The organism is Streptococcus sp. HMSC034B03 (assembly GCF_001838575.1).
Classification (GTDB): Bacteria; Bacillota; Bacilli; order Lactobacillales; family Streptococcaceae; genus Streptococcus; species Streptococcus anginosus.
Genome location: NZ_KV837632.1, coordinates 56895 through 114565 on the forward strand (window position 1 = coordinate 56895; position 57671 = coordinate 114565).

Consider the following 57671-nt stretch of genomic DNA (forward strand, 5'->3'; position numbering starts at 1 on the left):
GTCAATGTAGAGTTTCCCATGCACAATTGATTGGCACTAAAGTGCCTAATCAATCACTGCTGAGTGGACTCAAATATGTTGATAAATCAAGTTTTACAGCCTTTTTGACGTCAAGCTTCATTCCAACCTCGAAATGTTTCTCAAACCTTTCGAGCTGTGCGGAGGTGGGATAGAAATCAGGTTTCTACGAAACTACTGATTTCTGTCTCACTTTTTTATTTTTGTTTGACATTAGAATTGTCAGAATTTATAATATAAGCATAAATTAAATGACAGCATTGTCAGCATATCATGAATTGTTTGACTAGGGTTCTTTATTTGTTTTTTAGGAGAAAGAAGGGATTTGTATGAAGAAAAAGTCAGTTGTATCTTGGATACTGGAATTTGTCTCTCTTCACAAATTTTATTTTATTGTTAGTCTTGTTTTTGCCTTTTTATCTGTTTTATGCGGATTTTTGCCTTATTTTTTTGTAGGAAATATCATCAATCAGCTCTTACAAGGCAATCGAGATTGGAATTTTTATGTCCTTCAGTCCATTTGGATAGGACTGGCATGGATAGCACATTGGGGATTTCACGGGATTTCTACGCTCTTGTCTCATACAGCAACCTTTAAGATTTTAGCAGAAATGCGCTATCGTCTGACAGAGAAATTGGCCAAATTGCCTCTGGGAACGGTTTTAAATCAATCTTCTGGAACTTACAAAAATATCATTGTTGAGCGAGTGGATGCCACAGAAGTAACTTTGGCACACTTAATTCCTGAGTTTACATCCGGGCTATTTGGTCCCTTTATTATCTTAATTGCCATGTTAGTGATTGATTGGCGCCTAACCATGCTTTCGCTTCTGACAATCCCGATTGTTATCTTAGCTTATGGGAATATGCTACGCAAGAGCGAAGGTGATTTTGAAAATACAGTTGAGAAAACGAAGAAACTCAACGATACAGCAGTAGAATACATCAATGGGATTGAAGTCATCAAGGTTTTTGGAAAAGAGAAATTTTCTTACGATAAATTTGTCAAGGCTGCCAAAGAAGGAGCTGATTGCTTTATTGAATGGATGCGCAAGTGCGTAGTTGAAATGGGCATTGTTACAGCTTTCTTACCGTCCGGTTTGCTTTTCTTACTCCCTTTTGGAACTCTCTTTTACCTTCAAGGTAGCCTAACAGCTAGTAACTTTATTTTACTAATCATTCTGTCTCTTAGCCTTTTGACGCCGTTTATTTTAGTGGCTTCCTATATGGATGATTTACGGAAAATTGCGACAATCTTTGGTGAAGTGATTACTATTTTGGAAAAACCTGATTTGCCTCGTCCGACAGAATTAACGGACATTCCAAAAGGAACAGAACTTCAAATGACAGATGTTAGTTTTGGTTATTCAGATGAGGAAGAAGTGTTGCATAGTATTTGCTTAACGATTGAGCCTGATACAGTGACTGCTCTTGTCGGTCCTTCTGGCTCAGGAAAATCTACGATTGCTAAACTTCTAGCTTCTTTCTGGGATGTCAATTCTGGTAGTATTACCTTCGGTGGCGTGGACATTCGAAACCTACCTCTTGATTATTACAGTCGTCAGATTGCCTATGTCACACAGGATAATTACCTTTTTGATGAAACGATTATGGAAAATATTCGTATGGGTAATTCCGCTGCTTCGGATGAAGAAGTGATTGACATTGCTCGCAAGTGCGGCTGCTATGATTTTATTAGTAATTTAGAAAATGGTTTTGAGACCCGTGTTGGAACTGGTGGTAATCATTTATCTGGTGGAGAACGACAACGGATTGCAATTGCACGAGCTATGCTGAAAAACGCACCAGTCATTATTTTGGATGAGGCAACCGCTTATACCGATCCTGAAAATGAAGCTCTCATTCAGTCTAGTTTAGCTCGTTTGATAGAAGGTCGTACGCTTCTGGTCATTGCTCACCGTCTTTCAACGATTGCAAGTGCAGATCAGATTGTCGTAGTTAATGACGGACGTATTGAGGCAAAAGGAAAACATGCAGATTTGCAGAAGACTTGTCCGCTTTATGCTTCTATGTGGCAGGCTCATCTTGCAGTAAAGGATAGCGATCAAATGACAGAAGGAGGATTGGCAGATGCTTAGTACATTGAAAAAATTCTTTGATTTTTGTACGGAAGAAGATCGTAAGAAATTCTACACTTCTGTTTGTTTAGGGGTTCTAAAAGCTTTCATTATTGCTTTTCGGATTCCAGCTATTGGGTTGGTTGTTATGGCTATCATTAACAATGATGTTTCTATGCAGACTGTAGGGCTCTCTCTTGGAATGATGCTCTTGTCTGTTATTCTTAATATTTTGATTAGCCTGAAAGTTACGATGTTGCAGACAGAAGCGGGCTATCATACATGTACTCATAAGCGGATTGAAATTGCTGAACACATGCGCTACCTGCCAATGGGGTATTTTAATCAAAATAGTCTGGGACAAATTACCAGCGTTACAACCAATACACTTGAAAGTCTAGCAGATGTTGCTACTCGGGTTGTTATGATGACGTTGGAAGGATTCCTAACGGCAGGAACTATTACGGTTTTTGTATTTATCTACGATTGGCGAATTGGTTTAATCTTGTTGGCAGGATTGATACTGTTTCTCTTGCCAAATGGATTGATGCGTTGGCAAGCTGGGAATGTATCAGAAGCTAAACAACAAGCTGATACAGATTTGGTAGCAATTGTACTGGAATACAGTCAAGGGATTGCGGAAGTAAAGAACTATAATATTGTTCAATCATCTGCTAAAAAGCTATCGCATGCTATTGAGAATAAAAGGCATTTAGATACAAAGCTGACTTGGGTTACCTCGCCTTATATCGCTCTGCAAGGGATGATTACCAAGCTGACTGGAACGATTATGGGACTGTTCTCTATTTACTTTTACCTAAAAGGCAGTATGAACCTTTTGATTTGTATCATGATGCTCATCAGTGCTTTTATGATTTACGAAAGTCTGGATGGAGTTGGCAGTTTTTCTTCTCTTCTTCGCATTGTTGATTTATCAGTTGATATGGTCAACAAAGTTTTGTCGATTAAACCAATGGATATTAGCGGAAAAGATTTGCAGCCAAAAACCAGCAATATCAAGCTGAATCATGTCAATTTTTCCTATGAGAGTAAGAAAATTATTGATGATGTATCGTTGGATATTCCAGAAAAGACGACGACAGCTCTTGTGGGACCCTCTGGCTCTGGAAAGACAACTCTTTGCAATCTCATTGCTCGTTTCTGGGATATAGAGAGTGGCAGTATTAGCTTAGACGGTCATGATGTGAAAGAATACAGTTATGACAGCCTTATTCGTAATTTTAGTTTTGTTTTTCAAACGGTCTATTTGTTTGAAGATACCATTGAAAATAATATTAAATTTGGAAATCCAGACGCTAGTCATGAAGAAGTTGTCGCTGCTGCAAAAAAAGCTGCTTGTCATGACTTTATCCTGTCTTTGCCAGAGGGGTATCAGACCAAGATTGGTGAAGGCGGAGCCAGTCTCTCTGGTGGAGAACGGCAGCGGATTTCCATTGCTCGTGCCATTATCAAGGACGCTCCAATTATCATTTTGGACGAAGCAACAGCTAATGTCGACCCTGAAAATGAAGAAGCACTCATGCAGGCTATTCATTCTTTGACAAAGGATAAGACTATTATTATGATTGCTCATCGACTAAAAACGGTAGAACGTGCCGATCAAATTGTTGTTCTTGATAAAGGACGCATTGTTGAGCAAGGAAAACACCGAGAGCTGCTTGCCAAACAAGGCTTGTACAGTAGATTTATTCAGGAAAGACGCAGTGCTGCTAGCTGGCGAATACAGGCTTAATTTACAAGCAAAAGGATTGTTGTTCATGTGCAACGGTCTTTTTTATATTTAAGCTGTTGATTTAAAATAACCATAAGAAATGGTATAATAAGATGTTATAAAGAACGATCAATGAAGAGGTGTCCATGAACGAAATCAAATGTCCCAACTGCGGGGAAGTCTTTACAGTCAACGAAAGTCAATACAGCGAGCTCTTGGCTCAGGTACGGACGACAGAATTTGATAAGGAAATCCATGCTCGAATTGAGCAGGCGTTAGCTTTAGAAAAACAAAAAGCACAGAATGAGCAACAGCAGGTCTTAAGTCAGAAAGAATCTGAAATCCAAGAACTCAAGGCGACTATTTCCAATTTTGAATCACAAAAAGAACTGATAAAAAAGGATACAGAGCGGGTGCTGTCTGAAAAACTCATTAATAAAGACAAGGAGTTGCTGGACTTGCAGTCGCAACTGGATCGTATGAAGTTGGAACATCAAAATGAACTGCAAACGTCGCTGACAAATATTGAAAAAGAACGCGACCAAATCCAAAACCAGCTTTTGTTGCAAGAGAAAGAAAATGAATTATCCCTTGCATCTGTTAAACAAAATTATGAAGCTCAGCTAAAGGCGGCTAATGAGCAAGTAGAATTTTACAAGAATTTTAAAGCACAACAGTCTACTAAGGCGATTGGAGAAAGTTTAGAACATTACGCTGAAAGCGAGTTTAACAAGGTTCGCAGTTTTGCCTTTCCAAATGCTTACTTTGAGAAAGATAATCAGGTTTCTGCACGAGGGTCTAAAGGAGATTTCATTTTCCGTGAGGAAGATGAAAACGGAGTAGAAATCATTTCTATTATGTTTGAGATGAAAAATGAAGCGGATGGTACTGAGAAGAAGCATAGAAACGCTGATTTTTACAAAGAACTGGATAAGGATCGCAGAGAAAAGAAATGCGAGTATGCTGTTTTGGTGACAATGCTGGAAGCAGACAATGACTATTTCAACACTGGCATTGTTGATGTTAGCCATGAGTATGAAAAAATGTATGTGGTTCGTCCTCAATTTTTTATCCAGCTGATTGGACTTTTACGCAATGCAGCGCTCAATTCTCTTAAATACAAGCAGGAGTTGGCTCTTGTTCGAGAGCAGAATATTGACATTACCCACTTTGAAGATGATTTAGAAACCTTTAAAGTCGCGTTTGCGAAGAATTACAATTCAGCTTCTAAGAATTTTAACAAGGCAATTGAAGAAATTGACAAAGCCATTAAGCGAATGGAAGCAGTCAAACAGGCACTTCAGACATCAGATAATCAACTGCGCCTCGCCAACAACAAGCTTGATGACGTCTCCGTCAAGAAACTGACCCGCAAAAATCCAACTATGAAAGCTAAGTTTGAGGCGTTGAAGAACGACTAGGAGGAAACGATGCAGATACGACAAGCAATCTTGAAAGATATAGAAGCCTTGCTACCCCTCTATGAAGATTTAGGCCATCCGACGACTGCTTCTAGTCTGACTAGATATTTGAATACAGCTTCATTACGGCTCTTGTGGGGCTGAAAGAAATAAAAAATTTAATCAACTACTAATAGAATTTTTAGCAGAATAAGGAATCAATGAACGGAATTATCAACTTAAAAAAAGAAGCGGGAATGACCTCGCATGATGCGGTTTTTAAACTGCGTAAAATTTTAGGAACTAAAAAAATCGGTCATGGGGGTACCTTGGATCCAGATGTGGTCGGGGTGCTTCCGATTGCTGTGGGCAAGGCGACGCGCTTGGTTGAGTTTATGCAGGAGGAAGGCAAGGTCTACGAGGGGGAGATTACCCTGGGCTGCTCAACAACGACAGAGGATGCTAGTGGGGAGCAGATTGCTTTCAGCCCTGTGACGGAAATATTGGATGAAAACTTAGTGGATCAAGTCATTGCTAGTATGGTTGGAGAGCAGACTCAAGTGCCGCCTATGTACTCGGCTGTCAAGGTCAATGGGCGAAAACTCTATGAGTATGCTCGATCTGGAGAGACAGTAGAGCGACCGAAGCGTCAGGTGACAATTTATAACTTTGAGCGGACAGGGGCTATTGTCTATGAAGGCGACTTGGCACGTTTTCCTTTTCGGGTTAAATGCAGCAAGGGGACTTATGTGCGAACGTTGGCAGTTGATTTAGGAGCGAAATTAGGATATGCTTCCCACATGTCTCAACTGATTCGAACTGCTGCGGCTGGCATGGCTTTGGAAGAAGCTTTGACTTTAGCAGAAATTGATGAGAAGGTGAATAAAGGAGACTTTTCATTTTTGCAGCCCATTGAATTTGGCATAGGAGATTTACCTAAGGTAAACCTTACGGAAGAGCAGGTTGAAGAAGTGCGATTTGGACGCTTTATTCATATAGATACTAAGGCAGAACAGGTGGCTGGCTTTTATCAAGGGAAATTACAAGCCATTTTAGAAAAGCGTGACAAAGAATATAAACCTAGAAAAGTATTTCTTTAAAATTTTGTGATAAAATAGTTAAGTGATGAAAACGATTAGAATAAAAAATGAAAAAGACATTCAGCAAATTGAACACACAGTTCTAGTGTTAGGGTATTTTGACGGCTTACATAAAGGACATCAAGCTTTGTTTGCTGAAGCGAGAAAAATGGCAGCAGAAAAGCATTTGAAGATTGCAGTGCTGACATTTCCAGAATCTCCCAAATTAGCCTTTGTACGGTACCAGCCTTCGCTAATGCTTCATTTGACCAGCCCAGAAGAGCGCTTACAACAATTAGAAAATCTTGGCGTAGATTATCTTTATTTGGTTGATTTCACTAGTCAGTTTGCTCGCAATACGGCTGAACAATTTTTTACAAAATACATCTCGCGTTTGAAAGCAAAAGCGGTCATTGCAGGTTTTGATTATCATTTTGGTTCTGATCGACGCAGTGCAGAAGATTTGGAGAAACTGTTTGAAGGACAAGTTATCGTAGTTCCTTCTGTAAATTTTAATGGAGCAAAAATTAGTTCAACTCGCATTCGAGAAACGGTACTAGCAGGAAATGTCGCCGAAAGCAATCAATTACTGGGCTATTCGCTGTCCACCCGCGGAATTGTCGTTCATGGCAATGCAAGAGGGCGGACGATTGGCTATCCAACGGCAAATCTTGCTCCGCTAGATCGGGTTATTTTACCAGCAGATGGGGTCTATGTGGTTGATGTAGAGCACGATGGGCAGATATATCGCGGAATGGCTAGCGTTGGAAAAAATGTCACTTTTGAAGGTGATGAACTTCGTTTTGAAGCTAATATTTTTGATTTTTCACAAGATATTTACGGTGATACTATTCGTATTTTTTGGTTGGATAAAATCCGAGATATGGTAAAATTCGACAATGTGGATGAACTAGTCAAACAACTGCAAGCTGATGAGGAGATCGCAAGATATTGGACACCTAAAAACGAAAACCACTAAATCATGTATTAAGCTTCTTATTTTTCCTAAAAAAATAGGAGAAAATTTGTAAAAATACCTAGTAATCTTACATAAAATTTAGTATAATGATAACAGTTACAAATAATAAGAAGAGAAATGCATGGTTACACTATTTTTATCACCGAGTTGTACAAGTTGTCGCAAGGCGCGTGCATGGCTATCCAATCATGAAGTTCCTTTTGAGGAGCACAATATCATGACTAGTCCACTGTCTGCACCAGAATTGCAACATATCCTTTCTCTGACGGAGAATGGGACAGATGACATTATTTCAACTCGTTCAAAAATTTTTCAAAAATTAAATTTAGATGTTGAAAGTTTATCAATTTCCGAATTGCTTCGTCTAATTGAGGAAAATCCAAGTCTTTTACGTCGCCCGATTATTCTGGAAGACAAGCGAATGCAAATTGGATTTAACGAAGACGAAATCCGTGCATTTTTGCCTCGTGGTTATCGTAAACAAGAATTGCGCGATGCAACTTTGAGAGCTGAGATTGAATAATATGAATAAAAATTATCGTTACCCACTAGACATGTCGTGGAGCACTGAAGAGCTTGCTTCAGTGCTTTCTTTTTTGAATGATGTTGAGCAGGTTTATGAAGCGAAAATAGCAGCAGAAAAGATATTAGCATCTTATCAACGATTCAAAAAAATTGTTCCAAGCAAAGCTGAAGAAAAGCGTATCGGACGTGAATTTGAAACAGCGAGTGGCTATTCTTTATATCGAGCCGTTCAAGCTGCAAAACAAAAGGAGAAAGGAACGTTTTCTCTTGGAAAAGAAATTTAATTTTGCCAAGCACATTGTACTGAATGCGGCTTCTTATATTAAAGAGCATTTGAATGATCAGTTGCAAATTGAGACCAAGTCCAGTCCGACTGATTTGGTAACTCAAATGGACAAAGAAGTTCAAGATAATTTAGTAACCTGGATTTTAGAAGCTTATCCTGCAGATCACATTTTAGCTGAGGAAAATGGCTTACGACATTCTATTTCAGATGGCAATGTTTGGGTCATTGATCCTATTGACGGCACGAATAACTTTGTAGCACAAAAAGCAGATTTTGCTGTTGTTCTGGCTTATTTTGAAAATGGCATTGGTCAATTTGGTGTCATTTATGATGTGATAGGAGATAAATTGTATCACGGCGGTGGTCAATTTGATGTCTATTGCAATGAGCAGAAATTGCTTCCCTACCAAGATCGCCCTTTAAACCAGTTTTTAATGGCATCAAATGCTGGTATTTTTGAGCGCAATGATTGGGGAATTGCGGATTTTGCAAAAGAAACCTTGGGCATTCGAGTGTACGGAAGTGCTGCGATCAGCTTTAGTAAGGTTTTGTCGGGTCAACTGTTGACTTATATTTCCTATATTTGGCCTTGGGATTATGCTGCAGCTTCCATTATGGGAGATAAGCTAGGTTATACGACATTGACATTTGAGGGTGAGGAGCCTGATTTTGAAAGCCATCAAGGTATTATGATGATTCCAACTATGAAATTGAACGAAATTAAAAAATACATATATCGAAAGCGAGAGGATTAGATGAATTTTCCAAAAGGATTCGAAGAAAAGTACAACAATCTTTTGGGAGAGGAGGCTCCCTCTTTTTTTCTAACTTTCGATGAGGAGCCAGTTTCCGCTTTTCGGGTCAATCCATTAAAAGAGCAGCAAAAAACTTTTCCAAATCCTATTCCAAATACGAACTGGGGTTATTATGGCAAAGTTTCTGGAAAATCAATAGAGCATGTCACAGGATTAGTCTATTCACAAGAACCTGCTGCACAAATGGTTGCCCAAGCTGCAGCGCCACAACAGAATATGAAAGTACTTGATTTGGCAGCAGCGCCGGGTGGAAAATCCACTCATCTATTGTCATACTTGAACAACACAGGTCTTCTTGTTTCCAATGAAATCAATCCAAAACGATGTAAAGTGTTAGTAGAAAATATTGAGCGATTTGGAGCGAGAAATGTTGTGGTGACAAATGAATCAGCTGGCAGATTAAGTCAAGTCTTTCAAGGTTATTTTGACTTGATTGTCTTAGATGCACCATGTTCTGGTGAAGGAATGTTTAGAAAGCAGCCAGAAGCAATGGAGTATTGGAGTGAAACTCATCCTGCTCAATGTGCACAGCTTCAACGTGAGATACTAGCGGATGCTTTGAAAATGTTGACAACTGGTGGTGAACTGATTTACTCTACTTGCACTTGGGCACCAGAGGAAAACGAGGAAATCGTTGACTGGCTGTTAGAAAACTATCCACTTGAATTGGTTGAAATTCCAAAAATCAATGGTATGGTGGCTGGTATTCACTTTTCGGGAACTGCACGTATGTATCCTCATCATTTTAAGGGAGAGGGACAATTTGTTGCAAAATTTCGTTTTTATGGTGAGCAGTCAGCTAAAAAGATAAAGACAAGAAAAAGCTGTTTGACATCGGAGCAGAAGATGTTGTGGAAAGAGTTTCAAAGAGAACATCTTGCCATAGAGCTAACTGGCGAGTTACAGACTTTTGGTGAACATTTATATCTATTGCCACTAGGTCTTCCAGATCTATCGAAACTTAAAATTGCCAGAAATGGTTTGCACCTAGGTGTTTTTAAGAAAAAACGATTTGAACCGAGTTTTGCTTTGGGACTGACTTTAAAACCAAGTGAAGTAAAGCACATAATTGAAATTGATGAAGAGCAGTTTAAAAAGTACGTCGCCGGGGAGACAGTCAATCTTCATCAGAACACTGCAAATGGTTGGTATCAAGTTATTGTCCAAGGTAATGGTTTAGGGTTTGCAAAAGTGACTGGAAATATTCTGAAAAATTATTTTCCAAAAGGCCTGAGATTTCAATAAAAAATCTTTCCAAATGTCTAAAGATATGCTATAGTGAGATTAGATGTGAAAAGATTAGGGAAATCTTAGAATGAAAACACTTTCACATTTGAAAAGGAGTTTCATGTGATTAAACACAAAAAAATATTTTGGGCAGTCACTCTCGTGATTTGCAGCATTGGTCTTTCAGCCTGTTCTTCCTGGATTAACCACGGTGAGGCGATAACAGCAGTTGGCTCAACAGCTCTACAACCGTTGGTTGAAGCAGTTGTGGATAAATACACCGAGGAAAATCCGAAAAAAATTGTAAATGTGCAAGGTGGTGGATCGGGAACTGGATTATCACAAGTCCAATCAGGTGCAGTAGATATTGGAAATAGCGATTTATTTGCAGAAGAAAAAAGTGGTATCAATGCTAAGGCTTTAGTTGATCATCAGGTCGCTGTTGCAGGTACTGCGATTATTGCAAATAAAGGAATTAAGGTAAATAATTTATCAACAGATCAACTACGCAAAATTTTTACTGGTGAATATACGAACTGGAAACAAGTTGGCGGGCAGGATCTGGAAATTACCATCATCAACCGTGCCGTTGGTTCTGGTAGTCGAGCAGTTTTTGATAGTGTTATTATGAAGGGCAAGGAAGCCAAGCAGGCGCAGGAGCAGGATTCTAACGGAATGGTCAAAACAATTGTTTCACAGACTCCAGGTGCCATTTCTTACTTAGCTTTTTCTTATGTGGACACGAGTGTGAAAAGTTTAAACTTGAATGGCTACAAGCCAACGAAGAAGAATGTGACAACGAACAACTGGCCTATTTGGTCTTATGAGCACATGTATACTAAGGGAGAACCTAACAAATTAGCTAAAAAATTTCTAGAGTATATGATGACAGCAGAAGTCCAAAATAATATTGTTGGTAAAATGGGTTACATTCCTATCAACGACATGAAAGTTACTCGTAGTCTTGACGGAACTATCAGCTCAAAGTAAAAGAAAGAATTTAGGAATAACATGAACGAAGTAGCAAAAAAAATGCTGACAAAGTCAAAAAACTCTCGTTTAGAAACATTTGGAAAAACCATTACTTTTCTTTGCATGAGTTTAATTGTTTTTGTCGTTGCAATGATTTTATTATTTGTAGCGGAGAAAGGACTTTCGACTTTCTTTGTTAATAAAGTAAACATCTTCAGTTTTCTTTTTGGAACAAGGTGGAATCCATCCGGTAAGGAATTCGGTGCTTTACCAATGATTCTGGGCTCTTTCCTCGTAACTCTCCTATCCGCTTTATTAGCAACACCATTTGCAATTGGAGCAGCTGTTTTTATGACGGAGGTTTCCCCTAAAGGCTCAAAAATTCTACAACCAGCTATTGAACTTCTAGTCGGAATTCCATCGGTTGTGTATGGATTTATTGGATTACAGGTAGTTGTTCCCTTTGTTCGCAGTATCTTTGGTGGAACAGGTTTTGGAATCTTATCAGGAATTTTTGTTCTTTTTGTCATGATTTTACCAACAGTGACCTTTATGACAACAGATAGCCTGCGTGCTGTACCGCGGCATTATCGAGAAGCTAGTATGGCAATGGGAGCGACTCGTTGGCAAACGATTTGGCGTGTGACGCTAAAAGCAGCTCGCTCAGGTATTTTTACGGCTATTGTCTTTGGAATGGCTCGTGCCTTTGGTGAAGCTTTGGCGATTCAAATGGTTGTCGGAAATTCAGCGGTTATCCCAACTTCTCTGACAACACCTGCTGCAACCTTGACCTCTATTTTAACAATGGGCATTGGAAATACCGTTATGGGAACCGTTAATAACAATGTCTTGTGGTCGCTTGCTCTGGTTCTGCTTTTGATGAGTTTAGCCTTCAATACTGTGATTAAATTGATTACAAAGGAAAGAGGTAAGAAGAACTATGCACGCTAAAAAGATGGATAAATTAGCAACAGGCGTCCTCTATACCATTGCAGGAATCATTGTTGCTATTCTTGCTTCCTTGATTTTGTACATTTTAGTAAGGGGCTTACCTCATGTTTCGTGGAAATTCTTGACGGGACAATCGTCTTCATACCAAGCGGGCGGTGGAATTGGGATTCAGCTCTATAATTCATTGTTTCTGTTAGTTATCACCTTAATCATTTCCATTCCTCTATCAATGGGAGCAGGGATTTACTTATCTGAGTATGCAAAAAAAGGTCCGGTAACAGATTTTGTCAGAACCTGTATTGAAATTTTATCCTCCTTGCCCTCTGTTGTTGTGGGTCTCTTTGGATATTTGATTTTTGTTATTCAATTTCAATATGGTTTCTCAATCATTTCTGGTGCTTTGGCTTTGACTGTATTTAATCTGCCACAGATGACACGTAGTGTGGAGGACAGCTTACAGCATGTACATCATACACAGCGTGAGGCTGGGCTTGCACTTGGCATCTCTCGCTGGGAAACGATCGTCCATGTCGTCGTTCCAGAAGCGTTACCAAGTATTGTGACGGGGATTGTATTAGCTTCTGGGCGTATTTTTGGGGAAGCTGCTGCGCTTATCTATACAGCAGGTCAGTCTGCCCCAGCACTTGACTGGTCAAATTGGAATATTTTCAGTGTAACTAGCCCAATTTCTGTTTTCCGCCAGGCTGAAACTTTGGCTGTTCACATTTGGAAAGTCAATAGTGAAGGAACGATTCCTGATGCAGTAGAAGTGTCAGCTGGATCAGCAGCAGTACTTCTTATCTTTATTTTAATCTTTAACCTTGGAGCTCGTAAGCTCGGAGGTTATCTGCATAAGAAATTAACATCTGCCTAAAAGGAGAAGAAATGACAGAATATAACTGGAATGAAAAACATATCGTTACTTTTCCTGAGAAAGAGGTTGTTTTATCAACGAAGAATTTGCATGTTTACTATGGTAAAAACGAATCCATTAAAGGGGTTGATATGCAGTTCAAGAAAAATAAGATTACAGCTCTTATCGGGCCTTCAGGTTCTGGTAAGTCAACCTATCTTCGCAGCTTGAATCGGATGAATGATACGATTGACATTGCTAAGGTCACTGGTGAGATTTGGTATGAAGGTATTGACATTAATCGCCCAGATATCAATGTCTATGAAATGCGGAAGCATATCGGAATGGTCTTTCAAAGACCAAATCCTTTTGCCAAATCTGTTTACCGCAACATCACCTTTGCTCATGAACGTGCCGGTGTTAAGGATAAGAAAATCTTAGATGAAATTGTAGAAACATCTCTAAAACAAGCAGCTCTGTGGGAACAAGTAAAGGATGACCTTCATAAATCTGCTTTGATGTTATCAGGCGGTCAGCAGCAACGTCTCTGCATTGCCAGAGCCATTTCCGTGAAGCCAGAAATACTTCTAATGGATGAACCTGCTTCTGCACTCGATCCAATCGCAACAGCGCAGTTAGAAGAAACGATGTTAGAATTGAAGAAGAACTATACGATTATCATCGTGACCCACAGCATGCAGCAAGCGGCGCGTGCGAGCGATTATACTGGTTTCTTCTATCTTGGTGATTTAATCGAATATGATGAAACAGCCAATATTTTCCAAAATGCTAAGTTACAGTCTACAAATGACTATGTTTCTGGTCATTTTGGCTAAGAAAATTGCTGCTTAATTAGAATTTATTAAAGGATTATCAGAATGACAGAACCTATTTTACAAATCAAGGACTTATCGGTTTATTATAATAAAAAGAAAGCTCTCAATAGTGTATCATTAGATATACTACCGCAGGAGATTACCGCTTTGATTGGTCCTTCTGGATCAGGAAAATCAACCCTTTTAAAAGCGATCAATCGCATGGGTGATTTAAATCCCGAGGTGACAACGACAGGTACTGTGATTTATAATGGACACAATATCTACAGTCCGCGAACAGATACGGTAGAGCTTCGCAAAGAAATTGGAATGGTCTTTCAACAGCCCAATCCATTTCCAATGACGATTTATGAAAACGTTGTCTACGGTTTGCGAATCAATGGCGTTAAAGACAAAGAGATACTAGATGAAGTAGTTGAAACATCATTAAAAGGAGCATCTATTTGGGATGAAGTGAAAGATCGTTTGAATGATTCAGCAATTGGCTTGTCTGGTGGTCAGCAGCAACGTGTCTGTGTGGCTCGTGTTTTGGCGACAAGTCCGAAAATCATCCTTTTAGATGAGCCAACATCAGCGCTTGATCCCATTTCTGCAGGAAAAATTGAAGAAACACTTCATGGGCTGAAAGCTCAATATACAATGTTACTCGTGACCCGCTCAATGCAACAAGCTAGCCGTATTTCAGACAAGACAGCGTTCTTCCTGGGTGGAGATTTAATTGAATTTAATACTACAAAAGAAATGTTTCTCAGTCCAATTCATAAAGAAACAGAAGATTACATTACAGGAAAATTTGGCTAGAAAGATGGATGCTACTTTTTGTTAGTTCAGCCAATCACGAGGATTATTAATCCTATTTATATCTGACGAAAGGAAAATTTATGCTTAGAGTACAATTTGAAGAAGACTTAGCAAAACTTCATAACCAATTTTATGCAATGGGAAATGAAGTTTTGTCACAGATTAATCGCACAGTTCGTGCATTTGTGACCCACGATCGTGAATTAGCAAAAGAGGTTATCGAAGAAGACGCAGAAGTAAATGAATATGAAGTAAAGTTGGAGAAAAAATCTTTAGAAATCATTGCTTTGCAGCAGCCAGTTTCACAAGACTTACGAACCGTTATTACAGTTTTGAAGGCAAGTAGTGATGTGGAAAGGATGGGGGATCATGCCGTTTCCATTGCACAAGCGACGATCCGCATGAAAGGAGAAGTTCGCATCCAGTCTGTTGAGGAAGAAATCAGCAAGATGGGGCGTGATGTTAAAAACTTTGTGGAAGCAGCGCTTGATCTTTACCTTAATGGCGACGTGGATAAGGCCTATGAAGTAGCTGCTATGGATGAGAAAATCAATCAGTACTTTGATGATATTCGAGACCTAGCAACGCAAGAAATTAAGTCAAATCCAGATTTGATTGTTACAGGTCGTGATTACTTCCAAGTTATTTCGTACTTAGAACGTATTGGTGATTACGCCAAAAATATCTGTGAATGGGTTGTTTATTTTGAAACAGGTAAAATTGTTGAAATGTAAATACTAACTTAAAAAATTTGAGAATCGGTACTGCACCCCAATAATGGGACAGAACCCCCCTCCCCCCTTTTTATGCGACCCGTTTTCTGTAATCTACAGGAGACTGGTCGTTTCATCTCTGTTGAATACTAGTTTCATTATAAAATATGATGTAAGATTAACAATATCTGTTATACTATCTTTAGTTAAGTTTCTCCAGTTATGGAGATAGAAGGTTTCAGACTTTAGGACAGAATGAAACCATTCGATACAGGCATTATCTGCTGGTGTTCCCTTACGGGACATAGAGCGGATAATGCCTCTTTCTGTGCAAGCCTGGTAATATGCTTTTGAGGTGTAGACAGAGCCCTGATCGCTGTGCAAGAGCGCTCCTTGAGACACATTCAGTTGGTTCAAAGTATCCAACACAAAGTCCGTATCCTGACAATCTGAGATGGTATAAGCCACAATCTCACGATTATAGAGGTCCATGATAGAGGAAAGGTAGAGTTTTTACAGTTTCCAAAGTAGAGGTAGGTCATGTCTGTGACTAGCTTCTCCAGTGGCTTTTCTGCTTTAAAATCACGGTCTAGCTTATTCTCTGTTACATAGTAGGGCTTACCTAGACTCGGCCCCTTCTTAGGAAGTACACGGCAGAACCAACCATTCTCCTTCATGATACGATAAACCTTTTTAGGATTGATGACAAGGTTATCCCTCTTCTTGAGCAATCGAGTGATGGTACGGTAGCCGTAGATAACCTGATTTCCCATACAGATTCGCTCGATTTTTTCTACAACCTCGTCCCTTTTTTAGGGTTCTCACCTTCTGCTTTCCAACGGTAGAAAGTGGATCGTTTGATACCAAAACAGTCCAGAATGACGGATATTGGGCAGACGTTTTTGTATTCTTCCACCAGCTTGATAAGACTTACTTTGTCGATGGTCTTATCAAGCTCCGATACTTTTTTAGTAGTTCCACCTGTAGTCGTAACTGTTCCACTTCGGATAGCTGTTCCATTCCTTTACCGTAGGTATATTGTTTCCCCACAGGTTGGTGGAAACGGTGCAGTTCATCATTCTGATACCATCGCCACCAGGTTTTGACCTGACTAACATTTTTGATGCCCAGAGTCTCCATGATAACCTTATTGGACTTACCTGCTTTCTTCATTTCAATGCAGGCTAACTTAGTTTCTACCGAATACGCCTTTTTGACCATAACAAAATACTCCTGTTTCTAGTTTACTAGATTTCAACAGGAGGGTTTTTCTTGTGTCTCATTTTATGGGGCTAGTGCCAATCATTTCTCAGATTTTTTATTTTCCTCTTCTTTTTCCGAATAAGGATATGAGGAGGTTTTTTATGTATAGTATTTCATTTCAGGAAGATTCTTTGTTGCCAAGGGAACGTTTAGTTGCAGAAGGTGCAGAACAATTGAGCAATCAAGAATTGTTATCCATTCTTATCCGCACAGGTAATAAAAAAGAAACTGTTTTTCAAGTTTCTCAACGGATTTTATCAACTATTTCTAGTTTGAATGATTTGCGCAATATGACGCTACAAGAATTGCAATCAATCTCTGGAATTGGTCGTATCAAGGCTATTGAATTACAAGCTATGATTGAATTAGGCCAGCGAGTCAGTAAGGCAGAATTGATTACGCAAGAGCAAATTTTAGGTAGTCAAAAGCTGGCGAAAAAAATGCAACAAGAATTGGGGCATAAGAAGCAGGAACACCTTGTGGCTTTATATCTGAATACTCAAAACAAAATCATTCATCAGCAGACGATTTTTATCGGTAGTGTATCACGCAGTATTGCAGAGCCACGAGAAATCCTGCATTATGCTGTGAAACACATGGCGACATCCATTATTTTGGTGCACAATCATCCGTCAGGAGCTGTACTGCCAAGCAAAAATGACGATGAAGTGACCAAACATGTAAAAGAAGCGTGTGAATTAATGGGCTTCATCTTACTGGATCATCTCATCGTCGCAGAGAAAGATTATTATAGTTATCGCGAAGAAACAGACTTGATTTAAAGTCTATTGACAACATAGTCAAATAACATTCGATCTTTAGGGCGTGTTTCAAATAAGAATTCTGGATGCCACTGGACTCCCAGATAAGCGATTTCATCAGTTGTTGTAATGGCTTCAATGGTGTTGTCTTTCGGATCACGGGCAATGACTTCGACATTTTCTGCTAAATCTTTGATACTCTGATGATGGAAAGAGTTGATATGAGATACTTCGCCGTAAATCTTTTCCAAAACAGAGCCGGATTTAGTGACTAGTTTTTGAGTAGTATATTCAGCAGAACTGTCTTGCCAATGGTGCTCAATATCTTGATAAAGTGTTCCACCCATTGCAACATTAAACAATTGCGTACCGCGGCAAACGGTAAAAATTGGTTTTTGTTGCTGGATAGCTTCATGGATTAAGGCTAATTCAAACAAATCACGCTCCAAATGGTAATCATCACTGTCAATTGTTTTTTCTTCGCCATAGAATTGTGGTGATACATTTTGCCCACCCGTTAGGATAAGTTTGTCAATCATCTGGATGTAGCACCGTGCCATATCTGCATCTCCAATCGGCAATATGATAGGAGTTCCACCAACTTCTTTTACGCCCTCTACAAATCCCTTAGCAGCATAACTCATGATGGCAAATTCATCTTCAGGGTTTGGTCTTTCGTTTCCAGTAATGCCGATAATAGGTTTCTTCATAAATAAATGTCTGCTCTTTCTAATTGCTTAATGCTCTTTTTTCATAAAATAAAGGAGTGTTTGTAGCTCACTTGTCAAATCAACATATTGAACGACAACATCTTTTGGAACGGTTAAGTGAACAGGAGAAAAACTGAGAATACCTTTTACACCAGCTTCCACAAGAACAGTTGCAACCTCTTGCGCTTTTGCACTAGGAACTGTTAAAATAGCTGTTTTAACATCCACACCTTTTAATTTGTTATTGATTTGTGAAATACCATAAATAGGAATCCCGTCATTTGTAGTAGTCCCAACTTCAGGATGATCATCTGTATCAAATGCCATAACAATCTTCATTTTGTTCCGTTCGTGGAAACGGTAGTGGAGCAAAGCATGTCCCATGTTACCGATACCAACTAACATCACATTGGTAATGGAATTGTCATGAAGTAAGTCAGCAAAAAAATTCATGAGTTTTTTTACATCATAACCATATCCACGACGACCTAATTCGCCAAAGTAAGAAAAATCTCGACGGACAGTGGCAGAATCAATACCGATCGCATCTGCAATTTGTTTTGAATTGGCTTTTTCAATTTTTTCAGAATTAAATCGTTTAAAAATCCGATAATACAGAGAGAGCCTTTTAGCAGTTGCGCGTGGAATAGTTGTATTTTTTTCAAATTTCACAAAATCACATCCTTTCAAAGACTATTTTATAGAAAGTTTGTGAAAAAATCAACTTATTTGATAAAAATAGAAAAGGAGTAGGACAAAATCAAAGATTTTTGGCTTGTTTCCTACTCTTTATTGTTTTACTAATGATTTAAAAATGAGTTTTTAAGCTATTTGTTTATTGTTCTTGTTTAGTGAAAATACCACGTTCTACCAAGCTATCCATTAAGAAATAAAACTTTTCTTGAATGATGTGATTGTCTTCTGATTTAAAAATATTCACTAACCGAAGACCAGATTTGTCTGTAATATTGATTTTCACACCTGAAAGCTCTTTGTTGATAATGATTTTCAACAAAAAGCCGTCTCCACTATTGGGAACACTTTCTAATAAACGTGTTAATTCATAATTTCCAACTTTTGTTTCAGAAAAAGTGTTATCACGCAAAGTAAATTTTTTTACGTTTTCTCCAAGAGAGTAGCTGTATGGGCAATCTTTTAAGTGAATAGTGGTCTGAAAAGCCATCTATTTATCCTCCTAAAATTTCTTTTAATATTGTGGTAAATTGGTGAACTTCTTCTGAAGTATTTTGTTCTGAAAAGCTAATGCGGATAGATTCCTTTAATCGCTCTGAATCACTACCATACAAAGCTTCAAGAACATGACTGGGCTCAACGGCACCTGCTGTACAAGCAGAGCCAGTTGAGATAGAGATTCCAGCTAAGTCTAAACGCATAAGTAGTAAGTCATTAGCTTGTTTAGGAAAGCCGAGATTTATTACATAGGGGAGTGTATGAGAATCATTATTTATATAGTAATGGATTCCGTCAAGTTCAGAGAGAAGTTGCTGTTTCAAGCTTTCAACATGTTCCATGTTTTCTTGGTAGCAATTGAGGCTCTCTTTTAGAGCCGCAACCATACCGGCAATAGCCGCTAAATTCTCAGTTCCTGCACGTCTTTTATCCTCTTGATCTCCACCATGTAAAAATTTGTCAAATTTTACATGATTGAAGTACAAGAAGCCGATGCCTTTTGGACCATGAAATTTATGAGCTGATGCACTCATGAAGTCAATTCCTAGTTCTTCAGGATAGACAGGTAATTTGCCCATAATTTGTACTGCATCCACATGATAAGCAGTGGGATGATGTTTCAAAACTTCAGCAATTTCTTTGATTGGAAGCAGGTAGCCAGTTTCATTGTTGGCATACATAGTGGAGACAAGTATAGTATCCTCTCTAAGAGCTTCTTTTATCTGCTGAGCTGTGATTTCTCCATTTTGGGGTTGAATATAAGTCGCTTCAAAGCCAAATTTATTCACCAGATATTCAATCGTTTCAAGAACCGAATGATGCTCAATAGCAGTAGTAATAATGTGTTTTCCTTGATCTTGATGGGCTAAGGCATATCCTTTTATGGCTGTATTGTTACTTTCTGTCCCACCTGATGTAAAGATGATATGTTGGCTTTTAGTATGAAGTAGGTCAGCAAGTTCTTGTCGGGCTTTGCGAAGAATTTTACTAGCAGCTCTTCCGTGGCTATGAATGCTAGATGGATTGCCAAAGGTATTTTCCATAACCTGTGTCATAGCAGTAATAGCAGCTTTTGACATGGGAGTTGTTGCTGCATTATCGAAATAAATCAAGATTTCTCCTTATTTCTTTTTATTGTAAGCAAACAGTGGACTGACTGGTTTTCTTTTATGGATACGAACGATTGCATCTCCGATTAGCCCACTTGCAGTAATGTATTGAACATTTTTCGGAGTTTTTTCTTTCGTTACAACTGAGTCAGTAACCAGGATTTCTTTGATAGGAGAGTTATCTAACTTTTCAGCGGCTCCCTCAACAAATAAACCATGACTAGAAACTGCATAAATCTCTGTTGCACCTTCACGTTTAACGATTTTTGAAGCTTCCGCAAAGGTACGTCCGGTATTTAAAATATCATCAATAAGGATAGCTTTTTTCCCAGCAACATCTCCGATAATGTATCCTTCGTTACGGTGGGTATCGTCTTGAGCGTAGTCGATAATCGCAATTGGAGCATCTAAATGTTCTGCTAAGCTTCTAGCACGTTTAACACCAGAGTTTTTGGGACTGACCACAACTACGTCCTCGCCAGACAAGCCTTTTTCGCAGTAATGTTTGGCAAAAAGAGGAACGGTGTAAAGGTTATCAACAGGGATATCAAAGAAGCCTTGGACTTGGACAGCATGCAAATCTAGGGTTAGAACACGATCAACTCCTGCCTTAACCAGCATATTCGCTACGAGCTTGGCTGTAATTGGTTCGCGAGGAGCGGCCGTTCGGTCTTGACGAGCATAGCCAAAATATGGCATCACAACATTGACAGAATTAGCGCTGGCGCGATTGCAAGCATCCACCATGATGAGAAGTTCCATCAAATGATTATTGACAGGGAAACTCGTTGATTGAATGATAAATACATCAAAGCCACGCACGCTTTCCTCGATGTTTACTTGGATTTCTCCGTCTGAAAATTGACGTGATGAAAGTTTTCCAAGAGGCACATCAGCAGCTTTAGCGATTTTTTCGGCAATATCGTGATTGGAATTTAGTGCAAACAACTTCATCTGTGCTTTATCCGTCAGTATATCCATCATAACTTATTAAGACTCCTTTTGATTTCTACACTCCATTTTATCAAAAAATAAGCAAAATTTCAGCTTTTTATTCATAAGTTTTGAGCAAATCTTGCAACTTTAGGTTTTGCATATTTATAATGGATATGATGATCCTGTAAAAAGTGATTGAATTGTTCTTTTCCAATTTTAGCATCTGTTACTTCTAGCTCTAATTCGTAGTCTGTTTTGTCAAAATAATGATTTTCATCAAGTGCCATCAAGCCAATAGTAGTCTCTTTTTCATAGCGAATAGTTGTCAAGTTCCCTAGAATCTTTAATTTCTCGAGGTTGATAGCAGCCTGAGTCAGCAGAGTGTGTATTTCTCCTTCAGGTAGCACACATGTATTGATGAGAGTGTGAGACTCTTCTAAAGTGAGAAATTGATTGTATTCCATATTACCGACCTGCTGCGGAATTTTTAAAGTTAATTCGGCACGAGTTTCAAAAGTACGAATCCGAAGTGCCATTTTTGCATCTCGAATTGAAAAGTCGGCTGTGTCAATATAGTAGTTTATCTGCTTGGTAGCTTTTATCTTTGAAAACAGTGGTAACAGCTGTTGGTACTCATTTTTTGTCAGAAGCGTTTTGTATTCAATTTCCAAATGATCCATTTTCCAATCCTTTTCTTTTGTTTGAAAGCGATTTATGTTATAATAAGTATTGTGTTTATTTTATAAAAAATTAAGTAAAATGACAAGGTGAGTGTATGCAATTAGAGTGGGAAGAGTTTCTGGATCCTTATATTCAAGCGGTTGGTGAATTAAAGATCAAACTGCGTGGGATTCGTAAACAGTATCGAAAACAAAAAAAGCATTCTCCGATTGAGTTTGTGACAGGTCGTGTAAAACCGATAGAAAGCATCAAAGAAAAAATGGCTTTGCGCGGGATTAAAGAGGAAAATCTAGCGCAAGATATGCAGGATATAGCAGGTTTGCGGGTCATGGTTCAATTTGTGGATGATGTGGAAGAAGTTTTGGATGTTTTGCGAAAGCGGCATGATATGCGGATTGTTCAAGAGCGAGACTATATTAAAAACCGTAAGGCTAGTGGTTATCGAAGCTACCATGTCATTATTGAATATCCTGTTGATACAATTAATGGCAATAAAATCATTTTAGCAGAAATTCAAATTCGTACTCTGTCCATGAATTTTTGGGCAACGATTGAACATTCTCTGAATTATAAGTATAAAGGAGAATTTCCAGATGAGATTAAGAAACGTTTGGAAATTACAGCAAAAATCGCCTATCAATTAGACGAAGAAATGGGAAAAATTCGCGATGATATTCAAGAGGCACAAGCTTTATTTGACCCAATTAGTCGTAAATTAAATGATGGCGTAGGAAATAGTGACGATACAGATGAAGAATACAGGTAAAAGAATAGGGATTATCAGTAATCGCAGACGGCAAAGTCAAGAACTTTGTCGCCAATTAAAACAAAAATTAAAGCAAAATCATTTTATTTTGAATGATAATAATCCTGATATTGTCATTTCAATCGGTGGCGACGGGATGCTTTTGTCAGCCTTTCACAAATATGAAGATCAGCTAGACAAAGTTCGCTTTGTTGGTGTTCACACAGGACATTTGGGCTTTTATACAGATTATCGAGATTTTGAGTTGGACAAACTAATTGATAATTTAAAATTAGATACAGGCGCAAAGGTGTCTTATCCGATTTTGAATGTGAAAATTTTCCACGGAAATAATGAAGTTTGTATAAAACGTGCTTTGAACGAGGCGACAGTCAAGCGTTCTGGACGAACAATGGTCGCTGATATCATTATCAATCAAGTGCATTTTGAGCGCTTTCGTGGTGATGGCATTTCAGTATCAACTCCGACAGGAAGCACAGCTTACAATAAATCGCTAGGCGGAGCTGTTCTCCACCCGACTATTGAAGCTCTTCAGATTGCAGAAGTTGCAAGCTTAAATAATCGTGTGTTTCGAACCCTGGGCTCCTCAATTATCGTTCCTAAGAAAGATAAAATTGAAATCGTGCCGACTTGGAATGACCGACATGCGATTTCGATTGACAATCAGAATTTTATGATAAACAATATTTCTAAAATTGAATTTCAAATTGATCAACATAAGATTAACTTTCTTGCTACACCGAGTCATACGAGTTTCTGGAATCGTGTAAAAGATGCTTTTATTGGCGAGGTGGAGGAATGAGGTTTGAATTTACTGCAGATGAACATGTTAAAGTTAAGACCTTTTTAAAAAAGCACGAAATTTCCAAAAGTTTGCTCGCAAAAATTAAGTTTTCTGGTGGGGATATTCAGGTAAATGGCAAAAAGCAAAATGCCATTTATTTGTTAGATATTGGCGACAAAGTTGCCGTCGATATTCCTGCAGAAGAAGGTTTTGGCAGTTTGCAAGCTGTAGAGAAAGATTTAGAAATTGTCTACGAAGATGCACATTTTTTGATTTTGAACAAGCCAGCAGGCGTGGCCAGCATTCCTAGTGTGAATCATTCCAATACAATGGCCAATTTTGTGAAGGCTTATTATATTGCAAATCATTATGAAAATCAGCAGATTCATATTGTGACTCGTTTAGACCGTGATACGAGTGGTCTGATGTTGTTTGCAAAGCATGGTTATGCTCATGCAAGATTAGATAAACAATTGCAAAAGAAAGTCATTGAGAAGCATTATTATGCTTTGGTCAAGGGTTCGGCACCGTTAAAGCCAGAAGGAGATATTATTGCTCCCATAGCGCGTGAAGATAGTAGTATCATTACTCGCTGTGTGGCAAAAAATGGAAAATATGCTCATACGAGTTATAAAGTTTTAGCGCAGTATGATGATATTTATCTCGTGGATATTCATCTTCATACAGGACGAACACACCAGATTAGGGTTCATTTTTCTTATATTGGTTTTCCGCTCTTGGGAGATGACTTATATGGTGGAAGCATGACTGACGGAATAACGCGACAAGCGCTTCATTGTCATTCATTGCGTTTTTACAATCCATTCCATGAGGAAGTTGTGAATAAATCAAGTCCTTTTCCGGAAGACTTTCAAACAGTCATTCAAAAATTAAGCAATAATTAAGGAGTAAAACATGAAAATTTTTGAAACAATTCGTGAAACATTGCAAGACAAAGAAGTGAAGATTGTCTTACCAGAAGGTGAAGAACCACGTATTCTTCAAGCTACTAAACGTTTGGTAAAGGAAACAAGTATCACACCTGTTTTATTGGGAAATCCTGAAAAAATTCGTATTTACCTTGAAATTGAAGGTGTGACAGAAGGTTATGAAGTCATTGACCCTCAAAATTGTTCATGCTTTGAAGAAATGGTTGCAGCTTTTGTAGAACGCCGTAAAGGAAAAATCACAGAAGACGAAGCGCGTAAATTATTGAAAGAGGACGTCAATTATTTTGGTGTCATGCTTGTTTATCTTGGTAAAGTACAAGGTATGGTTTCTGGTGCGATTCATTCTACAGCAAGCACGGTTCGCCCAGCTCTTCAAATTATCAAAACACTTCCTTGGGTTTCTCGCACATCTGGTGCCTTTCTCATGGTTCGCGGTGATGAACGCTATGTTTTCAGTGATTGTGCAATCAATATTGATCCAGATGCTAAAACATTAGCAGAAATTGCTATTAACTCTGCCTTGACCGCGCAAATCTTTGATATTGACCCTAAAGTGGCGATGCTGAGTTATTCAACTAAAGGTTCTGGATTTGGTGAAAAGGTTGATAAAGTCGTCGAAGCAACGAAACTTGCGCAAGAAATGCGACCAGATCTTGCTATTGATGGAGAATTACAGTTTGATGCGGCATTTGTACCTAAAACAGCAGAGTTAAAAGCTCCTGGCAGCAATGTAGCTGGTCAAGCGACTGTCTTTGTATTTCCTGGTATCGAAGCTGGAAATATTAGCTATAAAATGGCAGAGCGCCTCGGTGGCTTTTCAGCAGTCGGCCCTATTTTGCAAGGATTGAATCATCCAGTAAACGACCTTTCACGTGGATGCAACGCTGATGATGTTTATAAATTAACATTGATTACTGCCAGTCAAGCAGTTGGTCATTATTAGAAAGCCAAGACAGAATCCAGAATTCAAGTTCTGGGTTCTCTTTTTATTTTGTGTTATACTAAAGTTATGTTAGATTTGAAAAAATATGGAATTGAGATGTGGGAGGATGAAAAAATTGTCTCCTTTCGCCAAAAATTATTAGCTTGGTATGATGAGAATAAACGTGATTTGCCTTGGCGGAGAAGCAGTAATCCTTATCATATCTGGATTTCAGAAATTATGCTTCAGCAAACACGGGTAGATACGGTTATTCCTTACTATGAGCGCTTTTTAGCTTGGTTTCCGACAATCAAAGATTTAGCAATGGCTTCAGAAGAACGTTTGCTTAAAGCTTGGGAGGGGCTAGGTTACTACTCGCGAGTACGCAATATGCAACAGGCTGCTCAGCAGATTATGACAGATTTTAGTGGCGAGTTTCCTCACACTTACGAGGAGATTTCTAGTCTGAAAGGAATTGGTCCTTATACAGCAGGAGCTATTGCAAGTATTGCTTTTGGCTTGCCTGAGCCAGCGGTTGATGGGAATGTTATGCGGGTCCTGAGCCGTTTATTTGAGGTGAATTTGGATATTGGTGTCCCTGCTAACCGAAAGGTTTTTCAAGCGATGATGGAAATTCTGATTGACCCCCAAAGACCGGGAGATTTTAACCAAGCTTTGATGGATTTAGGCTCAGATATTGAAGCACCTATCAACCCTAGACCTGATGACAGTCCAGTAAGGGAATTTAGCGCTGCTTACTTACATGGAACAATGGATAGATACCCTATCAAAGCTCCTAAGAAAAAACCAGTTCCAGTTTATTTGTATGGTTTGATTATCCAGAATAGTCAAGGAGAATTTCTTTTAGAGAAAAATGAAACAAGCAGTCTTTTATCAGGATTTTGGCACTTTCCTTTGATTGAAGTGGAAGAATTTCCGGACGGTGAACAGTTATCCTTTTTTGAAGTGGCAGAAAATCAAGTTGCATTTGAATTATCTCCGCAAGAAAGCTTTGAGCAGGACTATGATGTGGTAGTGAATTGGCAGGAGCAAGCTTTTCCGACAATTCAACATGTGTTCAGTCATCGCAAGTGGCAGATTCGTTTGCTTTACGGTCGAGTAGCAAATATGACAAAAAATCAAAAAGAGGAACAAGTTCTGTGGCTGCATCCTGATGACTTTACCGACTATCCGTTTGCGAAACCTCAGCAGAAGATGTGGCAAGCCTTTCAGGAAGGCAAATTAAAAGGAAATTAAATGTTAAGAGGCAAGGATAACATGCTCCCTGCCTCGCTTTGTGATTGTAAAAGCCACTGTCTAGTTGGTTTATAATATGCTGTGAAGTTGGTGATTTATATCAGCTTCATTTTTATAAGTTAGCGAATGTCTTGATTTCGTCAGCCGTCATAGAAGAGTCACAACGGACAGTCACATGACCATTCTCTGTATGTAAAAATCCTGGTACAGTTGGGATTCCATATTCGGAACGAAAAGCTTGGAGCTCTTCCAGTTCACTAGGTTCCTCACTATTGATAAAGAAAATATGTGCTTGAGTTTCAGCGACAACACTAGCTAGCGTAGTGGCGAATTTACGACAGTAAGGGCACGTTTTACGCCCAATGAAAAAAGTTGCATTTTCTTTATTTGCAATGGCTTGTCGGGCACGTTCAACAGTCGTGACTTCTAAATCTTTGATATCTTGTGTAAATTTATCCATAAAATAACCTCATTTCTTTTGTTCATTCTAGTATGCCACAAATAGGAAAATAATGCAGAGATTTGAAATGAAATGTAAAATATTGAAAGAGAAGTGAAACAGGACAACAGTCTGCTAGACTGTTTGAAGTTGTAAACAGAGAAAATATTATTTTCTATTATAAAAGCAGTTCGAGTCTGAGACACTCTTGTCCCAGACTCGAAGTTTGAATATTGTAGAAGTTAGACTGAGAAATCAAAACCTTTTTACTTTTTGCTTATTTTACAAAATCATTGATCTCTGCTTCAATTTTAGCAAGTTTTGCTTGAGCGTCTTGGCTGGAATCTCCGACAACAGCAATGTAGAATTTGATTTTTGGTTCTGTTCCTGAAGGACGTACAGCAATCCATGAACTATCAGCAAGTGTGTATTTTAATACGTCACTTGCTGGAGTTGTTAATTTCCTTACATTGCCGTCAGAATCGGTAGCGGTTTGTGCTTTGAAATCTTCTGTGACTGTAATAGCAGTAGCGTTGAATTCTTTCGGTGCATTGTCACGGAACTTGCTCATAATAGCTTTGATTTGTTCAGCGCCATCAACACCAGACAAAGTAACTGAAATCGTCTTTTCAGCATAATAACCATATTCTTTGTAGATTTCTTCAATTCCGTCTGCAAGAGTTAAGCCGCGAGAACGGTAGTAGGCAGCTAATTCTGCAACAACCAATACAGCTTGGATAGCATCTTTGTCACGCACAAATGGTTTAATCAAGTAGCCAAAGCTTTCTTCAAAGCCCATCATGTAAGTGTGATTGTATTTTTCTTCAAATTCTTGAATCTTTTCAGCGATAAATTTGAAACCAGTTAAGACGTTAAACATGGTAGCGCCGTAGCTTTCAGCAATCTTGGTCACAAGATCGGTAGACACAATGGATTTGCAAAGTGCTGCATTGGCAGGAAGTGTTCCAGCAGTCTTGTGCGCTTCAAGGATATACTTAGCCATAATCGCACCGATTTGATTTCCTGAAAGATTGCGGTAGCTACCGTCTTTTTGGAGAACTTCAACACCCACACGGTCAGCATCTGGGTCCGTTGCGACAAGAACATCCGCACCAACTTTACGTCCCAATTCTTCAGCAAGAGCGAAAGCAGCTTGGTTTTCTGGATTTGGTGATTTGACAGTGGAGAAGTCTGGATCTGGCACGCATTGAGCTTCAACAACCTGAACAGAATCAAAACCAGCTTGGGCAAATGCTCGACGTGCTAACATTTCACCTGTACCGTGAAGCGGAGTGTAGACGATTTTCATGTCTTTTCCATATTCATCAATCAATTGTTGGTTGATGTTGACGTCTTTTACTTCTTTTAGGTATTCAATATCGACATTTTCACCGATGATCTCAATCAATCCAGATGCTTTTTCGGCTTCAACATCAGCAACTTCAATGGCAAATGGATTTTCGATTGCACGAATATAATCTGTCAAGGCATCAGCATCATGCGGCGGCATTTGCCCCCCATCTTCACCATAAACTTTATAACCATTAAATGGAGCAGGATTGTGGCTAGCAGTAATCATAATTCCAGCAAAAGTTCCTAAATAGCGAACCGCAAATGACAGTTCTGGTGTTGGACGGAGACTTTCAAATACATAAGATTTAATGCCATGTTTTGCTAAAACAGCAGCAGATTCAAAGGCGAATTCTGGAGAGAAGTGACGAGAGTCATAAGCGATAGCGACACCGCGTTTTTTGAAATCTTCACCTTTTTCATCAATCAAACGTGCTAAACCTTCAGTTGCCTGACGAACAACATAAATATTGATACGATTCGTACCAGCTCCTATCAGACCACGCATACCAGCGGTACCAAATTCAAGATTGGTATAAAAAGCATCTTCTTTTGTCTTTTCGTCCATCGAATCCAATTCTTTACGAAGGTAGTCTGGAAGTTCTGCAAAATCAAGCCATTTTTTGAAATTTTCTTGGTAAGTCATTACGAAATCTCCTTTTTAAAATAGGGAAGCTTATGAAAAATCAGTGAAAACAGGAAATGTCATTACTTATTTAATAAAGGAGCGAGCACATCCATTTTTCTCAATTTTTCAGCTTTCTGCATTGTTTAACCGTTTTCATTATAGCATTTTTTCATAAAAAAATCACGTTTTCACGTGATTATTTTCTAACTTTTTCAAGAGCTGGAATAATGGTAACTGTCAGAATCGCAGAAATAATCATTTCAGCAATGGAATTGGTTGAAATGACAGATGCGAGTAAGAGCTGAATATTCCCATTATATACTTTGGAGAATAATAAGAAAATCCCTCCTAAAACAAAAATAGTATTTGTCAACGAACCGACTGTTCCAGCTAAGATAAGTCCGGTCTTATTTTTAAGATATTTATAAACAAAATAAGGAGTGACTCCGATTAAGATTCGCGGAACAAGGGCAATGATGAGCGAATAAATATTCCCATTAGGTACAAACGGGCTAAACAAGTAACTGGTTGGCAAGAGAACAAGTGTGTTCGTAACCAGACTAATGATACCCATTAGCGCCCCTAAAATAGCGCCTACCTTTGGTCCATATAAAATACTTGCAATAATAACGGGAATGTGGACAATCGTTGGTTTGATTGGGACGGGAAAAAGGTTAAATATTACTGAACTCAATAGATGAATGACGAGCATAATCGCAAAAAAGATAGCAATTTGAGCAATATTAGATTGTTTCTTCATAAATCATTTCCTTTACTTTTTTTATAATTGTTTCTACAGAAGCAAGGGCGCCAATTCCGTGGTCACCACAGGCTAGGACGGTTTCTCTAGGCTGAATAATTTGCCAGCCGTATTTTTCTAGTTTAGATAGATTTTCTTGAGTGATTGGATTTTCATACATTTTGGTATTCATAGCTGGGGCTAATACCTTTTTGGCTGTTGATGGCAGAGCAAGTGCGGTACTGGTTATCATATTGTCTGCAAAGCCATTAGCTAATTTAGCGATCGTATTGGCGGAAGCAGGTGCAACTAAGAAAAGATCCGTTTGCTTGGCAATTTCAATATGATTGACCTTGTTTGGCGCAGGCTCCTCCATGACATCTGTATGCACTAAATTTTTCGACAATACCTGCAAAGTCAGCGGTGTAATGAAATTTGTAGCTGCTTGAGACATCAGAACAGTCACCTTTTGATTGTCTTTTGTCAATTGACTGGTCAAGTCAGCAGCTTTATATGCGGCAATGCTTCCTGTGACGGCTAAAGTAATATGTTTCATAAATTGTCCTTTGTGTGAATGTGTGTTACGAGTTGTTGAGAGATTTCCTCTTTTGTGTTGGCTTCTATGACAGAATTTTCTTTGACTAAGTAAGCATGATGTTGATTATTGGAAATATCATACAAGTCATTTGCTACAATTATTTCAGCTTGATTTTTAGCAAGACTAGCACGAGCAACTGTCAGTAATTCTTCCTTAGAAACATCAACTAAGAGTTTAAAACCAATTAGACGGATATTGGGATTCCATTTTTTGACTTGACTGATAATTTTCGGTGTTTGTTTGAGAAAGAGCACTTGGTATTCATCTTTTGATGAAATCTTGCCTTGATCATTGGTCTTGTTTAAAAACTCTGTTAAATCCTGTGAAGCAGTGATTTGTTCAAAACCTGTCATGTAAATAGGCGTGTAGTCAGAAACGGCCATTGAATGAATCAAAACATCATGAGTTTTGACCAAAGACTGCATTGTTTCTAGCAAATCTTGAACATTTTCAATGATTTGAATGGTTAAATTTGGATGAGCAGTAGGCTTGACAGCATTCTGTGTAGTGACTAATGTAACTTGATCGCCTTGTGCTAAAAAACTCTCCGCAATAAGAGCACCAAGCTTTCCTGTTGAGTGATTCGTAATAGAACGAACTTGATCGATTTTTTCGCTCGTTCCGCCAGAAGTAATCAATAGTTTCATAACTAAATTTTACACAAAAAAAGTTAATTCGTAAATCAAAAAGACTTTTCCGAACGTTTTGAGAAGTTTAGCTTTGAAAGTGTTTGTTTTCTTTATTTTTTTGGTATAATAATCCTATCAAAACTGGAGGATTCCAAATGAAAACGGATATAGAAATTGCTCAGAGTGTTGACTTGCAGCCGATTGCTGATGTAGTGAAGAAAGTTGGAATTGATTACGATGATTTGGAGCTTTACGGTAAATACAAGGCGAAATTATCTTTTGACAAGATTCAGGAATTGCAGAAGAAGCCAGTTGGTAAGCTGATTTTGGTAACAGCCATCAACCCGACACCGGCCGGCGAAGGAAAATCAACTATTACCATTGGTTTAGCAGACGCTCTCAACAAAATCGGAAAGAAAACCATGATTGCGATTCGTGAACCGTCTCTTGGACCAGTTATGGGAATCAAAGGCGGAGCCGCTGGAGGTGGTTATGCACAGGTTCTACCAATGGAAGACATCAATTTGCATTTCACAGGAGATATGCATGCGATTACCACTGCCAACAATGCCCTTTCTGCTTTGATTGATAATCATTTACATCAAGGAAATGCTCTAGGAATTGACCAACGTCGCATTATCTGGAAGCGCGTGGTAGATCTGAATGACCGTGCTTTGCGGCATGTGACCGTCGGTCTGGGCAGTCCGGTTAATGGAATTCCGCGGGAAGATGGTTTTGATATTACGGTTGCATCTGAAATCATGGCTATTCTCTGTTTAGCGACAAGTATTGAAGACTTGAAAGAACGTCTAGCTAATATCGTTATTGGTTATCGTTATGATCGGACGCCTGTTTATGTTCGAGATTTGGAAGTAGAAGGGGCTCTTGCTCTCATCTTGAAAGACGCTATAAAGCCCAATCTAGTACAGACTATTTATGGAACCCCTGCCTTTGTTCACGGTGGACCGTTTGCAAATATCGCCCACGGCTGTAATTCCGTTTTGGCAACGACAACAGCTTTGCATTTGGCGGACTACACGGTGACTGAAGCTGGCTTCGGTGCGGATCTAGGGGCTGAAAAATTCCTAGACATCAAAACGCCCAATCTGCCGACTGCTCCAGATGTAGTGGTTATTGTTGCAACTCTTAGAGCATTGAAAATGAACGGTGGTGTCGCCAAAGAAGATCTGACAACTGAGAATGTTGAAGCGGTTAAAGCAGGTTTTGCCAACCTCAAACGTCATGTGGGAAATATCCGTAAATTTGGTGTTCCGGTCGTGGTGGCTATCAATGAATTTGTGACGGACACCCAAGCTGAAATTGCTGAGCTGAAAGCACTTTGTGCTCAAATTGATGTACCTGTGGAATTGGCTAGTGTCTGGGCAGATGGTGCTGACGGTGGATTGGCTCTTGCGGAAGTTGTGGTCAAAACGATTGAAACGAGACCTGCCAAATACACTCGACTCTATGATAATAATCTGACAGTTGAAGAAAAAATCGAGAAAATTGTCAAGGAAATCTATCGTGGAACAAAAATTAATTTTGAAAAGAAAGCAAAAACTCAAATTTCTCAAATTGTCAAGAACGGCTGGGATAAGCTGCCAATTTGTATGGCCAAGACCCAGTACAGTTTTTCAGATAATCCAAATCTTCTGGGAGCGCCAGAAAACTTTGAAATCACTATCCGCGAAGTAGTTCCAAAATTGGGTGCAGGTTTTATTGTCGCCCTAACTGGTGATGTTATGACGATGCCCGGTCTGCCAAAACGCCCGGCAGCCCTCAATATGGATGTTGCACCAGATGGTACAGCTATTGGACTATTTTAAAACGAAAAAGGTTCGAGAGAGCCTTTTCTTTTTGAATTTTGTAAAATATACATGGTGATATACTTCACTTTTATGAAAGTAATAAGAAGAAAGGAACGTTCGGATGAACATCAGATTAGCAAATAAAAACGCCGCCGCTGTTCTTGTAGCTATTTACGCGCCTTATGTGGAGAAAACAGCCATTACTTTTGAGTATGATGTTCCGTCGGTGGAGGAATTTTCTGGCCGGATTGAGAAGACCTTGGAAAGGTATCCTTATCTGGTGGCAGAGGAAGAGGGAGTCATTCTGGGTTATGCTTATGCTTCGACTTATTATGGTCGAGAGGCATACAACTGGGCTGTTGAGCTGTCGGTCTATGTAGCTGATGAGAATTGCGGCAGAGGGATTGGGAAGCAGCTTTATGACAAATTGGAAGAAATTCTTGAACAGCAAGGGTTTGTTCATTTTCTAGCTTGTATTGCTCTGCCGAATGACGTCAGTATTTCTTTCCATAAAAAACGTGGTTATCAGCAAGTAGCGCATTTCCCAAAAATCGGCTATAAATTTGGCTGCTGGCATGATACAGTTTGGTTGCAGAAGAGTTTAGATAAACCAGCAAGACCAATTAAATTATTCAAAGATATGAATGTTGAAAGTGAATGGTAATATGAAAGTAGAAGATATTTTACAAGGATTAAAAGAAGTAGCAAACCCTGAAGATGCTATTCACATGAAAGCATACATGAAAGACCAATTTGAGTTTTTAGGAGTTAAAACACCTGTTAGACGCCAAGTTTCTAAGATATTTTTTAAGAAAAATCACAAGTCTACGATAGATTGGGAATTTGTCAATCAGACTTGGGAGAACCCCTATCGTGAAATGCAATATGCGGTGCTGGATTATTTGCAATTGAAACAAAAAGCTTTGAAACCAAGCGATTTGCTAAAGATAAAGAAATTAGCACAAACAAAGCCATGGTGGGACACCATTGACTTTTTGTGCCGCTCAGTAGGCTTTATTTGCCTGCACTATCCTGAGACAAAGAAATTTGTGTTGGAGTGGAGCAGGGATGAAGATTTTTGGCTGCGGCGCCTTGCCATTGAACATCAATTGCTTCAAAAAGAAGAAACGGATGTCCAGCTGCTGGAGCAAATCCTGATTAATAATCTTAATCAGACCGAGTTTTTCATCAATAAGGCCATTGGTTGGGCACTTCGGGACTACTCCAAGACCAATCCCGACTGGGTGCGGGAATTTATCGAAAAATACAAAGATAGGCTGAGCAAACTCAGCATTAAAGAAGGAAGCAAGTATTTGTGAGATTGATAGATGAGGAAGTTTTTCTATCAGTAGTTAAAAACTGATGAAGAGGATCGATAAATGAAATATCGCAGGCAAGTATTGATGAACTAGCAAAAACCGAACCAATTCTCTTTGTGAGCATTACCCAAGAGGATTGGTTCGGTTTTTTTTCTTACTTAGCTCCTAGTTTGCTTTCGATTTTCATTAAGTGTTAGATATTTTTTTGCTCTAAGTGATGTATATGGTTGTATCTGGTATAATGAATGATAATAATCGTCAAAATAGTAGTGACTGTCCAGATAGCGTATTGATGAATGAAACGTGTGAGAAATCCAGTAAAAATAGCACCGCCGATGAAACTAGCGACAATCATAGAGTAATTAGCCGCTTGCCTTTTAATAATATGTCTACGATCTTTAAAACGAATATATTCATACCAAGCAGTGACCATTCTCCGATAGTTTCCTGAAGTCATCATAATCATGTAGGGATAAGACTCGATTTTTGAGCCTGTATAAGTTAACATGACCATTCCTGTAGAGGTTGCAAATAATATCACCCAGATAAAATAATGAGAGTGAAAGAACGGAAAGAGGAAAGTGATGAGAGTTAACGGTAAGATTCCCCAAGTACGCCAATGTGAACTTTGAGCCTGTTCTTTAAGTAGAATACCAAGGATAAAACCAAAAGTAAAGAAGATAAGTGAAAGAATGCGATAAGCCGTCTTTACGGTTGGACCATCCCAGTCGGCTACAATTAAAAGAATATTCCCTGTTTGGGTTGCGATTAGCGTACTAAATTGCATATGCGAGAAAACATCAAGGCAGCCACCTACAGCTCCTAGCAAGATAGCCATTGTTCGCCTATCTTGAGGCATGGGGACAGGCTGTTTCGTAGTATCCATAACTTTATCCTCCTAAAAACTATTTTACTCTTTTAAGGCACCAATTTCAAATATGGATAAGCTAGAAAATCTCTCATAAAAAATAGTTTGACTTTTAGGATTCTCTATAGTAGAATGCTAGATATGCGATGAGTCGATAGGTGGCGCAAGCCACATATTGAGCATGGGAGGTCATATACGCAGGAGCGGACCTTGATGAGTTGTGTGAACCTGCTCATCACACGTAAGTGCCCTCAATCCCTACTTTTTAGTGGGGATTTTTTTCTTATAAGTCTTTTCAATTCTTTAGAAAAGTAGTATAATACCAGCAATACACAAATTTTTTGAAAATTCAGAGAGGTATGTTATGGGATACACAGTTGCTGTGGTAGGTGCTACAGGTGCCGTTGGAGCTCAAATGATTAAAATGCTGGAAGAATCAAGTCTTCCGATTGAAAAAGTACGCTACTTGGCTTCAGCTCGTTCTGCTGGGAAAGTTTTGAAGTTCAAAGACCAAGACATCACAATTGAAGAAACAACGGAAACTGCCTTTGAAGGTGTAGATATCGCTCTCTTTTCAGCAGGTGGCTCAACGTCTGCCAAGTATGCTCCTTACGCTGTCAAAGCAGGAGCTGTTGTGGTGGATAACACCTCTTATTTCCGTCAGAATCCTGATGTTCCTTTGGTTGTACCAGAGGTCAATGCACATGCACTTGATGCTCATAACGGGATTATTGCCTGCCCTAACTGTTCCACCATTCAGATGATGGTAGCGCTGGAGCCTGTTCGTCAGAAATGGGGCTTAGAGCGCATCATCGTATCTACCTATCAGGCCGTGTCTGGAGCTGGTATGGGAGCTATTCTTGAAACTCAGCGTGAACTGCGTGAGGTCTTAAATGACGGAGTCGATCCGCGTGATATCAAGGCTGAGATTTTGCCTTCCGGCGGTGACAAGAAACACTATCCGATTGCTTTTAATGCTCTTCCTCAAATTGATGTCTTTACGGACAATGACTACACCTACGAAGAGATGAAGATGACCAATGAAACCAAGAAGATCATGGAAGATGACACGATTGCGGTTTCTGCTACTTGTGTTCGTATCCCTGTTCTTTCAGCGCACTCAGAGTCTGTCTACATCGAGACAAAAGAAGTAGCGCCTATCGCAGAGGTCAAAGTAGCTATTGCCAATTTTCCTGGAGCAGTATTAGAGGATGATGTTGCTCATCAAATCTACCCTCAAGCTGTCAATGCTGTCGGCAAAAAAGAAACATTTATTGGTCGTATCCGCAAAGATTTGGATGCTGAAAAAGGGATTCATATGTGGGTGGTTTCAGACAACCTGCTCAAAGGTGCGGCTTGGAATTCTGTTCAAATTGCTGAGACCTTGCATGAACGTGGCTTGGTGCATCCAACAGCAGAGGTCATTTTCGAATTGAAGTAAAATGTGAGATAATATTTGTATAGTTGTATTTTGCAAGCTAGGAGGACGAGATTTATGTCTATAGAAGATTTAAAAAAAGCAAGAATTATAACAGCACTTGTAACACCGTTTAAAGAGGACGGTAGCATTAACTTTGAAGCTCTTCCTAAACTGATTGAACACCTTCTAGCGCATCATACAGAAGGAATGATTATTGCAGGAACGACAGGTGAAAGCCCAACTCTGACGCATGAAGAGGAGCTAGAATTATTTGCAGCGGTTCAAAAGATTGTAAAAGGGCGAGTTCCGTTGATAGCCGGAATTGGTACAAATGATACTCGAGATTCAGTTGAATTTGCGCGTGAAGTTGACAAATTTGGTGGTTTTGCTGCCGGACTTGCAGTGACTCCTTATTACAACAAACCGACTCAAGAAGGTCTATATCAGCATTATAAAGCGATTGCGGAAGCTTCAAATCTGCCAGTCATCGTTTATAATGTTCCTAGCCGAACGGTTGCTGGTTTGACAGTAGAAACTTCCTTGCGCTTAGCACAATTGCCAAATATTATTGCAATCAAAGATTGCACAGGCATAGATGCTCTTACTCATTTGGTTGAACATGCGCCACAGGACTTTCTAATTTATACTGGGGAAGACGGACAAGCTTTTCATGCAAAGGCAATCGGAGCACAGGGCGTTATATCTGTTGCGGCTCATACCAATGGAGATGACTTTTATAAAATGTTTGCAGCCTTAGACGAAGGTAAGCTGAAAAAAGCTGCTCAGATTCAACGTCAGCTGTTACCAAAAATAGAAGCTCTCTTTTCCGTAACAAACCCAGCTCCACTTAAAACTGTGCTAAATAATCAAGGTTTTGAAGTCGGAACACTCCGCCTCCCATTGGTTGCTTGTACAGAGCAAGAAAAAGCCGTTATTCTTTCATTTTTTGAAGATTGAAGGAAGCATTTTAGGTTTGTAAAATGTTGGGAACATTTACGATGAACTAGTGAATTTTTTATTACGTAGGACTTTAGCATTTAAATCTGCAAGAAGAAATGTTTGAAAAGACAAAACTAGGCTGAATGGAAAGACTGATATTACTAGATTGTCATATTTTCTGTTATGATGAGATAAGAGTGGGATATTTAGTATAATAGAAATGGATAAATTGAAAGTTGATGAGAAGTTGGAGCATATGAAGAAAAGAAAATTGAGAATCAGTTCCATTGAAATTATGGCGATTTTAGGATTATTAATTTGGCTACTCACAATATTTTTAAGAAAATATTATTCAATTAATTCAGTTGTTCCTATATTTTATGTCACACCCTAGTTTTGGAGGAGCATGGATTGGAACAGCTATGCTAAAACAACCTTTTAGTCCAACATTCAGTGTAAATGAAGTCTCAACTATTGAATTTTCTAAAAAGACACCTATGTATATATGTATAGCGGTTGTACTGATGTCTTTTATTAATGAGTTATTACCATTAGGTAATACTAGTGTAGTATTTGACGTATACGATGCGCTTGCTACTGTACTAGCGGAAATCATAGCTTTTAACATACCTGTCATTCTAAAAGAAAAGACTTTAATAGATTACCGTTGATTTTGGGAAGATTAAAAAACCAGTGTCGAACTGAACAAGGAATAAAAACACATTAGACGGTAGAATGAAACATTCTATCGTCTTTTCGTATTAGTTCTTACCATTTTCTCTTTTTCCGACAATTTAATAAATCTACGAATCAAAAGGGATAGCTTTTCACTCCAATTATAAAAAATGATCAAAAAGTCTTGTAATTTTTTTCTTATGTTACGATTGTTAATAGTTAGAAAAAATTGTAAAATTAGTGCAGTAAAAGCTTAGCCTTTGATGTTTTTAGACAATAGTTTCATTTTTTAATAGCTTTTTTGATTTACAATAAAACATGTGAAATTTCTTTCTTCTGCGCAAACCTATAAATTCCGTACAAATTTGATGGGGGATAAATTTTCCTATCGTTTATACTATAGGCAAGGAGGTAGGAAGATGAATTTATACTTTGGTGATATTCCGATTTGTTATTCTCATTCGACGGCTATGGCCTTACAGGCTGCGGGCTATGATTTTCGCTCGGACTACCTAGAAGCGATCATGGTCATGGGTAATGGAGCTACCCTTGTGAAAAAAGACGACAGACATCCTTTGGTTTTCTTTGATAATGGCATGCCAGATGAGTCCATTAGTCATTGTTTACAAATTCTTGGATTTGACTATGAGGAGTTTTTCTGTGATTCTTCAGAGCCAGTCAATGTGATAGAACTAAAAGAAAAACTCAAGACATATCTAGACCATGGATCTGTTATTGTAGGTCCTTTGGATATGGGATATCTGACTTATAATCTCAATCATAGCCATCTACGAGGTGTGGATCATTTTGTTTCAGTTTATGACATGGATGAGCATTGGATTTATTTCCATGATCCGGCAGGCTATCCTTGTGTGAAAATGGATTTTCGTGATTTTTGTAAAGCGTGGAAAGTAGAAGCGATTGACTATAAAAGAGGAGCTTATTCCATGTGGGGAAATTTGCAAAGAAATAAGCTTCCAACAAGTCAGGAGATTTATCACAGTGTCTCTATTATCATGAAACAACGATATGAAAATGGTGAGGTTGGTATAATTGAGGACTATGCTAAAACTATTCGAGCAAACGGCTTAAATGCGGAACAAAAACAACTTCATCAATTTTTTTCATTTCGTTTGGCAGCAGTTAGAAGTCTTTACTTGAGTCAATTTTTGAAAGGTTATGATCCTGTCAGAGCAGACTTGAAGGAAAAAATTGCTATGCTTTTTAGCCAAGCCTATCTGGACAGCAGGCAGGAAGCCTATAGTTCTTTAGCAGATACCCTGATGGAGATTGCCCAATTGGATGGACAGTTTAGGGATTTGTGCCTTCAATGTATCAAGGGATAAAACTCTGAAAGATTATTGTACTAAAGGTAAAGAAGTTAGAGATTTTGGTATCTTTACATAGGATAGAAAAATGAATAGAAGTAAAATATGCAGATAATTCAATTTTTTAATGAAACAATTAACTACATTGAAAGTGTGCTGGATAGCGAAATAGATGAAGATAAAATTACCCATTTATCCACTTATTCTTATCCTATGTTTAGCAGACTCTTTTCTATATTAACAGATACAACATTGTCAGAGTATATTAGAAGTCGAAGGTTGACAGAAGCGGCTTTTTTACTGAGAGATACCAATATTAAAGTTATTGATATAGCGATGAAGTATGGATATGAATCATCTGATTCATTTGGGACTGCATTCAAAAAATTTCATGGATTTACACCTTCAGAGGTAAGAAATGGAAAACCATTCAAAATAGTTTCACGAGTACAGCTAGCACTAAGTGTAAGAGGAGGAAGAAGTATGAACATCACAATTCAAAAGAAAAATTCATTTACAGTTGCAGGTAGGAATGAACAAAATATCAATTCATCATTATGTCCGAGTGTTTGGAATAAACTATATGGAGAATATCGTCATGATGAATTAGCAAGATTGGGAGAAGGTCAAAGTGTCGGTGTTTGTTACAATGTAGAACAACCAAGTACTATTAATTACATAGCAGGGTATATCGTTACAGATGTAGATAAAGCAAAAAGTATGGGCTTAGATGTTTTGAAAGTTGAAGAAGCAGAATATGCCATTGTAGAGTTAACAGGAAGTGTTCCGGAATGTATTCATAATGGTTGGAAATATGCAATGGAAGTATTTTTTCCAGAACATGGTTATGTTCATTCAGGAAAACCTGACTTTGAATATTATTATGAAGGGGATATGGATAGCAAAGACTACAAAATGGAACTTTGGATTCCAATTGTAAAAGCATAATAAACATAAGATAGTTAGAGCAGATCTTTATGGTCTGCTTTTTTATTTTTCCAATAATTTAATAAATCTGCTAACTAAAAAGAATAGATTTTCGTTCTAATTATAAAAATTATTAAAAACTCTTGCAATCTTTTTTTTCTTATGTTACAATCATTAATGGTTTGAAAAAACTGCCTAAGACAGTAGGGGAGCTCGACTCATAAAGATCCTACCGAGGACAAAACGGATCATGTAAAAGAAACGTATTGTACTTTCGTGTCTAGGTTTGGGCGCGTTTTTTCTTTTGGAAAAATTCCCCAAGCAAAATAATTACGGAGGTGAAACACTAAATGAGTGAAGCAAGTATTGCTAAAAAAGCGGAACTAGTTGATGTAGTTGCTGAAAAAATGAAAGCAGCTGCAAGTATCGTTGTTGTTGATGCTCGTGGTCTTACAGTTGAACAAGACACAGTTCTTCGTCGTAATCTTCGTGGAAGCGAAGTTGAGTATAAAGTCATTAAAAACTCAATCTTACGTCGTGCAGCTGAAAAAGCTGGACTTGAAGGTCTTGCTGATGCATTTGTTGGACCATCTGCTGTTGCATTTTCAAATGAAGATGTTGTAGCACCAGCAAAAATCATCAATGATTTTACTAAAGAAGCTGATGCACTTGAAATTAAAGGTGGAGCTATTGAAGGTGCTGTTGCATCTAAAGAAGAAATCGTTGCTCTTGCAACTCTTCCAAATCGCGAAGGACTTCTATCTATGCTACTATCTGTGCTTCAAGCACCAGTTCGCAATGTTGCTCTTGCAGTCAAAGCGGTTGCAGACAACAAAGAAGAAGCAGCTTAATTTTAAGTTGCGCGTAGTCTATGCTACAAACTAATAATAAATAACGAAAACATATTTGGAGGAAATAACAATGGCATTGAACATTGAAAATATTATTGCTGAAATTAAAGAAGCTTCAATCCTTGAATTGAACGACCTTGTAAAAGCTATCGAAGAAGAATTTGGTGTAACTGCAGCTGCTCCTGTAGCTGTAGCTGCTGCTGGTGCTGGTGAAGCCGCAGCTACAAAAGATTCATTTGACGTTGAATTGACTGCAGCAGGCGACAAGAAAGTCGGCGTTATCAAAGCTGTTCGTGAAATCACAGGTCTTGGTCTTAAAGAAGCTAAAGAACTTGTTGATGGAGCACCAACTGTTGTTAAAGAAGGTGTTGCAACTGCAGAAGCAGAAGAAATCAAAACTAAATTGGAAGAAGCTGGAGCTTCAGTTACTCTTAAATAAGAAGCACATAGCAATTTGAGAGCGGAAGCCCGATTTACCAGTCTTTTAGAGCTTATAGCGATTTAAAGAAACTGATAATTTGATTTGGTTTCCTGCCAAAAATCCTGCCAAAAAATCTTTGGCAGGATTTTTGTTTTTATATAAATATACTGTGCAGAATTGCTATTCTTCAACATTTGTATTTGTAAAAATATATTTTTATGTGAGCGAGAACATTTCAATAAGTGTTCTCGCTTTTTTTATTTTCAGGAGGAAAATCATGCAAAAGAATGAACAGTCATCACGACAAATTGTGATGTGTCATCTCATGGCTATCATGAGAATTGATATCGAGAAAGCAAAGAGGATTGTTGTTGAAATGGAAGAGTTTGGCTTAATCCAGTTTGATGATATGGGGAATGTTGGTTTGTTAGTGTTGGAGGGACAATCATGAAACGTATCACCGCAAATCACTATCTAACGTCAGAGCGTTACTATAAACTCCCAAAACTCTTATTTGAGAGTGAGCGCTACAAGGACATGAAACTTGAGGTTAAGGTTGCTTATGCTGTTCTAAAAGACCGTTTGGAATTGTCATTAAGTAGAGGATGGATAGATGAAGATGGAGCTATTTATTTGGTCTATTCCAACTCCAAGCTCATGGCACTACTTGGCTGTTCCAAGTCAAAATTATTGTCGATTAAGAAAACCTTACGAGAGTATGGTTTGATAGATGAAGTCCAACAATCTTCCAGTGAAAAAGGACGTTTGGCCAATAAGATTTATTTGGGGGAGTTGGAACATGAACCTACCCCTGTCTCAAATTCAGACGGGGGTGGTGTTAAAAAAACACTAGGGGGGTATCAAAATCAGCCGGGGCCAGTCTTAAATTCAGCCACTAGTGAGACTGAAGTTAGTGAGACTGATATGAGTGAAACTAAAGAGAGTGAGTCAGTCATTGAAGACGAGGAGGAGAAAGAAAGTCTAACAAGTAAGAAATGTGACAATGACAATTTTCAACGTAAAGTAGACCGAGTCACAAGATACGACAGAGATTACATTTGGGGCTTGGTACATGATCAGTTGAGACAAGTTGGTCTATCACAGGCTGCTAGTGATTATGCCATGATTTATTTTGATCATCGGTATCAGTACGCTTTAGAGTATATGAGGTTTGCAGATAGGGCAGAAACGATAGCGGAATATGTCTTTAATGGCGTCTTATCCGAATGGACCAAGGTCCAACGCTTAAAAGAACTAAAAGGGGGTGAGTAAGATGTTTTGGTGGATATTATTAGGTATTTGGGGATTAGGAATGATTTGGTTCATTTTTGAACTTATCACTGCCCCAGAAATGGAAGATCATTGTTAAGAAAGGACGTTACGCAAGAAGTAAGGTCCTTTTTTATTTTGTCAGAAAGGAATGAGAGACATGAAGTTTTTAGATTTGTTTGCAGGAATTGGAGGCTTTAGGATGGGATTAGAAAGCCAAGGCCATGAGTGCATTGGTTATTGTGAAATTGACAAGTTCGCAAGAAAATCCTACCAAGCCATCTACGACACGGAAGGAGAAATAGAATTACATGATATTAGACAAGTCACAGACCAAGACTTTAGACAACTTAGAGGGCAAGTGGACATCATCTGTGGGGGATTCCCTTGCCAGGCATTTTCACTCGCAGGCAGACGATTGGGATTTGAGGATACTAGGGGAACTTTGTTCTTCGAAATTGCTCGAGCGGCCAAACAGATCCAACCACGTTTTTTATTTCTCGAAAATGTCAAGGGCTTACTCAGTCACGGCAAGGGAGAGACATTTCGAACAATCCTCACCTCATTGGATGAGTTGGGGTATGATGTTGAATGGCAGGTGCTTAACAGTAAAGATTTCCAAGTGCCGCAAAACCGTGAAAGAATTTTTATTATCGGACATTCTAGAAGATACCGTCCCCGATTCCTATTTCCTCTCAGAGGAGAAATCAGCTCAGTTAGTCTTGAACGATTAGGTAATGTTAATCCGTCAGGCAAAGGGATGAATGGAGAAGTCTATTTATCACGTGGCATAGCACCAACCTTAACCAGAGGAAAAGGTGAGGGAACTAAAATTGCCATTCCTGTTTTAACTCCTGATAGGCTAGAAAAACGCCAACATGGGAGACGCTTTAAAGGGAACGATGATCCGATGTTTACTTTAACTAGCCAAGATCGGCATGGTGTAGTTGTCGCAGGAACTTTACCAACTTCTTTTATCCAAACTGGGCGAGTTTATGACCTTTCAGGGCTTTCTCCAACACTGACCACGATGCAAGGAGGGGATAAAGTTCCTAAGATTCTTTGTCGTGAAGAAGCGCCACATTTGAAAATTAGGGAAGCGACCAAACTAGGCTATGCCAAGGCAATAGTGGGAGATTCTGTCAACCTTGCTTACCCAGAGTCTACCAAACGCAGAGGTCGAGTGGGAAAGGGGATTTCAAATACCCTAACCACTTCTGACAATATGGGAGTGGTAGTTGCTGCTTTGGAATACCGTAAGGACAAGTGGTATGAAGTGACTGGAATAATCCTAGATGGAAAACTGTATCGTTTGAGAATCAGACGCCTAACCCCAAGAGAGTGTTTTAGGTTACAAGGATTTCCTGACTGGGCTTTTGAGAGGGCAGAAAGTGTTTCAAGTAAAAGTCAGTTGTATAAACAAGCAGGCAATAGCGTGACCGTCACCGTTATCGAGGCCATTGCTAGAGAATTTAGAAAGATTGAAGAGGAAGAAGAACATGAAATTATTACATAGTAAAAGTATTAGGAACTGCACGGAGCTAGAAGAAGCCATACATCAAGCAGAAGTGGAGAGATTTTCGGAAATGATTGCTTCTTTACCCAATTATGATTGTGACATTGATGTCACTTTTGAAGATGACTACCACAAAGAAATGAATTATCCGTTAGCTTATGAGTCCAACTTACACCGTATTTTTGAGTTTATTGAAACCCAAGACATCAAAAATGGTGTTGATACTTATCTAACGGATGAGAACGATCTCGCCTTTAGGGCATATGGGCAAGGCTATTCTTGGAATGATAAGAATGATGTCGTCACCACATTAATAACAGTGAAGTGCTTTGGTGAAGGCAGGTCACCCATCGATATGAGTAAGGTGTTTACGCCACCAACTCAAGCATTAGAGAAGGAGCTATCTGTGTAGGAGGAAGCGATGTTAGAAATCTATTTAAGTCGAAATACCAGTCGGAATCAAAAACTCCTGTCTTTTTGTGACTCGCATGGTATTTCTTACTCCTGTAAAGAAGTGAGTTATCTATCACGTGAGGAATTACTGAGGTTGTTTACCAAAAGCAGTGATTGTTTTACGCTCTTATCCCCTTCGCTACAACGATTTAAAGGTCATAGAGAGATGAAATTGAGTGAGTTAGTGACGGTGGTTCTACGGAAACCTGACCAGAATCTTCGTCTCCCAATTGTGGTTTGTGAGGATAACGTGTATCCCGATATGAGTTTAGAAGAAGCGAGAACCTTTCTTCCGAGAAGTCAAAAAGTGGTTTCCTTTCGTGAACATCTTTTTAAGGATATGACGACATAAGGAGGAGCTATGAACGACCGTTTTTGGGAAAATTTGGAAATTATCGTTATGGAAAGAGAGCTGTCATGGGCTGACCTTGCTCGACAGATGTTTAAGGGACAATACGTCTACCCTAGTGAGTTTAACCGCCTCTACCAAACCTTTCGCCACTACAAATCTCATCGTCTCATGCCACAAGGTAAATGGGTGGAGAAAATAGTGACTGTCTTAGAGATTGACTATGAAGATTTGTTTAGGAGGTAGAGATGAAACGTTTATTAGTCATGTACGGAGCCATTCATGTCAATGTACTCCTAGTGAGTTTGTACCTGATTGGTTGGCTAAATGGGACATGGTTACCTGTTTTACAAGTGACATTTTTAGCCCTGCTATTGTGGGGTTGGAAAAGGTTTAAGATACCGAAAAGAAACCTATCCTTGAAGGAGAGAGGGCTTTGGGTGTGTGGTAGTCTAGGTGTCATGGTAAGTATGGCTCTTATTATGAGTGCTCTATTTTCAGGAAGCGAACCAAACCAAGAAACGTTAGTGACTGTTCAAGACCGGATTCCTGTTCTGTCCTTTATTCTTTTTCTCCTTAATGCCAGTGTTGTGGAAGAAGTCTTTTATAGAGAGGTGTTGTGGGGAGTCTTGTCTCAACCAGTGGTTCAAGTTTTGTTAACGAGTTTCCTTTTTGCTTTAGCTCATCACCCATCCAGTCTATTCACTTGGGTGCTTTATGGGAGTTTAGGTCTCACACTTGGTGTGGTTAGAGGGCAAACAGACTGCTTGAGCTCAACTCTCGTTCACCTGTCTTGGAATGGAATCGTCTTTTTCCTATCTTTATTGTGATACCAAAATCAAGGGTGCTTTCGTATCATGAAAGCACCCTATTGTTTTGATGGGGAATCATATAAAGGAGGAAATGATGTCATCCGAACAACAGGAACGCCAAGCGATTCAATATGCGGAACGGAGTGCTATGTTTACGGTGAAGGTCCTTCTCAAACTCTTAGAGTGGTCAGCCAGACACGCCCTAGCACAAGACTCGGCTTATAAAGTTGGGGTTCAAAAGTTAGAAGAACTCCTTCAAAGTCCATATGCCATTGAGTCGCTGAATATCTCAAAAGACATTTTGGATAAACCAGTTGATGTCGAGAAATTCAAGGAATTGGTGGAATCAGAAAACCTTCCTATTGCCATTAGTTGGCAAGGAGACTACCTGCATTTCTATGCTAAGGATAAGTCGCTCTTAGACAAGCACTTAGATGAGTTGCTTCAGAAGTTGGTTTCCAATCCAGAAAAACTGAAAGGGCTAACTATGGATAAAACTCTTGATGAGGAAATCGCACAAGCCAAGGAACAGATTGTGATGTCAGAACCCTCTGCTGTGAAAACAAAGGAGGTCATTCTCTAATGGTCTCAGGGAAAAAAGTTTTTTTCTTTGGTATTTTAGGGCTTGCTCTTGGCTATTTCTGCCATAGGCTAGTCTTGCTTTACGATAGCCTACCTAATCAACCGCCCTTGGAACGCCTTGCCTATCTCTTAGGCGAAGGACAGAATCAGGTCTTAAATCCCTTGTGGAATGGCAACTTTACAGGTAAATCAATTTTGGGCTTTTGCTTTGGATTTGTGACGATGGGCCTAGTCTATCTTTATGTCTCAACTGGTCAAAAGGTTTACCGAGAAGGGGCGGAGTATGGTTCTGCTCGCTTTGGAAACAATCGTGAGCGTAAAGCCTTTCTCAGTAAGAATCCCTTTAATGACACCATCTTGTCACGAAATGTTAGGCTAACCCTGTTAGAAAAGAAAGCCCCACAATTTGACCGAAATAAGAACCTTGTGGTCATTGGTGGGTCTGGTAGCGGGAAGACCTTTCGGTTTGTGAAACCCAATCTGATTCAGCTAAACTGTTCCAATATTGTCGTTGACCCTAAGGATCACTTAGCTGAAAAGACAGGTAAGCTTTTTTTAGAGCATGGCTATCAGATTAAGATCTTAGATCTTGTAAATATGACCAACTCAGATGGTTTTAATCCTTTTCGCTATGTGGAAACGGAGAATGATTTGAACCGTATGCTTACGGTCTATTTCAATAATACCAAAGGCAATGGCAGTCGCAGTGATCCCTTTTGGGATGAAGCTTCCATGACCTTAGTCAGAGCCATTTCCTCTTACTTGATGGATTTTTACAATCCTCCAGGTAGTAAAAAGGAAGAAGCCGATAGTCGTCGTAAGCGTGGGCGTTACCCCTCTTTTTCTGAAATTGGAAAACTCATCAAGCTCTTATCCAAAGGAGATAATCAAGATAAGAGTGTCTTAGAAGTGATGTTTGAGACCTATGCCAAGACATATGGGACAGAAAACTTCACCATGCGTAACTGGGCAGACTTCCAAAACTACAAGGATAAGACCTTAGATTCGGTGATTGCCGTCACAACAGCTAAGTTTGCCCTCTTTAATATCCAATCTGTCATTGATTTAACCAAACGTGACACCTTGGACTTAAAAACATGGGGAACGCAGAAAACCATGGTTTATCTCGTTATTCCAGATAATGACACCACCTTTCGCTTTCTCTCAGCCCTCTTTTTCTCCACCGTCTTTTCAACTTTAACGAGACAAGCTGATGTGGACTTTAAGGGACAACTACCTATCCACGTGAGAAGTTATTTAGATGAATTTGCCAATGTCGGCGAGATTCCAGACTTTGCGGAACAAACCTCAACAGTTCGCTCACGGAACATGAGTCTCGTACCCATTCTTCAAAACATTGCCCAACTTCAAGGGCTCTATAAGGAGAAGGAGGCTTGGAAAACTATTCTAGGAAACTGTGATAGCTTGCTTTATCTTGGAGGCAATGATGAAGAGACCTTTAAGTTTATGAGTGGTCTCTTAGGCAAACAAACCATTGATGTGAGAAGTACCAGTCGGTCGTATGGCCAAACAGGGTCTGGGTCAACGTCTCATCAAAAAATCGCAAGGGATCTCATGACCCCTGATGAAGTCGGAAACATGAAACGTGATGAATGCTTGGTGAGAATAGCAGGGGTTCCTGTTTTTAAGGAGAAAAAGTTCTTCCCCTTGAAACACAAGAACTGGCAATACCTGGCGGATAAGGAGTCAGATGAACGTTGGTGGCATTTCCACATTGACCCCCTCAAAACAGAGGAAGTTCCGTTTGAACCCTCAGACCACAAGGTTAGGGATTTAAGCAAAGAAACCACACTACACTAATAGAAAAGAGGAATCGTATGAACCAAAAATTAACAGGCTTTGTTTATGGCGTGGACGCTAGTTCCATGTTTGCCCAAGCCATGGCGCTCTTACAAAAAGGAATGGTTGCGACAGGTGCCTTTCTTGTCGTCATGGGTATTATAAACCTATCAACCAATATCAAAGATGGTGGACCTGGTGTCCGCAATGCCATCTTAGAAATTGTGGGTGGTGTTATGGTAGGTGCCGCAGGTGCCTTCATCACCCAAATTACCATTTAGGAGGGCAAGATATGACATGAACAACACATTACCTTCAGCTTTTGTCTTTCTAGCCTCGGAGAAAATTTCAAGCGATAGCCTTTTTGAAGGCTTTAACGTGGACTTGGAATCGACGGCCAACTTGGTAAAATCCCTTGCGGATTATAACCCAACCGTGTGGTCTTATCTGTCAGCTATCACAAAAGGAGTGATGCAGCCCTTGGGAGTGGCTATTTTAGCCGTTGTGTTAGTCCTTGAGTTTTCTAAGATGGCTAAGAAAATCGCCAACTCAGGTGGTGCCATGACCTTTGAAGCTATTGCTCCTATGATTGTCTCTTATATTATGGTGGCTGTGGTCATTACAAACACCACTGTTATTGTAGAAGCCATTTTAGCCGTTGCTTCTCACATCATTGAAGGCGTAGCTGGTGTCGTTTCTCATGGGGGAACGACTTATGAGACCATTTCAGGACTTAAAGGGTCAGGAATTATTGGAAAACTGATTGTTGGTTTCTTTGCCATTCTGATATGGTTAGTGCGATTGGTTAGCGTGATGGTGGTGAATCTCCTTATTACTATTCGCTTTATCCAACTTTATCTCATGATTCCATTTGCGCCTCTAACGATTCCGACCTTCCTCAGTGATGACTGGCGAAGTATTGGGATTGGCTACCTGAAAAACATCATGGTCTATGCCCTTCAAGGGGTCTTGATTTTCTTAATCATCTCCCTTGTTCCCCTCTTTGAATCAGCTGGGAAATTGGCTCTCTCAAATGGTGCAGGAGTGACGGAGACGCTAGCGACTGCCTTTGGTGGTTTAGTTCAGGCTATTTTATTGATCATTGCCTTGGTGGGCAGTCAACGGACTGCCAGAAGTATCCTAGGCATGTAAGGAGGATTGGGAAGGACGTTCCTCCCAATCTTTTTTCATATTCATCTTAGATTGGAGTCTTATGAATACACGTGTTTTTAAGGACATCACAAAAGTCCAACATAGGGCTTGGCTAGGCTTTACCACACGACAAGTTATCTTTGTCTTGCCAGCCATTGCCATTACCATCCTGATTTTAGGGTTAAACCTCTTTTATTGGCAATTTGGGGATTGGTTTGTCTATGGTCTTATCTTTACCTTTACCATTCCCCTCATGTTATTTGGGGTTTATCGCCCTAATGACTTACCATTTGAAACGTATCTTAATTATAGATGGCATTATGAAATGACCATACCAGATCGTACACTAACTGGACAGAAAGGAATACGCAATGAAAAAAACAAACCACTCAATGAAACCAAAGACCTCTTCTAAGCACAAGAAGACACGTAAACCAAAAGAAGAAGTGCTACCAACAACTGTTAATACGCTTCTTTACCAAGGCCTTTTTCCTAATGGTCTCTTGCAAGTCACCCCAGATTATTTTTCTCAGTCCTATCTTTTAGGAGATGTCAATTACCAAACGGTTGGTTTGGAGGATAAGGGAGCGATTATGGAAACCTATTCAGACTTGATTAACAGTTTGGATGACAAGACCAATTTCCAACTTACTATTTTTAACCAGAGGGTCAACTTGGATAAATTTAGAAAGGGTGTCTTGTATCCTCTTCATGAGGATGGGTATGATACCTATCGTGAAGAACTCAATCGTATCATGGAGAATAACTTAGAAGCTGGAGAAAATAACTTTTCAGCGGTTAAGCTCATTTCTTTTGGGAAGTCAGACCAAAATCCGAAACTCGCTTATCGCTCCCTGTCTCAGATTGGGGAATACTTTAAGAGTGGTTTTTCTGAAATAGATGCGAATTTTACTCTCCTCAGTGGAGAAAGCCGTGTGAACCACTTGGCTGATATGTTGCGAGGGGAAAATCATTTGCCCTTTACTTATCAAGACCTGGTGCGTTCAGGTCAAACAACCAAGCACTTTATTGCCCCAACCAGTATATCTTTCAAACATAAGAATTATGTAGAGATTGACGATAGAGTGCTTCAGATTGTCTATGTTCGTGACTATGGGATGGAGTTGGGGGATAAGTTCTTACGAGAACTCATGCAGTCGGATTTAGAAGTGATGATTAGTCTTCATGCCAAAGGGTCAGCCAAGTCAGAAGCCATGACCAAGCTCCGCACCAAGAAGACTTTGATGGAATCGCAAAAAATTGGGGAACAACAAAAGATGGCACGATCTGGCGTTTATCTTGAAAAGGTTAGTCAGGTTCTAGAAAGTAACATCGATGAAGCCGATGAGCTGATTAAAACCATGACGCAAACAGGCGACAAGCTCTTTGACACCCTTTTTGTGATTGGGGTCTTTGCGGATAACGAAGACCAGTTGAAACACTCCCTTGATACTATCAAACAAGTTGCAGGTTCTAATGACCTTGTGATTGATAATCTGACCTATATGCAGGAAGCTGCCTTTAATAGCTTATTGCCATTTGGCATGAACTACCTTGAGGGTGTGTCTCGGTCTCTTTTGACCTCAAACATTGCCGTGAATTCCCCATGGACCTCTGTTGACCTACAAGATAAGGGAGGGAAATTTTATGGGATAAACCAGATTTCAAGTAATATCATCACCATTGACCGTGGGAAACTCAATACCCCATCAGGATTGATTCTAGGGACATCAGGTGCTGGTAAAGGGATGGCGACTAAGCATGAAATCATCTCAACCAAGTTAAAAGAAGAAGAGAGTGATACCGAAATCATCATTGTAGACCCAGAAAATGAGTACAGTATCATTGGTCAAGCCTTTGGTGGGGAGAGCATTGATATTGCGCCTGACTCTACCACTTTCTTAAATGTTTTAGACTTATCCGATGATAATATGGATGAAGACCCTATTAAGGTCAAATCTGAATTTCTTCTCTCTTGGATTGGGAAGCTCTTGGACCGAAAAATGGATGGTCGAGAAAAGTCCTTGATTGACCGTGTGACACGGTTGACCTACAAGCATTTTGCCACACCATCTCTCGTGGAATGGGTCTTTGTCCTCTCTAAACAACCTGAACAAGAAGCCAAAGACTTAGCCCTTGATATGGAGCTTTATGTGGAAGGGTCACTCGATATTTTCTCACACCGCACTAATATTAAAACGGATAGCCATTTCCTCATTTACAATGTTAAAAAGTTAGGGGATGAGTTGAAGCAGATTGCCCTCATGGTGATTTTTGACCAGATTTGGAATCGTGTGGTTAAAAACCAAAAACTTGGCAAGAAGACCTGGATTTACTTTGATGAAATGCAGCTGTTGTTGCTGGATAAGTACGCTTCAGATTTCTTCTTTAAATTATGGAGCCGTGTCCGTAAGTATGGAGCCATTCCAACAGGCATTACTCAAAACGTAGAAACCTTACTACTTGATGCCAACGGGAGACGTATTATCGCTAATAGCGAGTTCATGATACTTCTAAAACAAGCTAAAAATGACAGAGAAGAGTTGGTTCATCTTTTGGGCCTATCTAAGGAGCTTGAGAAATACTTGGTTAACCCAGATAAGGGAGCTGGATTGATTAAGGCTGGTTCAACGGTTGTTCCCTTTAGAAATAAAATCCCACTTCAAACCCAACTCTTTGACATCATGAGTACCGATCCAGAAAAGATGAGGAGTGAATCATGACAAGAGAGCAACAGAAGGTCAAGGTAGCCCGTAAAACCTTTCAGAGTAGTTTAAAGGCCAGCCGTATCCATTACCGTAGGGAGAAGAAGGGGTTAAAACGCTCACTTCCTAAGCGACGCTTTATCATGCGCCGAGCTGAGAAAGCTGAAACAAGGGAACAACGTCAGGCTCTGAAGCAAACCTATCAAGAGGAAAAAGACCTAGCGACAGATACCTTTAAGGAAGCGATTGCCTATGTGTCACCCAGATGGCTAAAGCGTAAGGAAATTAAGAAGTATCGGCTTCCTCAAGCCAGACAGCGCCTAGCAGTAGCGAGAAAACACTTGGCAGAGGTCAAGATGGCCGAAAAAGAGGAGAAAGCCACTTCTAAGTTTACCTATCAGAAAAAGCCAACAGAATCAAAAACGTCACGGTTTCAGTTTCAAAAAGAGAAACCTCTTGAACGCCTTCAGGCAGAAAATGGGGTGAAATCAGCGAAGCGGGACGTGAAACAACTGAAAAAAGCACATCAGTTTAAGACCCCCTCGACTAAGGTCAAACGAGGGTTACGCTATGTCGCTTCAGAATCACTTGATCTAGTCGCTCAAGATGATGACTTAGAGGGAATCAGAACCCTAAAAGAGTCTGTGATCAAAGGAAGACGCTATGGGAGATTTACTTATCAGTCAGGAAAACTCCTTGTCAAAAGTGGGCAGACTGGTCTTCGGTTTACTAAGACGAAAGCTGCTCATAGTAAGGAGCGGTATCAGAACTTTAAAAAGGGGAAAGGGTTCACCCGTCAGAAGCCCTTAAAACCAAGAAGACGTTACCAGACTTTTCTCAAACAAGCTAGAAAACAGAGTGTGTCAGGAATAACAAAGGTTATTCAAGCGATTAAGAATAGCCTGACCTTCTTTTCATCGATTGCCCTTAATCCTATGACTTGGGTCGTGTCAGGCCTCTTGTTTTTCTTGCTTTTGATGATGAGTTTTGTTATAGGAATTTCAGGAACTACTCTCATTCAACAGGATGAGAGTGAACTGACAAAAGCCTATACTCACATGACGTGGGAAGATGCGGAAAACACCCGAACCAATCCCACTGGCATTACCTACTACACCAAGATTGATGACGTTATGGGCTTTATGAATCTCAAGTATCAAGATTATGCTTTAGAAGAAATCATGGAAAATGGTGATAAGACTTATCACGCCTATCTCAGTCAACTTTGGCAGGACTTAAACGGTGGGGATTCTTTAAAATCCATGCTTGAGTTGACCAAGGAGCCTGCCTACAAACTCTCTGATGACGATAGAGAAGACTTAAAGGAATTAAGTGAGGAAGGCACATACCTTGCCCTCCAAGAATTGGATAATCCATTTCAGGGACAGACTGAAGATGATGCGCTTACCATGACAGTTCGTTATGGTTATGAGGTGATTGATGACAAGCCAACGCTTCATCATCATATCATTCTAGAAGCAAAAGAAAATCAAGTGATTGTGGCTCCCATGGATGGTAAGGTTTCCCTAGATGGCGAGAACATTATCATCACGTCAGGTAAGGGACTAAACAAGTCTCAATTGACCTTGTTTAATATCCATACTGGTCGAGTGAGCGATGGCCAAAAGGTACAAGCAGGAGAGGTGATTGGTAAAACTAAGGATGGTGCTGGTCTTAAAGTGACCTATCAAAAGGTTGACGATGATTCAGAGAAACTGGTTTACGTCAATCCAGCCTTTTACTTTCCTAAAGTCATTCAACTCCAAACGACCATTCTACCTACCATTGGTCAATTTGGAGGCGATGAGTTTGCGAGAGCCAAAGCTATCTATGAGTATTTGAAGAGTCAAGGAGCGACTAATCAAGCGATTGCGGCTATTTTAGGAAACTGGTCAGTAGAATCCTCTATCAATCCTAAACGAGCTGAAGGTGATTACTTATCGCCTCCTGTTGGTGCAACGGATAGTTCTTGGGACGATGAGGGCTGGTTGTCTCTAAATGGTCCAGCTATCTATAATGGCAGGTACCCCAATATTCTAAGACGTGGCTTAGGCTTAGGGCAGTGGACAGATACAGCTGATGGGTCACGCAGACATACTTTATTATTAGAGTATGCCAAAGGGAAAAATCAGAAGTGGTATGACTTAGGCTTACAATTGGATTTTATGCTCCATGGGGATAATCCTTACTATACCAACTGGTTAAAAGATTTCTTCAAAAACTCAGGAAGTCCAGCCAGTCTTGCCCAACTCTTTCTCATTTATTGGGAGGGAAATAGTGGTGACAAACTCCTAGAACGTCAAACGAGAGCAACGGAGTGGTATTACCAAATTGAGAAAGGCTTTAGCCAACCAAATGGTGGGACCGCCCAAAGTGATCCAAAAGCGCTAGAAGCGGTTCGAGGAGACCTTTATGACAACTCCGTTCCAGGTGGAGGTGACGGTATGGGTTATGCCTATGGGCAATGTACGTGGGGAGTTGCCGCTCGGATTAACCAATTGGGCTTGAAACTCAAAGGCCGAAACGGTGAGAAAATCCCAATTATCAGTACCATGGGGAATGGTCAAGATTGGGTGGCGACAGCAGCACGTCTTGGTGGAGAAACAGGTAAGCTACCAAAAGCAGGAGCGATTATTTCCTTTGCGGGAGGAGGTCATGGATCGCCGACAGAATACGGGCATGTCGCCTTTGTCGAGAAAGTTTACCCAGATGGATCTTTCCTTATCTCAGAAACCAACTATAATGGCAATCCTAACTATACCTTCCGTAAGTTATCAGGAGTCGATAGTACGATTAGCTTTGCTTATACAACGAAATAAATTTTTTGGAAGAATACATCTTTAGATAAATCTTTATATGATGTTTTAATTGACATTAGGAAGTAGTTAGGTTATACTATATGTGTAGATAACAAGAGTATTTACTAAGCGTTAAGCATTATTGGTCGGTTGGTTTGACTGGTAGTGTTTGCTTTAGTAGGGTTGTGTGTGAACACCTCGAGCCAACAATGAAAACACTCGATGAAAGGATTCGTATGAATCCTTTTTTCGTAGAAAGATTACTATGAATGGTGACTTATTAAAATTAGCAGCAAAAAATTTTGAACCTTTATTAAATAAGAAAATTACAATTGAACTTGGTAGAAAAGGACAGAAAACGGTTTTAGACATTCTGTTTTCAAAAGACCATTTCTTTCACTTAGCTGGACTTCATAAACTAAATGATATACATTTTAGCCATAAAAAATCTTCTCTAGTTTTTGATGATATTTTAGACGACCGGATTAACTCTGACTTATTAGAATCTTCGTTGTATTATGATAAAAAAGGGGTTAGGTCACGTTTAGAAATTTTGTCGTATTTATATGATGGCTTTACAAAGCCTAATCTTGTCGTTAGAAAAGCAAAGAATTTCCCCATCAAAGGTAGTAAATTAAGATGGAGTTATTTGGTGGAATTTTACATTGATGACATCCGTCTAGGTGAGTTTTTTATTGATAACTATCGAAGTGGTCATTCTAATGAATTTATTGGTGTCAGTATTTTTGAAAAATCTGAAAAAGATTATACTGTGAATCAAACAAAGTTTACAATACTTTCAGTTTATGAAACAAATATCGTGTCAGGAAATGTAGAGGTTCTTTTCACTAGAATGTAGTTCTCTTAGTTATATATAATATCATGTTGTTATCGAATTGGGGCGTGCTAGTCACGTCTGGGAGGGTCTGATGCGTCAGGTCCCCCTTTTTTTTATAAGCAATTTTCAGAGGTTATCGGTAGTGCTACGATAGCTTTTTTCTTTATCCTTCTTTGATGTGATACCAAAATCAAGTCGTCTTTTTTATGATGGGGAGAGAGTGACAGATTGTTGCTACTTATCAAAAGAAAAGAAGGACTTTTTATGACCAAACAATGTCATCATCACTTTTTAGTCAATCAGGAAAAAGCAGAAAAACACGTCTTCCGTAAAAGTAAGAAGTACCGTACGCTTTGTTCGGTAGCTCTTGGAACTATGGTGACAGCTGTTGTCGCTTGGGGTGGCCAAGTAGCACAAGCTGACGAAGTGGTAACACCCTCGCAAGATAAAACCGTTCAGTTGACAGAAAATCCTGCGACCAACTTACCAGAAGCGCAACCTACACCAGTTGCTGAACAGACGGATAGCCTTGCGTCAACTGGTCAATCAGATGGGGCTATTACAGTCACCGTTCCTCACGATGTTGTGACACAGGCTGTCAATCAAGCAACTGCTGAAGGGGTTACGACCATTCAGGATAAACCTATGGATTTAGGGAACACAACCTCTGCGAGTGATACCAGTAAGCAATTAGATAAGGCGGAAGTGGATGCTGCTAAGCAGGCTGAAGCCATCACTCAGGTGACCAATACCTATAAAGCAGATAAAGCCACCTATGAACAAGATAAAACTCGTGTTGAACAAGGGAATGCTGCGTTGGCTGCTAGTCATAAAGAAGCCACTCAAGCAGGAAAGGCCTTGAATCATTCAGTGGATAGCACAGTTTCAAAAATCAGAGGACAAGATCAGTCAGCTAATGTGACGGTTACCACTCAAACCGTTCCGGCAGGAGATGGCTCAACGGTTTCAGGCTATCAGGATTATACTTCTGCGGTAGCTGCTATTGATAAGCAAAATAAGGACAATCTATCTGAATACGAATCAAAGAAGAAAGTCGCAGACGCCATTGTCGCAAAGAACTTAGTGACTCAAAAGGAAAATGAAGCAGGTCTTGCTAAGGCAAAGGCTGATAATGAAGCAATTGACAAACGCAATCAAGCTGGACAAAAAGCAGTGGATGATGAAAACAAGGCCTCTCAAGCTGCTGTGGATGCCCACAATAAAGACCAACAGAAATTAGTCACAGACCGTGAAGCTGAGATTACGGAAATCACGAAAAGCAATAAGGAAAAAGAAGAAGCTGCCAAGAAAGAAAATGAAGCGATTGATACCTACAACGCCAAGGAAATGGAGCGCTATAAACGTGATTTAGCTGAGATTTCAAAAGGAGAAGAAGGCTATATCTCTCAAGCTCTTGCTCAGGCACTCAACTTGAATAATGGAGAACCGCAAGCACGTCATTCAGCTGATACCAGAAATCCTAATCGTATCGTTGCTAAGGGTGACGCTATGCTTGGTGGGTATTCTAAAATCCTAGATTCTACTGGTTTCTTTGTCTATGATACTTTCAAAACGGGAGAAACCCTTTCCTTTACCTATCAAAATCTTCAAAATGCTCGCTTTGATGGCAAGAAAATCACAAAAGTAGCCTATGACATTACAAACCTTGTTTCTCCAGCTGGAACTAATGCCGTTCAGTTGGTTGTACCAAATGACCCAACAGAAGGCTTTATTGCCTACCGTAATGATGGGACAGGCAATTGGCGAACAGACAAGATGGAGTTTCGTGTCAAAGCCAAGTACTTCTTAGCAGATGGCTCACAAGTCAGCTTCACCAAGGAAAAACCAGGTGTCTTTACTCAT

At 39.5% G+C, this 57671-nt stretch carries 59 protein-coding genes, 2 pseudogenes and 1 other annotated feature (1 of these 62 only partly in view); of the genes and pseudogenes, 48 read left to right on the plus strand and 13 right to left on the minus strand.

The features are described 5' to 3' along the window. Nucleotides 1-347 precede the first annotated feature (347 nt). From HMPREF2634_RS05045 to phoU, 16 genes and pseudogenes are all read left to right on the plus strand, one after another. On the plus strand, nt 348-2117 hold the full coding sequence (locus HMPREF2634_RS05045) for an ABC transporter ATP-binding protein (RefSeq protein ID WP_021001812.1): 1770 nt from the start codon (nt 348-350) through the stop codon (nt 2115-2117). Further along, a complete protein-coding gene (locus HMPREF2634_RS05050; RefSeq protein WP_021001811.1) occupies nt 2110-3849 on the plus strand; it encodes an ABC transporter ATP-binding protein in 1740 nt (579 codons plus the stop codon). Before HMPREF2634_RS05045 ends, HMPREF2634_RS05050 begins: the two co-directional genes overlap by 8 nt. Nucleotides 3850-3974: 125 nt before the next feature. Further along, the gene (locus HMPREF2634_RS05055; protein WP_021001810.1) at nt 3975-5249 is read left to right on the plus strand and encodes a DUF2130 domain-containing protein; all 1275 of its coding nucleotides are present in this window, start codon (nt 3975-3977) and stop codon (nt 5247-5249) included. Nucleotides 5250-5258: 9 nt separating this feature from the next. Then, a pseudogene (locus tag HMPREF2634_RS10100) lies at nt 5259-5400 on the plus strand (GNAT family N-acetyltransferase); the annotation flags it as partial. A 49-nt stretch (nt 5401-5449) separates the two neighbouring features. Further along, complete coding sequence (gene truB, locus HMPREF2634_RS05060; RefSeq protein WP_021001809.1) at nt 5450-6328, plus strand: tRNA pseudouridine(55) synthase TruB; 879 nt, start codon at nt 5450-5452, stop codon at nt 6326-6328. Between the two features lie 25 nt (nt 6329-6353). After that, nucleotides 6354-7286, plus strand: a complete 933-nt coding sequence (locus tag HMPREF2634_RS05065) for a bifunctional riboflavin kinase/FAD synthetase (protein ID WP_021001808.1) — start codon at nt 6354-6356, stop codon at nt 7284-7286. A gap of 121 nt (nt 7287-7407) precedes the next feature. Next, nucleotides 7408-7809 (plus strand): Spx/MgsR family RNA polymerase-binding regulatory protein, encoded by a 402-nt coding sequence (locus HMPREF2634_RS05070; protein ID WP_021001807.1) that lies wholly within the window; start codon nt 7408-7410, stop codon nt 7807-7809. Nucleotide 7810: 1 nt separating this feature from the next. Continuing rightward, a complete protein-coding gene (locus HMPREF2634_RS05075) occupies nt 7811-8095 on the plus strand; it encodes a UPF0223 family protein (RefSeq protein WP_021001806.1) in 285 nt (94 codons plus the stop codon). Next, the gene (locus HMPREF2634_RS05080) at nt 8079-8852 is read left to right on the plus strand and encodes an inositol monophosphatase family protein (protein WP_041784019.1); all 774 of its coding nucleotides are present in this window, start codon (nt 8079-8081) and stop codon (nt 8850-8852) included. The genes HMPREF2634_RS05075 and HMPREF2634_RS05080 overlap by 17 nt, the downstream gene beginning before the upstream one ends. Next, nucleotides 8853-10157 (plus strand): RsmF rRNA methyltransferase first C-terminal domain-containing protein, encoded by a 1305-nt coding sequence (locus HMPREF2634_RS05085; RefSeq protein ID WP_021001804.1) that lies wholly within the window; start codon nt 8853-8855, stop codon nt 10155-10157. 105 nt (nt 10158-10262) lie between these two features. Further along, nucleotides 10263-11129: a phosphate ABC transporter substrate-binding protein PstS family protein gene (locus tag HMPREF2634_RS05090; RefSeq protein ID WP_021001803.1), complete on the plus strand. Its 867-nt coding sequence runs from the start codon at nt 10263-10265 to the stop codon at nt 11127-11129. A 21-nt stretch (nt 11130-11150) separates the two neighbouring features. Beyond that, nucleotides 11151-12062, plus strand: coding sequence for a phosphate ABC transporter permease subunit PstC (pstC, locus tag HMPREF2634_RS05095; protein WP_003024154.1), 912 nt, complete (start codon nt 11151-11153; stop codon nt 12060-12062). Then, entirely contained in the window at nt 12052-12936 is an 885-nt protein-coding gene (gene pstA / locus HMPREF2634_RS05100) for a phosphate ABC transporter permease PstA (RefSeq protein WP_021001802.1), read from the plus strand. Before pstC ends, pstA begins: the two co-directional genes overlap by 11 nt. An 11-nt stretch (nt 12937-12947) precedes the next feature. Then, complete coding sequence (pstB, locus tag HMPREF2634_RS05105; protein ID WP_003032498.1) at nt 12948-13751, plus strand: phosphate ABC transporter ATP-binding protein PstB; 804 nt, start codon at nt 12948-12950, stop codon at nt 13749-13751. A gap of 42 nt (nt 13752-13793) precedes the next feature. Then, nucleotides 13794-14552 (plus strand): phosphate ABC transporter ATP-binding protein PstB, encoded by a 759-nt coding sequence (pstB, locus tag HMPREF2634_RS05110; RefSeq protein ID WP_021001801.1) that lies wholly within the window; start codon nt 13794-13796, stop codon nt 14550-14552. 80 nt (nt 14553-14632) lie between these two features. Then, the gene (gene phoU / locus HMPREF2634_RS05115) at nt 14633-15286 is read left to right on the plus strand and encodes a phosphate signaling complex protein PhoU (protein ID WP_003033270.1); all 654 of its coding nucleotides are present in this window, start codon (nt 14633-14635) and stop codon (nt 15284-15286) included. A gap of 112 nt (nt 15287-15398) precedes the next feature. Here phoU and HMPREF2634_RS09725 read toward each other — a convergent pair. Further along, nucleotides 15399-16486, minus strand: a pseudogene (locus HMPREF2634_RS09725) (IS3 family transposase). A gap of 143 nt (nt 16487-16629) precedes the next feature. On the opposite strand from HMPREF2634_RS09725, the gene radC reads away from it, so the two are divergent. Next, on the plus strand, nt 16630-17310 hold the full coding sequence (radC, locus tag HMPREF2634_RS05130) for a RadC family protein (RefSeq protein ID WP_003024167.1): 681 nt from the start codon (nt 16630-16632) through the stop codon (nt 17308-17310). Here radC and HMPREF2634_RS05135 read toward each other — a convergent pair. The 6 genes from HMPREF2634_RS05135 to HMPREF2634_RS05160 form a co-directional block, all read right to left on the minus strand. Next, on the minus strand, nt 17307-17999 hold the full coding sequence (locus tag HMPREF2634_RS05135) for a gamma-glutamyl-gamma-aminobutyrate hydrolase family protein (RefSeq protein WP_003024171.1): 693 nt from the start codon (nt 17997-17999) through the stop codon (nt 17307-17309). The two genes, radC and HMPREF2634_RS05135, sit on opposite strands and share 4 nt — an antisense overlap. 27 nt (nt 18000-18026) lie before the next feature. Then, on the minus strand, nt 18027-18671 hold the full coding sequence (locus HMPREF2634_RS05140; RefSeq protein ID WP_003024173.1) for a redox-sensing transcriptional repressor Rex: 645 nt from the start codon (nt 18669-18671) through the stop codon (nt 18027-18029). A gap of 163 nt (nt 18672-18834) precedes the next feature. After that, nucleotides 18835-19182 carry a DUF1831 domain-containing protein gene (locus tag HMPREF2634_RS05145; RefSeq protein WP_021001800.1) on the minus strand — a complete coding sequence of 116 codons (348 nt, stop codon included), beginning with the start codon at nt 19180-19182 and terminating at the stop codon, nt 18835-18837. Between the two features lie 4 nt (nt 19183-19186). Then, nucleotides 19187-20302 carry a cysteine desulfurase family protein gene (locus HMPREF2634_RS05150; protein ID WP_021001799.1) on the minus strand — a complete coding sequence of 372 codons (1116 nt, stop codon included), beginning with the start codon at nt 20300-20302 and terminating at the stop codon, nt 19187-19189. A 9-nt stretch (nt 20303-20311) separates the two neighbouring features. Beyond that, nucleotides 20312-21271: a ribose-phosphate diphosphokinase gene (locus HMPREF2634_RS05155; protein ID WP_106079409.1), complete on the minus strand. Its 960-nt coding sequence runs from the start codon at nt 21269-21271 to the stop codon at nt 20312-20314. Nucleotides 21272-21354: 83 nt separating this feature from the next. Continuing rightward, a complete protein-coding gene (locus HMPREF2634_RS05160; protein ID WP_021001798.1) occupies nt 21355-21915 on the minus strand; it encodes a CYTH domain-containing protein in 561 nt (186 codons plus the stop codon). A 95-nt stretch (nt 21916-22010) separates the two neighbouring features. Here HMPREF2634_RS05160 and HMPREF2634_RS05165 point away from each other — a divergent pair, with 95 nt between their 5' ends. The 5 genes from HMPREF2634_RS05165 (at nt 22011) to mutY (ending at nt 26595) form a co-directional block, all read left to right on the plus strand. Further along, complete coding sequence (locus tag HMPREF2634_RS05165; RefSeq protein WP_021001797.1) at nt 22011-22682, plus strand: GTP diphosphokinase; 672 nt, start codon at nt 22011-22013, stop codon at nt 22680-22682. Next, complete coding sequence (locus tag HMPREF2634_RS05170) at nt 22666-23484, plus strand: NAD kinase (protein ID WP_021001796.1); 819 nt, start codon at nt 22666-22668, stop codon at nt 23482-23484. The genes HMPREF2634_RS05165 and HMPREF2634_RS05170 overlap by 17 nt, the downstream gene beginning before the upstream one ends. Beyond that, nucleotides 23481-24371, plus strand: a complete 891-nt coding sequence (locus HMPREF2634_RS05175) for an RluA family pseudouridine synthase (RefSeq protein WP_021001795.1) — start codon at nt 23481-23483, stop codon at nt 24369-24371. Before HMPREF2634_RS05170 ends, HMPREF2634_RS05175 begins: the two co-directional genes overlap by 4 nt. 10 nt (nt 24372-24381) lie before the next feature. Beyond that, complete coding sequence (pta, locus tag HMPREF2634_RS05180; RefSeq protein WP_003029342.1) at nt 24382-25359, plus strand: phosphate acetyltransferase; 978 nt, start codon at nt 24382-24384, stop codon at nt 25357-25359. Between the two features lie 66 nt (nt 25360-25425). Beyond that, on the plus strand, nt 25426-26595 hold the full coding sequence (gene mutY / locus HMPREF2634_RS05185) for an A/G-specific adenine glycosylase (RefSeq protein WP_021001785.1): 1170 nt from the start codon (nt 25426-25428) through the stop codon (nt 26593-26595). 112 nt (nt 26596-26707) lie between these two features. Here mutY and HMPREF2634_RS05190 read toward each other — a convergent pair whose 3' ends face one another. The 5 genes from HMPREF2634_RS05190 to HMPREF2634_RS05210 form a co-directional block, all read right to left on the minus strand. Then, a complete protein-coding gene (locus tag HMPREF2634_RS05190) occupies nt 26708-27055 on the minus strand; it encodes a DUF6568 family protein (protein WP_003024197.1) in 348 nt (115 codons plus the stop codon). A gap of 256 nt (nt 27056-27311) precedes the next feature. Then, the gene (locus HMPREF2634_RS05195; RefSeq protein WP_021001784.1) at nt 27312-29030 is read right to left on the minus strand and encodes a phospho-sugar mutase; all 1719 of its coding nucleotides are present in this window, start codon (nt 29028-29030) and stop codon (nt 27312-27314) included. A 178-nt stretch (nt 29031-29208) separates the two neighbouring features. Further along, a complete protein-coding gene (locus HMPREF2634_RS05200; RefSeq protein WP_021001783.1) occupies nt 29209-29772 on the minus strand; it encodes an ECF transporter S component in 564 nt (187 codons plus the stop codon). Further along, nucleotides 29756-30307 carry a phosphopantothenoylcysteine decarboxylase gene (gene coaC / locus HMPREF2634_RS05205; RefSeq protein WP_021001782.1) on the minus strand — a complete coding sequence of 184 codons (552 nt, stop codon included), beginning with the start codon at nt 30305-30307 and terminating at the stop codon, nt 29756-29758. Before coaC ends, HMPREF2634_RS05200 begins: the two co-directional genes overlap by 17 nt. Then, the gene (locus HMPREF2634_RS05210) at nt 30304-30996 is read right to left on the minus strand and encodes a phosphopantothenate--cysteine ligase (protein WP_003024205.1); all 693 of its coding nucleotides are present in this window, start codon (nt 30994-30996) and stop codon (nt 30304-30306) included. Before HMPREF2634_RS05210 ends, coaC begins: the two co-directional genes overlap by 4 nt. 137 nt (nt 30997-31133) lie before the next feature. Here HMPREF2634_RS05210 and HMPREF2634_RS05215 point away from each other — a divergent pair, with 137 nt between their 5' ends. The 3 genes from HMPREF2634_RS05215 (at nt 31134) to HMPREF2634_RS05225 (ending at nt 34105) form a co-directional block, all read left to right on the plus strand. Beyond that, on the plus strand, nt 31134-32804 hold the full coding sequence (locus tag HMPREF2634_RS05215; protein ID WP_003024207.1) for a formate--tetrahydrofolate ligase: 1671 nt from the start codon (nt 31134-31136) through the stop codon (nt 32802-32804). 103 nt (nt 32805-32907) lie between these two features. Then, complete coding sequence (locus HMPREF2634_RS05220; protein ID WP_021001781.1) at nt 32908-33450, plus strand: GNAT family N-acetyltransferase; 543 nt, start codon at nt 32908-32910, stop codon at nt 33448-33450. Nucleotide 33451: 1 nt separating this feature from the next. Then, nucleotides 33452-34105 (plus strand): DNA alkylation repair protein, encoded by a 654-nt coding sequence (locus HMPREF2634_RS05225; RefSeq protein ID WP_021001780.1) that lies wholly within the window; start codon nt 33452-33454, stop codon nt 34103-34105. Between the two features lie 193 nt (nt 34106-34298). Here the strand turns inward: HMPREF2634_RS05225 and HMPREF2634_RS05230 are convergent, their stop codons facing one another. Beyond that, nucleotides 34299-34991 carry a YoaK family protein gene (locus tag HMPREF2634_RS05230; protein WP_003024212.1) on the minus strand — a complete coding sequence of 231 codons (693 nt, stop codon included), beginning with the start codon at nt 34989-34991 and terminating at the stop codon, nt 34299-34301. Between the two features lie 346 nt (nt 34992-35337). On the opposite strand from HMPREF2634_RS05230, the gene HMPREF2634_RS05235 reads away from it, so the two are divergent. The 23 genes from HMPREF2634_RS05235 to HMPREF2634_RS05340 form a co-directional block, all read left to right on the plus strand. Further along, entirely contained in the window at nt 35338-36414 is a 1077-nt protein-coding gene (locus tag HMPREF2634_RS05235) for an aspartate-semialdehyde dehydrogenase (protein ID WP_021001779.1), read from the plus strand. Between the two features lie 54 nt (nt 36415-36468). Then, nucleotides 36469-37350, plus strand: coding sequence for a 4-hydroxy-tetrahydrodipicolinate synthase (gene dapA, locus HMPREF2634_RS05240; protein ID WP_021001778.1), 882 nt, complete (start codon nt 36469-36471; stop codon nt 37348-37350). A gap of 362 nt (nt 37351-37712) precedes the next feature. Further along, nucleotides 37713-38003, plus strand: coding sequence for a hypothetical protein (locus HMPREF2634_RS05245; protein ID WP_041784013.1), 291 nt, complete (start codon nt 37713-37715; stop codon nt 38001-38003). A gap of 423 nt (nt 38004-38426) precedes the next feature. Further along, nucleotides 38427-39353 carry a DNA repair protein RadC gene (locus HMPREF2634_RS05250; RefSeq protein WP_070836371.1) on the plus strand — a complete coding sequence of 309 codons (927 nt, stop codon included), beginning with the start codon at nt 38427-38429 and terminating at the stop codon, nt 39351-39353. Nucleotides 39354-39440: 87 nt separating this feature from the next. Further along, nucleotides 39441-40283, plus strand: coding sequence for an AraC family transcriptional regulator (locus tag HMPREF2634_RS05255; RefSeq protein WP_003024219.1), 843 nt, complete (start codon nt 39441-39443; stop codon nt 40281-40283). Between the two features lie 155 nt (nt 40284-40438). After that, nucleotides 40439-40573: a sequence feature (ribosomal protein L10 leader region), on the plus strand. A 39-nt stretch (nt 40574-40612) separates the two neighbouring features. Beyond that, nucleotides 40613-41113 (plus strand): 50S ribosomal protein L10, encoded by a 501-nt coding sequence (rplJ, locus tag HMPREF2634_RS05260; RefSeq protein WP_003029380.1) that lies wholly within the window; start codon nt 40613-40615, stop codon nt 41111-41113. Nucleotides 41114-41183: 70 nt separating this feature from the next. Then, entirely contained in the window at nt 41184-41552 is a 369-nt protein-coding gene (rplL, locus tag HMPREF2634_RS05265; RefSeq protein ID WP_070836373.1) for a 50S ribosomal protein L7/L12, read from the plus strand. A gap of 259 nt (nt 41553-41811) precedes the next feature. Then, the gene (locus HMPREF2634_RS09925; RefSeq protein WP_001171243.1) at nt 41812-41985 is read left to right on the plus strand and encodes a hypothetical protein; all 174 of its coding nucleotides are present in this window, start codon (nt 41812-41814) and stop codon (nt 41983-41985) included. Beyond that, a complete protein-coding gene (locus HMPREF2634_RS05270; RefSeq protein WP_000822756.1) occupies nt 41982-42806 on the plus strand; it encodes a replication initiator protein A in 825 nt (274 codons plus the stop codon). Before HMPREF2634_RS09925 ends, HMPREF2634_RS05270 begins: the two co-directional genes overlap by 4 nt. Before the next feature lie 157 nt (nt 42807-42963). After that, nucleotides 42964-44319 (plus strand): DNA (cytosine-5-)-methyltransferase, encoded by a 1356-nt coding sequence (gene dcm / locus HMPREF2634_RS05275; RefSeq protein WP_000670058.1) that lies wholly within the window; start codon nt 42964-42966, stop codon nt 44317-44319. After that, a complete protein-coding gene (locus tag HMPREF2634_RS05280; RefSeq protein ID WP_000770702.1) occupies nt 44303-44731 on the plus strand; it encodes a hypothetical protein in 429 nt (142 codons plus the stop codon). The genes dcm and HMPREF2634_RS05280 overlap by 17 nt, the downstream gene beginning before the upstream one ends. A 9-nt stretch (nt 44732-44740) precedes the next feature. Beyond that, nucleotides 44741-45124 carry a thioredoxin domain-containing protein gene (locus HMPREF2634_RS05285; protein WP_000890151.1) on the plus strand — a complete coding sequence of 128 codons (384 nt, stop codon included), beginning with the start codon at nt 44741-44743 and terminating at the stop codon, nt 45122-45124. A gap of 9 nt (nt 45125-45133) precedes the next feature. Then, nucleotides 45134-45367 carry a hypothetical protein gene (locus HMPREF2634_RS05290; protein ID WP_000999832.1) on the plus strand — a complete coding sequence of 78 codons (234 nt, stop codon included), beginning with the start codon at nt 45134-45136 and terminating at the stop codon, nt 45365-45367. A 2-nt stretch (nt 45368-45369) separates the two neighbouring features. After that, nucleotides 45370-45951 (plus strand): CPBP family intramembrane glutamic endopeptidase, encoded by a 582-nt coding sequence (locus HMPREF2634_RS05295; RefSeq protein WP_000826253.1) that lies wholly within the window; start codon nt 45370-45372, stop codon nt 45949-45951. Nucleotides 45952-46027: 76 nt separating this feature from the next. Further along, complete coding sequence (locus HMPREF2634_RS05300; protein WP_000093689.1) at nt 46028-46516, plus strand: hypothetical protein; 489 nt, start codon at nt 46028-46030, stop codon at nt 46514-46516. Further along, on the plus strand, nt 46516-48336 hold the full coding sequence (locus tag HMPREF2634_RS05305; RefSeq protein ID WP_000253516.1) for a VirD4-like conjugal transfer protein, CD1115 family: 1821 nt from the start codon (nt 46516-46518) through the stop codon (nt 48334-48336). Before HMPREF2634_RS05300 ends, HMPREF2634_RS05305 begins: the two co-directional genes overlap by 1 nt. A gap of 17 nt (nt 48337-48353) precedes the next feature. Continuing rightward, a complete protein-coding gene (locus tag HMPREF2634_RS05310) occupies nt 48354-48596 on the plus strand; it encodes a hypothetical protein (RefSeq protein ID WP_001072180.1) in 243 nt (80 codons plus the stop codon). Nucleotides 48597-48612: 16 nt separating this feature from the next. Then, complete coding sequence (locus HMPREF2634_RS05315; RefSeq protein ID WP_001066427.1) at nt 48613-49467, plus strand: VirB6/TrbL-like conjugal transfer protein, CD1112 family; 855 nt, start codon at nt 48613-48615, stop codon at nt 49465-49467. 61 nt (nt 49468-49528) lie between these two features. Then, on the plus strand, nt 49529-49882 hold the full coding sequence (locus tag HMPREF2634_RS05320) for a PrgI family protein (RefSeq protein ID WP_001097594.1): 354 nt from the start codon (nt 49529-49531) through the stop codon (nt 49880-49882). Continuing rightward, nucleotides 49839-52190: a VirB4-like conjugal transfer ATPase, CD1110 family gene (locus tag HMPREF2634_RS05325; RefSeq protein WP_002921334.1), complete on the plus strand. Its 2352-nt coding sequence runs from the start codon at nt 49839-49841 to the stop codon at nt 52188-52190. Before HMPREF2634_RS05320 ends, HMPREF2634_RS05325 begins: the two co-directional genes overlap by 44 nt. Then, nucleotides 52187-54991 carry a phage tail tip lysozyme gene (locus HMPREF2634_RS05330; RefSeq protein ID WP_000196426.1) on the plus strand — a complete coding sequence of 935 codons (2805 nt, stop codon included), beginning with the start codon at nt 52187-52189 and terminating at the stop codon, nt 54989-54991. The genes HMPREF2634_RS05325 and HMPREF2634_RS05330 overlap by 4 nt, the downstream gene beginning before the upstream one ends. A 244-nt stretch (nt 54992-55235) precedes the next feature. Beyond that, nucleotides 55236-55829 carry a PBECR4 domain-containing protein gene (locus HMPREF2634_RS05335; RefSeq protein WP_001012715.1) on the plus strand — a complete coding sequence of 198 codons (594 nt, stop codon included), beginning with the start codon at nt 55236-55238 and terminating at the stop codon, nt 55827-55829. 243 nt (nt 55830-56072) lie between these two features. Continuing rightward, nucleotides 56073-57671, plus strand: partial view of an SspB-related isopeptide-forming adhesin gene (locus tag HMPREF2634_RS05340; RefSeq protein WP_032461792.1) — the 5' end (the start) only. It continues 3306 nt past the right edge of the window; only the first 1599 of its 4905 coding nucleotides appear in the window; the start codon lies at nt 56073-56075; its stop codon lies off the right edge, out of view.

Excerpts from the sequence above, each read along its gene's own strand:
- HMPREF2634_RS05255 (WP_003024219.1), top strand. The coding sequence starts at position 39,441 with ATGCAGATAATTCAATTTTTTAATGAAACAATTAACTACATTGAAAGT.
- HMPREF2634_RS05210 (WP_003024205.1), bottom strand. The coding sequence starts at position 30,996 with ATGAAACTATTGATTACTTCTGGCGGAACGAGCGAAAAAATCGATCAA.
- HMPREF2634_RS05230 (WP_003024212.1), bottom strand. The coding sequence starts at position 34,991 with ATGGATACTACGAAACAGCCTGTCCCCATGCCTCAAGATAGGCGAACA.
- pstB (WP_003032498.1), top strand. The coding sequence starts at position 12,948 with ATGACAGAATATAACTGGAATGAAAAACATATCGTTACTTTTCCTGAG.
- HMPREF2634_RS05195 (WP_021001784.1), bottom strand. The coding sequence starts at position 29,030 with ATGACTTACCAAGAAAATTTCAAAAAATGGCTTGATTTTGCAGAACTT.
- HMPREF2634_RS05235 (WP_021001779.1), top strand. The coding sequence starts at position 35,338 with ATGGGATACACAGTTGCTGTGGTAGGTGCTACAGGTGCCGTTGGAGCT.
- pta (WP_003029342.1), top strand. The coding sequence starts at position 24,382 with ATGAAAATTTTTGAAACAATTCGTGAAACATTGCAAGACAAAGAAGTG.
- coaC (WP_021001782.1), bottom strand. The coding sequence starts at position 30,307 with ATGAAACATATTACTTTAGCCGTCACAGGAAGCATTGCCGCATATAAA.
- HMPREF2634_RS05055 (WP_021001810.1), top strand. The coding sequence starts at position 3,975 with ATGAACGAAATCAAATGTCCCAACTGCGGGGAAGTCTTTACAGTCAAC.
- HMPREF2634_RS05175 (WP_021001795.1), top strand. The coding sequence starts at position 23,481 with ATGAGGTTTGAATTTACTGCAGATGAACATGTTAAAGTTAAGACCTTT.
- HMPREF2634_RS05335 (WP_001012715.1), top strand. The coding sequence starts at position 55,236 with ATGAATGGTGACTTATTAAAATTAGCAGCAAAAAATTTTGAACCTTTA.
- HMPREF2634_RS05070 (WP_021001807.1), top strand. The coding sequence starts at position 7,408 with ATGGTTACACTATTTTTATCACCGAGTTGTACAAGTTGTCGCAAGGCG.
- HMPREF2634_RS05290 (WP_000999832.1), top strand. The coding sequence starts at position 45,134 with ATGAACGACCGTTTTTGGGAAAATTTGGAAATTATCGTTATGGAAAGA.
- rplL (WP_070836373.1), top strand. The coding sequence starts at position 41,184 with ATGGCATTGAACATTGAAAATATTATTGCTGAAATTAAAGAAGCTTCA.
- HMPREF2634_RS05225 (WP_021001780.1), top strand. The coding sequence starts at position 33,452 with ATGAAAGTAGAAGATATTTTACAAGGATTAAAAGAAGTAGCAAACCCT.
- rplJ (WP_003029380.1), top strand. The coding sequence starts at position 40,613 with ATGAGTGAAGCAAGTATTGCTAAAAAAGCGGAACTAGTTGATGTAGTT.
- pstA (WP_021001802.1), top strand. The coding sequence starts at position 12,052 with ATGCACGCTAAAAAGATGGATAAATTAGCAACAGGCGTCCTCTATACC.
- HMPREF2634_RS05280 (WP_000770702.1), top strand. The coding sequence starts at position 44,303 with ATGAAATTATTACATAGTAAAAGTATTAGGAACTGCACGGAGCTAGAA.
- HMPREF2634_RS05220 (WP_021001781.1), top strand. The coding sequence starts at position 32,908 with ATGAACATCAGATTAGCAAATAAAAACGCCGCCGCTGTTCTTGTAGCT.
- dapA (WP_021001778.1), top strand. The coding sequence starts at position 36,469 with ATGTCTATAGAAGATTTAAAAAAAGCAAGAATTATAACAGCACTTGTA.
- HMPREF2634_RS05245 (WP_041784013.1), top strand. The coding sequence starts at position 37,713 with ATGTCACACCCTAGTTTTGGAGGAGCATGGATTGGAACAGCTATGCTA.
- HMPREF2634_RS05200 (WP_021001783.1), bottom strand. The coding sequence starts at position 29,772 with ATGAAGAAACAATCTAATATTGCTCAAATTGCTATCTTTTTTGCGATT.
- HMPREF2634_RS05135 (WP_003024171.1), bottom strand. The coding sequence starts at position 17,999 with ATGAAGAAACCTATTATCGGCATTACTGGAAACGAAAGACCAAACCCT.
- pstC (WP_003024154.1), top strand. The coding sequence starts at position 11,151 with ATGAACGAAGTAGCAAAAAAAATGCTGACAAAGTCAAAAAACTCTCGT.
- truB (WP_021001809.1), top strand. The coding sequence starts at position 5,450 with ATGAACGGAATTATCAACTTAAAAAAAGAAGCGGGAATGACCTCGCAT.
- radC (WP_003024167.1), top strand. The coding sequence starts at position 16,630 with ATGTATAGTATTTCATTTCAGGAAGATTCTTTGTTGCCAAGGGAACGT.
- HMPREF2634_RS05050 (WP_021001811.1), top strand. The coding sequence starts at position 2,110 with ATGCTTAGTACATTGAAAAAATTCTTTGATTTTTGTACGGAAGAAGAT.
- HMPREF2634_RS05285 (WP_000890151.1), top strand. The coding sequence starts at position 44,741 with ATGTTAGAAATCTATTTAAGTCGAAATACCAGTCGGAATCAAAAACTC.
- HMPREF2634_RS05320 (WP_001097594.1), top strand. The coding sequence starts at position 49,529 with ATGAATACACGTGTTTTTAAGGACATCACAAAAGTCCAACATAGGGCT.
- HMPREF2634_RS05315 (WP_001066427.1), top strand. The coding sequence starts at position 48,613 with ATGAACAACACATTACCTTCAGCTTTTGTCTTTCTAGCCTCGGAGAAA.
- HMPREF2634_RS05065 (WP_021001808.1), top strand. The coding sequence starts at position 6,354 with ATGAAAACGATTAGAATAAAAAATGAAAAAGACATTCAGCAAATTGAA.
- pstB (WP_021001801.1), top strand. The coding sequence starts at position 13,794 with ATGACAGAACCTATTTTACAAATCAAGGACTTATCGGTTTATTATAAT.
- HMPREF2634_RS05305 (WP_000253516.1), top strand. The coding sequence starts at position 46,516 with ATGGTCTCAGGGAAAAAAGTTTTTTTCTTTGGTATTTTAGGGCTTGCT.
- HMPREF2634_RS05250 (WP_070836371.1), top strand. The coding sequence starts at position 38,427 with ATGAATTTATACTTTGGTGATATTCCGATTTGTTATTCTCATTCGACG.
- mutY (WP_021001785.1), top strand. The coding sequence starts at position 25,426 with ATGTTAGATTTGAAAAAATATGGAATTGAGATGTGGGAGGATGAAAAA.
- HMPREF2634_RS05270 (WP_000822756.1), top strand. The coding sequence starts at position 41,982 with ATGAAACGTATCACCGCAAATCACTATCTAACGTCAGAGCGTTACTAT.
- phoU (WP_003033270.1), top strand. The coding sequence starts at position 14,633 with ATGCTTAGAGTACAATTTGAAGAAGACTTAGCAAAACTTCATAACCAA.
- HMPREF2634_RS05190 (WP_003024197.1), bottom strand. The coding sequence starts at position 27,055 with ATGGATAAATTTACACAAGATATCAAAGATTTAGAAGTCACGACTGTT.
- HMPREF2634_RS05215 (WP_003024207.1), top strand. The coding sequence starts at position 31,134 with ATGAAAACGGATATAGAAATTGCTCAGAGTGTTGACTTGCAGCCGATT.
- HMPREF2634_RS05330 (WP_000196426.1), top strand. The coding sequence starts at position 52,187 with ATGACAAGAGAGCAACAGAAGGTCAAGGTAGCCCGTAAAACCTTTCAG.
- dcm (WP_000670058.1), top strand. The coding sequence starts at position 42,964 with ATGAAGTTTTTAGATTTGTTTGCAGGAATTGGAGGCTTTAGGATGGGA.
- HMPREF2634_RS05160 (WP_021001798.1), bottom strand. The coding sequence starts at position 21,915 with ATGGATCATTTGGAAATTGAATACAAAACGCTTCTGACAAAAAATGAG.
- HMPREF2634_RS05045 (WP_021001812.1), top strand. The coding sequence starts at position 348 with ATGAAGAAAAAGTCAGTTGTATCTTGGATACTGGAATTTGTCTCTCTT.
- HMPREF2634_RS05310 (WP_001072180.1), top strand. The coding sequence starts at position 48,354 with ATGAACCAAAAATTAACAGGCTTTGTTTATGGCGTGGACGCTAGTTCC.
- HMPREF2634_RS05145 (WP_021001800.1), bottom strand. The coding sequence starts at position 19,182 with ATGGCTTTTCAGACCACTATTCACTTAAAAGATTGCCCATACAGCTAC.
- HMPREF2634_RS05170 (WP_021001796.1), top strand. The coding sequence starts at position 22,666 with ATGAAGAATACAGGTAAAAGAATAGGGATTATCAGTAATCGCAGACGG.
- HMPREF2634_RS05295 (WP_000826253.1), top strand. The coding sequence starts at position 45,370 with ATGAAACGTTTATTAGTCATGTACGGAGCCATTCATGTCAATGTACTC.
- HMPREF2634_RS05325 (WP_002921334.1), top strand. The coding sequence starts at position 49,839 with ATGAAAAAAACAAACCACTCAATGAAACCAAAGACCTCTTCTAAGCAC.
- HMPREF2634_RS05165 (WP_021001797.1), top strand. The coding sequence starts at position 22,011 with ATGCAATTAGAGTGGGAAGAGTTTCTGGATCCTTATATTCAAGCGGTT.
- HMPREF2634_RS05300 (WP_000093689.1), top strand. The coding sequence starts at position 46,028 with ATGTCATCCGAACAACAGGAACGCCAAGCGATTCAATATGCGGAACGG.
- HMPREF2634_RS05075 (WP_021001806.1), top strand. The coding sequence starts at position 7,811 with ATGAATAAAAATTATCGTTACCCACTAGACATGTCGTGGAGCACTGAA.
- HMPREF2634_RS09925 (WP_001171243.1), top strand. The coding sequence starts at position 41,812 with ATGCAAAAGAATGAACAGTCATCACGACAAATTGTGATGTGTCATCTC.
- HMPREF2634_RS05085 (WP_021001804.1), top strand. The coding sequence starts at position 8,853 with ATGAATTTTCCAAAAGGATTCGAAGAAAAGTACAACAATCTTTTGGGA.